Here is a 47,005-nt window from a genome sequence, read left to right as displayed (position 1 = left end):
AATGGATAAAATTGTCTGATCTGAAATAAAAAATATTTTTAAATATGTTCAATATGTACATTATTTAAATTTAATGGTAGATTTTGGGATGTTAAAAACTTGAGCAAAACGGTCGGGAAATTACCGCGTAATAACAATTTATCTGGACTCAAAATTATTTTGATCCTCTAAATTCATCGGTAACGTAACAGTATAGGAAGTATCAAGAAATTTTTATGCGAGCTCATTCATTAGAACTTCGAAAGAAAGTGATGGCGGCTTATCGTCAAACAAAACATAAATCTAATGTCTGTAAACAATTTAATATTGCGCGATCCACTTTAGATGAATGGATTTCTTTAGAGAAAAATACTAAAGATCTCAAACCACTACCTGCTACTCGTAATGGAAGAAGATTCTCAATTAAGGACTTAAAAAGCTTCGAAGAATTTATTGATTCAACGCCTTACCATCAAATTAAAGACTTACTTGAACCTTTTGAACAGCATTTTGGTTATAAAATTTCTTATTCCATACTTTGGAGAGGTCTAGATAAGATAGGAAAAGTCAAAAAACAAAAAACTTAATACTTATAATATCTTATTCATTATATTGGTAAACACCAAGCCGAAAACGTTTGTTGGCTTCTGGATTAGCTTCATCATTTTTACAATGATCGATCGCTGCCGAGATGATCGCTTTAGACATTAAATTCCACAAATCAACGCTCAATTGATTCAATTTTTCTACTGACTCTTGACTCAACTCATCTGCAAATATCGCTTGCTCTAAAAAATTTGTATTTTGAGTTAAATTGCTAATTCCTGCTGACAAATGATCAGAAATATTTTGAGTAAATAACTGTTTACTTTCATCAGCTTGTGGATTTGGGGTAAAACTTGAATTTTGTAAAATCACATTGTCATTTTCTTCTACAACAATACCTAAACGTTTCAATTCTAATAAAATTGATTTAGGGTGCTTTTCTGAAGAAATCTGTTTAACTAGACTTTCAAAACTATTCTCTTCACCTTGAAAGGGAATCTGCAAAGGTAGTTTCTGATTGATCCATACACCAACAACACGCGCAGGAACGCTGATCGGTAATTGTAAATTAAACTGATCTACGAGTGTATATTCACCATAAGTTTGGCAAAAACTTCTCACATCACGACGGTTTAACCCTGACAATAGGCTAATCGCTGAATCTGTTTTCTTTTGTTTAATCGATTCTAACTCTTTAATCGCTTCATTATAGAACAATGCTTTAAGCGCAGTGGTGAACTCATTGTAGCCAATACCAGATTTTATTAGCCAATGAATGAGCTGAGGCATAATGCTGATAACATGCTCTAATGTTGTTTCAGTATCATGAGACAACATCGTATCTTCAGCAACAACTAAAGCTGACGTGTCTTTACTCATGCAAACTCCAATATCCAACACAGCGTAAATAGCTATTGAGATCAACCATGACTTTGGTCTTAATTGTTTGGTATCACTCGAACGATCTAAGTATAGAATTGTAGCCTTTTTTTTGAAAAATTATGTATATTTTTACTATGGAATAAAAATATTTTATAAATAATCAATATATTTCAAATATATAACACACAACAAAAGCGAATAAATTCAGATTATATCTGTCTATAGAATTTGAACAAATGTGACTGAATCACATCAGTCACATTTCTTATATAACAAGCATATTGAGCTTAATTAACAGTTATTTTCAACATAAAGTTCATTTTTCTATTTCTACTCACAAAAATCGTGCTTATCAATAACTTTTACTACACTTAAGCATAGGATTGTTCTTAATCAAAACAGCCAACCAATTTGAAATGCAAAACGAGGACTCCTGTCGATATCACTTTTAGCAGTAGATGTATTACGCCAAGCTAGTGTCGTACTATAATCCCAATCTTGATAACTTCCTGCTAAACCAATTCCTGTACTTGCTAAAGATCGACTGTTCTTTTCATTTAAATAAGCGTTTTTATTTTGTTGAATATGTCCAATATCATGAAATAAAAATGTATTGATAAAAGGCAAAAATTGATAATAATAATTCATTGATGCTCCCACATCCCGCCTGAATTAATCAGAGCTTGTGCCTTACCTTGATTAATGGTGTAACCCAACAAACTACCATTATTTAAATTCAGGGTAATATCACCGCCTGCTGCCAATAAAACATTGCCCTGTGGTGCTTTAATCGTTCCTGTTTGTTTTATTGTCGGGGCAATCAGAGCAACTGTACCGCCTGTTGGCACAGTAATTTTCCCTCGGTTCTCAACAACTTTGTTGTTACTCGTATTGCTAAAATTAAACAGATTGTTATTAAAATCACTGTTGCTTAGATTTAAGGTGGATGCTACTAAGCCCGCTGTATTGACCTGTGAAGTACTCCCAAATAGCACTCCATTTGGGTTGATAATAAATACCTGTCCATTGGCATTTAATTGACCATTTAAAGTTGAAGTATTGGTACCCGTAACTCGGTTTAAAGTAATCGAGCTACTATTGGGCTGCACAAAATTCACAATTTCATTGCTATTAGTCGAAAAGCTACTCCAATCAATCGCAGCTTTTGATGTTGACTGGTTAATAGTTGTGGTCGTTCCTGCAGTTGAAATACTCGCTGTACCTGAACTCACCACCCCACCTGTTGGTCCTGCAAATGCAATACTTGCGCTCAAAACATTCACAGCAAAAAACGCTGCTAATTTTGTAGTAAAGCCTAGAGTAATTTTGGATTCTTTTTTTGTTGCAGTTTGCTCTGCGACAATGCCCCCTTTTGCGATTTCACTCACAACTTGCCAGCAAAGATGTGTAGAATTCCATACTAATCGATAAATTTTATTCATGAATTTTCCTATTGATTTTTAATATTTTTTCAACTTTTTGTTGAGTGTTTTTTTTACCATATTTTTTATTTTTCTTAATTAATTTTCAGACAAGTAACTATGATAATAGAAACTATTTTAATTATTCCAAGATCGATTTTATAAACTCAAAAATAAAAAAAATAGCTTTTTGAAATTCTATTTAAGTTTTTAAGGTCCGAGCTTCAGCAATATTATGCTGCTCGACCAAAGTTCGAAGGGTATATTCATGGTTGCTTTTCTGATCGCAGGCAAATGCACATTTTTCATCTAGCGGCAAAGCACTGCCACCTAATAATGGACAACTAGCAAATAGCTCCGCTACCCAATCGACAAAGACTCTTACTTTTTGTGATAAATGGCGACTCTGTAAATAAACTGCTGAAATTGGCATTGGTGCAGGTGTCCATTTTGGCAATACTTCTTTTAACGTTCCTGCCTCAAAATGATTGGTCAGCATATAACTTGGACCTTGAATCAAACCAAACCCTTGCAGCGCCAAATCGATATAAGCATCGCCATCATTGACGGAAACCTGCCCATTGACACTAACACTTTGAATCAGCTCATCGACCACAAAATCCCAGTCAAAGTTGCGCCCTGTACGGCTGGAAAAGAAATGAATGGCTTGATGATTTTTTTGTAAATCTTCAAGTGTCTTCGGTTCACCATATTTTTCTAAATAACATGCCGATGCTGCCGTAGCACACTGGAACGTACCAATACGGCGGGCAATCAAGCTCGAGTCCTGTAGCTCTCCCACCCGAATCGCGCAATCCACCGCCTCACCGACCAAGTCCACAGGACGATCATTCATCCCGATCACTAAATCAATATCGGGATAACGGTTATGAAACTCTCTTAATCGTGGAATGAGAATCAAGCGACCAATCGACACAGGCACATCAATACGTAATCGTCCTCGCGGTCCTCGTTCCTCATCATGGAAAGAAGATTCAATATCTTCGACATCTGCCAAAATTCTGAGGGTACGGTCATAATACACTGCACCATCAGGAGTTAAGCTGAGCTTACGCGTGGTGCGATTGAGTAAGCGAACTTGTAAATGTTTTTCTAAAGCCTGAATGGTAGTAGTCACCGAAGCACGCGGTAGTCCCAGACTATCGGCAGCCAAACTAAAGCTGTTCGTTTCAACCACTTTATTGAAGACTTTCATTGCATGAAATAGATCCACACGCCCACTCCTCATTGCTGCATTTTTCAGTTTCACACAACAATTATTATAAAAATACGAATAGTGTTATCAAATTTAGTATATTTATTCGTAATTGACAAACTTTTATGCTCCTTTCATTCCATAAACCTGTTTCTCCCATACAGACCAAAACAAAAAGTCTGAAAACAGGGATTCAAATAACCAGGAGCATCCCATGTCACTTTCTCGCAAACAGCTGACGCTGTCTGCCGTCATTCTTGCTATTTTTGCAACGGGTGGCAGTTTTATTCTCTTCCAAGAAAATGCAGATGCGAAAGCCACCCCAACAGCAGCTGCACCGCCTGCTGCAACCGTTGATGTCGCCAGTGTGGTCAGTCAGACCATCACCGACTGGCAAGAATATTCAGGGCGGCTTGAAGCCATTGATCAAGTCGATGTTCGACCCCAAGTTTCCGGTAAACTGATTGCCGTTCACTTCAAAGATGGTAGCTTGGTCAACAAAGGGGATTTATTATTCACCATTGACCCGCGTCCTTTTGAGGCAGAATTGAATCGGGCTAAAGCGCAACTGGCTTCTGCGGAAGCACAAGTCACTTACTCTTCAGCAAATTTGGGCCGTAACCAGCGCTTAATTCAAAGTAACGCGATTGCCCATCAAGAGCTTGATCAAGCGGAAAATGAAGCACGCTCAGCCAATGCCAACTTGCAAGCCGCTAAAGCCGCTGTCGAAACTGCCCGTTTAAATTTGGAATACACCCGTATTACCGCCCCTGTCAGTGGACGTATTTCCCGTGCCGAAGTCACTGTGGGTAATGTGGTTTCCGCAGGCAATGGCGCCCAAGTCCTCACCAGTTTGGTTTCGGTGTCACGTCTGTATGCGTCTTTCGATGTTGATGAACAAACTTATCTAAAATACATCAGCAATCAACGCAATTCAGCCCAAGTTCCTGTCTATTTAGGTCTCGCCAATGAGTCTGGTTTTAGCCGTGAAGGTTATATCAGTTCGATCGACAATAATTTAAATACCACCTCAGGCACCATCCGTGTCCGCGCCACCTTTGATAATCCCAAAGGAGTGATGCTTCCTGGGCTATATGCCCGCATTCGTTTGGGCGGAGGACAACCACGTGCAGCGATTCTGATTAGCCCAACGGCGATTGGTGTTGATCAAGACAAACGCTTTGTAGTCGTTGTCGATGCGAAAAATCAAACCGCTTATCGCGAAGTTAAATTGGGTGCTCAGCAAGATGGCTTGCAAATCATCAATAGCGGCCTGCAAGTCGGTGATCGCATTGTCGTGAATGGTTTACAACGTATCCGTCCCGGTGATCCTGTCAGTCCACATCTGGTCCCTATGCCAAATCCTCAAATTATTGCCGATAACACAGTACAACAACCTCAGCCTACAGATAAAACCCCAACTTCGGCAAAAGGTTAATCCGCATGAATATTTCTAAATTTTTTATTGATCGCCCGATCTTTGCTGGGGTGCTGTCCGTCCTGATTCTATTGGCGGGCTTACTCTCCCTTTTCCAACTACCCATTTCTGAGTATCCAGAAGTGGTGCCCCCCTCTGTCGTGGTACGTGCCCAATATCCGGGTGCCAACCCTAAAGTGATTGCTGAAACGGTTGCTTCTCCTTTGGAGGAATCCATCAACGGCGTAGAGAACATGCTGTATATGCAGTCTCAAGCCAACAGCGATGGCAACCTGACCATTACTGTTAATTTCAAGCTCGGGATTGATCCCGATAAAGCCCAGCAACTGGTCCAGAATCGGGTTTCTCAAGCCCTGCCGCGTTTGCCCGAAGATGTACAACGTCTCGGTGTGACCACGCTAAAAAGCTCACCAACCTTAACCATGGTGGTGCATCTGACCTCACCCGATAATCGCTATGACATGACCTACTTGCGTAACTATGCCGTACTCAATGTCAAAGACCGTCTGGCACGCTTACAAGGCGTGGGTGAAGTCGGCCTGTTTGGTTCGGGTGATTACGCCATGCGCGTATGGTTGGACCCACAAAAAGTGGCTCAACGTAACCTCACAGCCACTGAAATTGTCAACGCGATTCGTGAACAGAATATTCAAGTCGCTGCAGGAACCATCGGTGCTGCGCCAAACAATTCACCTTTACAGCTCTCGGTGAATGCACAAGGTCGTTTAAGTACCGAGCAGGAATTTGCTGATATTGTTTTAAAAACAGCTGCAGATGGTGCAGTGACTCGACTCGGTGATGTCGCGCGTGTTGAACTTGCCGCTTCGCAATATGGTTTACGTTCATTGCTGGACAATAAACAGGCGGTGGCGATTCCAATTTTCCAAGCACCGGGTGCCAATGCCTTACAGGTCTCTGACCAAGTACGTAGCACCATGGCGGAACTGTCCAAAGATTTTCCATCTTCAATTAAATACGACATCGTTTACGACCCCACCCAATTCGTACGCTCAAGTATCAAAGCAGTGATTCACACTTTGCTTGAAGCGATTGCACTGGTGGTTGTGGTGGTGATCCTGTTCTTACAAACATGGCGTGCTTCAATTATTCCGTTACTGGCTGTGCCTGTTTCAATCATTGGTACCTTCGCCTTAATGCTGGCCTTTGGTTATTCCATCAATGCCCTGTCACTGTTCGGGATGGTACTCGCCATCGGGATTGTGGTCGATGATGCCATTGTGGTGGTGGAGAATGTTGAGCGGAATATTGAAGCAGGTCTAAGTCCAAGGGATGCCACTTATCGTGCCATGCGTGAAGTCAGTGGACCGATTATCGCGATTGCGTTGACACTGGTTGCCGTGTTTGTCCCCCTCGCCTTTATGACAGGATTAACTGGGCAATTCTATAAGCAATTCGCCATGACCATTGCCATCTCTACCGTGATTTCGGCATTTAACTCCCTCACGCTGTCACCTGCTTTAGCAGCCATGTTGCTCAAAGGACATGATGCTAAACCTGACTTTTTGACCCGCGTGATGAACCGAGTCTTCGGACGCTTCTTCGCACTGTTTAACCGTGTGTTCTCACGTGCCTCGGATCAATATAGTCGAGGGGTGAATCGGGTCATTTCCCATAAAGCCTCAGCCATGGGCGTATATGCAGCTTTACTTGGTCTGACCATCGGGATTTCTTATATCGTTCCGGGTGGCTTTGTGCCCGCACAAGATAAGCAGTACCTGATCAGCTTTGCCCAGTTACCGAATGGTGCTTCACTGGATCGAACCGAAAATGTCATCCGTAAAATGAGTGATGCTGCGCTAAAACAGCCTGGTGTAGAAAGTGCTGTGGCTTTCCCAGGTTTATCGATTAATGGTTTTACCAATAGTTCCAGTGCAGGGATCGTCTTTGTCACCTTAAAACCTTTCGCTGAACGCGAAGCAGCGGATCTTTCTGCCAATGCCATTGCAGGTGCCTTAAACCAGAAATATTCAGCGATTCAAGATGCTTATATTGCGGTCTTCCCACCACCACCCGTGATGGGTCTCGGCACCATGGGTGGCTTTAAACTCCAGTTGGAAGATCGTGGCGCTTTAGGCTATGCCGAGTTGAATAACGCAGCACAATCCTTTATGAAGGCGGCACAATCTGCACCTGAGTTGGGCCCGATGTTCTCTAGCTATCAAATCAATGTGCCACAACTGAATGTTGATCTGGATCGGGTCAAAGCCAAACAACAAGGCGTTGCAGTCACTGATGTATTTAGCACCATGCAGATTTATCTCGGTTCACAATATGTGAATGACTTTAACCGCTTTGGTCGCGTCTATCAGGTACGTGCTCAAGCCGATGCGCCGTTCCGTACCAATCCAGAAGATATTTTACAGCTTAAAACCCGTAACAATACTGGGCAAATGGTGCCACTGTCTTCTCTGGTCAACGTCACCCAAACCTATGGCCCAGAAATGGTGGTGCGCTATAACGGCTATACCGCAGCGGATATTAACGGTGGTCCTGCACCGGGTTATTCATCCAGCCAAGCCGAAGCTGCGGTTGAGCGAATTGCCGCTGAAACCTTACCACGTGGCGTGAAATTTGAATGGACTGACCTGACCTATCAAAAAATCTTGGCAGGTAATGCTGGATTGTGGGTCTTCCCAATCAGCGTGTTGTTGGTGTTCTTGGTCTTGGCGGCACAATATGAAAGCCTCACTTTACCATTGGCTGTGATCCTGATTGTACCGATGGGTATCTTGGCTGCACTGACAGGCGTCTGGCTCACAGGTGGAGATAACAACATCTTTACCCAGATTGGCTTAATGGTACTGGTCGGGCTGGCCTGTAAGAATGCCATTTTGATTGTCGAATTTGCCAGAGAACTGGAAATGCAAGGCGCGACAGCATTCAATGCTGCGGTTGAAGCCAGCCGTTTACGTTTGCGTCCGATCCTGATGACTTCAATCGCCTTCATTATGGGTGTAGTTCCACTGGTGACATCAACAGGCGCAGGTGCTGAAATGCGCCATGCCATGGGCGTTGCAGTATTCTTTGGCATGATTGGAGTCACCTTCTTTGGTTTATTCCTGACCCCTGCCTTCTATGTGTTGATTCGTACCCTGAACAGCAAACATAAACTGCATTCAGCAGCTGTGCATGAAGCACCACTGCACAGTTCACACGATCACTAAGGAGCAGGATATGACAGGATTCAAACCACATTGGATGCTCTCCTCACTTATGGGAAGCCTTCTGCTTGCAGGCTGCTCATTGGCACCTGAATATCAGCCGGCCAATCTAGTTATTCCACTGCAATTTAAGGAAGCGGATGCAAAACTAGATGGTCCCAACTGGACCGTCGCGCAACCTGCCGATGCACAGTCTCGCGGTGAATGGTGGCGGATTTTTAATGATCCCCAATTGAATGATCTGGAGCAACAGGCCATTGCGGGTAACCAGAACCTAAAAGCGGCAGCAGCCAATATTCAGGCCTCACGCGCTTTAAGGTCTGCTGCGCAAGCTGAGCGTTTACCCAGCATTGGTGCAGGTTTTGGGCCAACCCGTCAGAAGCCCTCACCCGCTTCTTTAGGACTTGATTCGGATGCATCCACATCTGCACGTACTTTATGGCGGGCGCAAGCCAATGTCTCCTATGAACTGGATCTATTTGGACGGGTTGCCAGCAGTATCAATGCAGCGACCGCAGATGTACAGCAACAGGAAGCCTTGTATCATTCTGCACTATTAGCACTGCAAGCAGATGTGGCACAGGCTTACTTTCTGATTCGTCAATTCGATGCTGAACAAGCCATCTATACGCAAAACATCAAGTTACTGACAGAGAATCAAAATTTGATTCAAGCACGTTATCGCAATGGTCTCGCCAGTGATCTGGATGTTTCTCGTGCGCAAACGGAACTCTCGACCGCCCAAAGTACTGCACTCAGCATTACACGGAATCGCGCCAGTACCGAACATGCATTGGCAGTATTACTCGGTAAACCGCCTGCCGAATTTAGTTTAGCGATTCAACCATTGTCCGCTACTGCGCTTCGTCTCCCTGCGGGTTTACCTTCGAGCTTGCTTGAACGTCGTCCCGATATCGCTGCTGCTGAACGGGCTATGGCCGCCGATAATGCACGGATTGGTATTGCCCGTGCTGCCTTTTTCCCCAAACTGGATCTCACTGGTGCGCTGGGTTATGAATCAGCAAGTTTAGGAGATTTGGGTAAATGGTCGAGTCGAACTTTTTTACTCGGCCCTGTTGCAGGCACAATTTTGTCTTTACCGTTATTTGACGGCGGGCAACGTAAAGCAGGTGTAGCTCAGGCGCGTGCAGGCTATGAACAAAGTGTCGCCAATTATCGGCAGACCGTGCTGAATGCTTTCCGTGAAGTTGAAAATGGTTTGTCTGATCAGCGTATTCTGGATCAGCAGATACAGACACAGGGTCAAGCACTTACCTCATCCCGACATGCTAATCAGCTTTCACATTTGCGTTATCGTGAAGGCAGCATTAGTTATCTGGATGTGATTGATTCGGATCGGAGTATCTTGCAGCAAGAGCAACTCGCTGCACAGCTTCATGGCAGTCGAATGATTGCCAGTGTAGATATTATTCGGGCTTTAGGTGGTGGATGGCATTAACCTAAGCTGCCGAGTCATATGCTATTGTTTTAATGAAGGGATATAAATGTATATTCCCTCTTTGAAGTTCCAATTTAACTAAACGTTAAAAAGCCAATTCTTAAAGATATGCTATTAATTTATGATTTCAATTAGATTGGTTTTTAACCACAAACCTCAAAGCCTGTAAATTTAGATTTAAATTTTCAATATTTATGCTATGATGCTCGTTCATATATGGGGGTGTTATTGGCTTCGACGCTGGTGATGAAGCTCATAGATGCATGCCGAGAGCGCATTTTCTCTCGTAAATAAAATTTGCATTTTAATAGTCGCAAACGACGAAACTTACGCTCTAGCTGCCTAAGGGCAGCTTGTCCGCTTCACTGAATACTTGTGGTCAGTGAACCCGACCGAAGCGCACGCACACAAGTCCGTATAAAGTCAAGCCTCGGGGCTTTATACCAAACTTAGAGGATCGCGCCTTGTACCCTGTTCGTCGGGTCGCTTGGTGTTAAAACAATAGACGATATCTAAGCATGTAGTATTCTCGAGTGTAGTGCTGGCGGACGCGGGTTCAACTCCCGCCACCTCCACCAAATATCTAAATTTGTATGCTGTCATATGATGGTATACAAAATAAAAAAGGCTTGAACTGTAATGGTTTAAGCCTTTTTTATTGCAAACGAATAAGCATTTACTTCATTTGAATTAAGTTCTGTGAATAGCTCATTGTATTAACTAATTACTACGACAAAAGATGACGTATATTTTAAAATTCATATTCTGGTGTATAAATCTGTATAATTTATAATCATTTTATTAAGTCTAGGTTAGCTCCCGAAAGTCTGATACCCAATCAGATTGGCTTAACTATTTTATTGGGATGCTGCGGGAGGCATTAGAGTGAAAGTTATTAGAACAACAGAAAACTTACCAAAATCTTTTGATATTACTAAATATAAAGATATGGATAAATTAAATCCATTTGAATGGTTATGTTTATTAGGACATAGGGATCTTGTTTATAGTAATGCTTGTTATCTATCTGAAAAAGATAAGTATAGTGAAGATGAATTAAATTTCATGCTTGACTGCGACCCTAGAGAAGAAATTGAAAATATTTTAAAATCTCCACTCGATATTTTTGATTCACTTAATACCCTTAAATATATGAGGGATTGGAATATTGATGACTTGGATAGAAGCATTATTGAAACAATAGATGATATGACAGTTACCGATTTAACAGTTTGGGATTTTCATCATCTTGTAGGTATGAATCATTCAGCAAGTTATCATCTAAAAGTAGATGATAATGAGCATATCCCTTATCCAGTAGCAATTAATTTTATGGACTATTGTTCTGAGGCTGAAAAACAATTTAATGAATATAGTGGCAGGGATAACGATGGAGAATCTTGGCTAAAGACCTTACTAAGAGGACGTTATCCAGTTTGTATTAACCCATATAGTAATGATGAGCAATTAGTTGAAGATTTACTGTGTTATGTTGAAAGATTGAGAGAAAAATTAAATATTAATCCTCAAGATTTTTTAAAGGTTAGCCTTCAAGATTTACAACGGTGGGCAAGCTACCAATTACTTCCAATCATAGATTTACAAATATGGGCTAAGGTTCACAGTATTAGGATTACCAATACTGTAATTTGTGTCAGTGTATTTCCAACTGGTTTATATGGTGAAAGCAATTTATCAAAAAGTATTCAACCTATTATTAATGATTTATTGGATCAGGAAAATTTTTCAAAATTAAGAAAAGGGTTGAGTAGATTGGTTGCTAACGAAGTATGGAAAGATTCAAGTAAATATTTTCCTGAAAATAAATGGATTAAAACTGACTGGAATGAGTTCATGGAAAAATTTATAGCGCATTGGCTACCTATAAAACATCAGGAAAAACCCTAGCCATCGTATTCCTTTAACTCGAATAAAAACAAAAACATACTAAGCCCCATAAACCAATATATGAGGGCTTATAAATGCAACCCATTCAAATCACCTACAGCCAAATTTGTTCACTATTGATACGTTTACTTATACAGCAAGATTCAACTTTCCCCTGTCCTATCAAGCACGTTACTAACCATCAATTTTCAATATATTTCGATTATTCAGACCTATTTGAATGGCATGAAAAACGAAAACTCAAAATATTACACAACACCAATACGACTTTTTCTGACCAAGTATCAACAATTCATCAAAGTTATAATTATTTAGTAACTCAAAATGCGTATGAGGAATTGAATCTTTTGTACTTACAAGCAAAAACTCAGAAAGAAATTGGATCATTTCATGGTAAAGGCTTAAATGAGCATAAATATAAAATGAAATATTTAAATCAAAAAATATCAAGATATGAAGAAGATCTACAGCTAAAACTTTGGGAACATATCAATGAGCTAGATAGTAAAAAACCAAAGACGAAATAAACATTCATATCAGATTTAAATAAAAAAACTCGGATGAATAAATCCGAGTTTTTTAAAGAAAAATTGATTATCTATCAAAATTAATGTGGTGCAGGTCCACCCGTAATTGCTTTAGGTTTTGGACTCATCCAAATTAATGCACTCGCAAAAATAAATACAATTGCTAATAACATAAACACATGATTAGCTGAAATCGTAATCGCTTCTTTATCGACTAAATTTGCAATCGTGGCGAGTGTTGCATCAGGTGAAAAACCATTTTGCAACAAGGTATTTTGGACTTCTTGTGGGTGCAAATTATTCACCATTTCACTACGAGCTACTTTCGTGTGATCATCCCAAATTGTCACTGCAATTGAAGCACCAATTGCCCCTGCCATCGTTCTCAAGAAATTCATTAAACCTGCGGCAGAAGCCATTTCTTGAGGTAAAACAGAGCCCATTGCAATATTTGACAGTGGTATAAAGAAAAACGGCACTGCAAAACCTTGCAAGATTTGTGGCCATGCTAATGACATAAAGTCTGCATCTGTAACCCAAAAAGCTCGCATGACCGTAACCACACCTAGCAATGCTAATCCAAAACTAGCCAATGCTCTTGGGTCATATTTGGTTGATAACTTGGCAACAATTGGGGACATCGTCAAACTACCAAAACCCATAGTTGCAGTCAGATACCCTGCCCACGTGGCGGTATAACCCAAATTAATTTGTAGCCATTGAGGAATCAGGACAATACTGCCAAAGAACGAACCAAAACCAAAAGCGAGTGCAAGCACGGAAACTGCAAAACCACGGTGTCGGAACACATACAGGTTAACCACAGGATGCTTTTCTGTAAATTCCCAAATCATGAAAACAATAAAGCCAACAACTGCTGTCAATGCCAAAACAATAATACTGGTACTGTTAAACCAATCTCGTTCATGCCCAAGGTCAAGCATCAATTGTAAAGCACCAATCCAAAGCACTAACAAACCTAAACCAACTGCATCAATTCGTAATTTCTCAGTTTTAGTTTCTGCTACAGACAACAAGCGGATGGACGCTAATACACAGAAAATTCCAACAGGGATATTAATAAAGAAAATCCAATGCCAAGACAAATTATCACTAATCAGTCCGCCTAAAATTGGTCCTAAGATCGGTCCAATGACGGTTGTCATCGCCCAAAGTCCCATTGCCTGTGCATGTTTTTCTGGTGGGAAAATTCGCATTAACAAGGTTTGACTGAGTGGCATAAGTGGACCACCACAAAGTCCTTGACCAATACGGAAAAATACCAACATTTCTAATGAGGTTGCTAAACCACATAAAAATGAAAAGATAGTAAAGCCGATTAACCCGAAGACAAAAACTCTGACTGTCCCAAAACGTCCAGCTAACCAACCTGTGAGTGGAACACAGATCGCTTCAGCAACGGCGTAAGAGGTAATAACCCACGTCCCTTGTGAACTAGAAACAGCTAAGTTCCCTGTAATATGCGGGACTGAAACGTTGGCAATTGTGGTATCTAGCACCACCATAAAGTTAGAAAGTGCAATGACGAATGCGGCGAGCAGTAATCGCCCGCCGCTAAGTTCTGCAAAAGGATTCTGCGTTTTCATGGCTGATTACTTCGATGCGAGATCAATGTCCGCTTGCATCGACAACCCTACACGCAATGGATGTTCTGCAAGTTCTTTTGGATCAAGTGTAATACGTACAGGTAAACGCTGTACTACTTTAATCCAGTTTCCTGTCGCATTCTGTGCTGGAATCAAGGCAAATGCTGCACCTGTTCCACCAGAGAAGCCCTGAACTGTCCCGTGATAAACCACATCATCACCATACAGGTCTGAACGAAGCGTTACTTTCTGCCCTGCTTTCACTTTAGCAAGCTGACTTTCTTTATAATTTGCGTCGACATACAGCGCAGATACAGGCACCACTGACATCATCACAGTACCTGGTGCAACACGTTGTCCAATTTGAATATTCTTGCGTGTCACCACACCATCAACAGGCGCACGAATAACGGTACGCTCTAAATCAAGCGTTGCTTGCTCAACATGGGCCTTTGCAACCAAAACATCAGGTGTTGATGCTTCATTTGCCCCTTGAATCAATGCTTCATTTGCAGCAAGTGTACTTTCTGCGGCTTTACGGCTTGAGGTAGCTTGGGCTAAACCCGCTTGAGCTAAATCTAAGCTTGCTTGTGCCGTCGATACTGTACTTTGCGCTTTGCTCAATTCCTCTTTAGAAATCGCTCCTGAAGCAGCAAGTTCATTACGACGCTTTAATTCTAAGTTAGCTTTATCAAAATCTGCTTGCGCTTTACTTACTTGTGCTTGTGCACTATTAATTTCATCATTGCGAACCACAACTTGAGAATTCAATGAGCTACTATTCGCTTGGCTTTGCTTGTATTGACGTTGCGCTTTTGCCAATTCGGCTTGTGCTTGTGCCAACTGGATTTTGGCATCACGCTCATCTACACGAACGAGAACATCACCCTTTTTAACTTGTTGGGTATCTTTCACCAAAACTTCAGCGACTTGTCCACTCACCATTGAGGTGATTTGTGCCGTTTCCGCACCAACATAAGCATTATCGGTACTGACAGCATGATTAAAGAACAACGCCCAAATAGCATACAAAATTGCTGCAAGGATAAGAATAAGTGCGAAAAATCCTAAAAACTTTTTACGTTTTGCTTTCATTGCATCATCTGATGCCGAATCAGCAGCAATATCTTGTTGATTAGCTTGGGCGTCAGTCATATGTTATTCCTGAAAATTAAAGGGATTTTTAACTTTTGGTTTAATCAGCAGATCAGTCTAGTTTTTTTAACTTAACCAATTGTTAAAACCTAAGATCAAAATACAAACAAAAATTTAAATCGCATTTTAACGATAAAAAATCATATGACGAGAATAAAAAAAATAACTGATGCGTTCAATTCTTATATTTTGATAATTATTTTTACTTCACTTTCATTTAAACAATAAAAAAGCGTCAAAAGACGCTTTCATATCGAACACTATACTTAAAAGGCGTAAGAAGCGATTGCAGTTGCAATTGGCTTAGCTTCATCATTGAGCATGGTCATACGCATGGTACAGCCTTTGCGGCCTAAGCGTAATGTTTCCGCACGTGCAGTAAAAAACTGACCACGACCCGGAGCAAGATAATCAACACGCATATCTACAGTTGCTAAACGCGATACTTTCTTAATCGTGTCGGGTAAATCTTCAGGGGTTGCACGGCGATAAAGTTGTTCCATGGCAACCACGCCACCAATACTATCCAGCAATGTCGCAGCAACACCACCATGCAAAATTTGGAAGGCTACATTACCGACCAACTCAGGCTGCATCTCGATATAACCTTCAATTTGATCATCAACAACGCGCATGCTCATGCCACAATGCTTAAAAAATGGTGAAGAATTAAATGCTTTACAAAGCTGCTTTAATACCACGTCATGATCGGCTTTAGCACCTAACTGAATATTGCCTGTCCAGTTTTTCTTTACATCATTCATACGCTGTCTAAATCCAAAGGAACGATAAACATCCCATTATTTTGTACAAATCTAAAATTATGGGGCTACAATAGCGAGGATATTTAATTGAACTTAGCCGCTAAGCTCTCCCTAGCATGACTTAAATATTTCAATTATTCCTATAGTGTAATACTGAACATCGAGATTGTTATGACTTATACGTTCAATCGTCCCGCTTTTCCCGCGACTCGCATGCGCCGTATCCGTAAAAATGACCAACTTCGTGCCATGGTCAGTGAAACACAACTCACAGCTAATCATTTGATTTATCCAGTATTTGTATTACCGGGACAACAACAAACTCAAGATATTCCAAGCATGCCAAATGTGCAGCGTCTATCTGCTGATTTATTACTCAAAAAAGCAGAAACTTTGCTCGAACTCGGTGTTTCAAAGCTTGCTTTATTTCCAGTAACGCCACAAGAAGACAAAAGTTTAACGGCAGAAGCTGCATGGCATGAAGATGGTTTGGTTCAAGCCACTTGCCGCTTACTGAAAAAAGAATTACCAGAAATGGTATTGATTACCGATGGTGCACTTGATCCTTATACCACTCATGGTCAAGACGGTATTATTGATGAAACTGGCTATGTTTTAAATGACGAAACGGTAGAATGCCTAGTCAAACAAGCCTTAAGCCATGCGCAAGCAGGTGCTGATGTTGTTGCTCCAAGTGACATGATGGATGGACGCATTGGTGCGATTCGCCAAGCACTTGAACAAAATGGTTTTATCTATACCAATATCATGGCGTATTCAGCAAAATATGCTTCAAGCTTCTATGGTCCTTTCCGTGATGCAGTGGGTTCAGCAAGTAACTTAAAAGGTGCAAATAAATATAATTATCAAATGGATGTCGGCAATCGTGCCGAGGCATTGCATGAAATTGCACTTGATATTCAGGAAGGTGCTGATATGGTGATTGTAAAACCGGGTATGCCTTATCTGGATGTCGTTCGTGAAGTGAAAGATACTTTTGGTGTACCCACTTTTGTCTACCAAGTCAGCGGTGAATACGCCATGCTTGCAGCGGCGATTCAAAATGGTTGGTTATCTGAAAGCGTGATTTTAGAGTCATTGATGTGCTGTCGTCGTGCGGGTGCAGATGGTATTTGGACGTATTTTGCCGAAGATGCTGCACGTAAACTCAAAGAGATGAGATAGCAATCTCCCTTACTGAGCTAAAACACTCCTCACCTCTTTAATATCAAAGAGGTGAATTTTTAAATTGGTTTAATTTTTTATGCATATTGCCATTATTGGTGCGGGTATAAGCGGCTTGATGTCAGCATTAGAACTTGCTGAACAAGGCTGCTCTGTCGATATTTTTGATCAACAACAAGCAGGTCAAGCTGCCTCATGGGCAGGTGGTGGAATTCTCTCCCCGATGTATCCGTGGCGTTATGCACCAGAAGTTAATCATCTTGCTCAATACGGTAAATCGCTGTATCAAATGTGGAATGAAAAACTTCTGCCTATCACGGGGATTGATTTTCAAATCCACAATACAGGCATGCTGATTTTCGATCAGGAAGACTTTGATGTAGGGCTGAATTATGCCAATCAATATCAAGAATCCATGCAACAGTGCGATTTGTTAGATCGCAAACGACTCGAACAAATTAATCCGCATATTTCAGAAAAATTTCAACAAGCCATCCATTTTCCGCAACTGTCGAATGTACGTAATCCTCGTTTATTACAATCTCTCATCAGCTATCTTAAACAGCATCCTTTCGTTCGTTTTTTTGAGCACTGCTCGATTGATCAACTAATTGTTAAAAATAAAATGGTACACGGAATACAAACTTCAAACGGTGAAATTTTTCATGCTGATCATGTTGTTCTGACCTCGGGTGCATGGAGTCAATTTTGGGAAGAACACATACATCGACAAATTCCTGTGCATCCCATACAGGGGCAAATGCTGCTGTTCAAAACACCTGAAAACTGGTTGCCTACTATGTGTATGAACCGTGTGATGTATCTCATTCCACGTCAAGATGGTCATATTGTCTGTGGTTCCAGTATGGCTGACTGTGGTTTTAGTACGGCTGTGGATGAGCAAACACAGCAAGATATTTTAAGCGCATGTTTAGATATGGTCCCTGAGTTAAAACAATTCCCCATCGTAAGCCGTTGGGCAGGTTTACGTCCTAGTTCACCTCAGGGAATTCCTTATATTGGTGAAATGCCTGATATAGCCAACTTATGGGCGAATTTTGGGCATTTCCGTAATGGTCTATGTATGGGTGCTGGTTCAGCGCAATTGTTACGCCAACTCATTTTAAAACAAGTGCCTATTGTTGACCCAAGTGCCTATTCACCAAGTCGTTTGAAGAAAAAAAATTTAGTGATCCAATAAAATTTCGGTTAAGGCTTGCTCTAAATTGGGATACTGAAATTTAAAACCATGAGTGAATAATGCCTGAGGCGTTACATATTGACCATTTAAAATTAATTGTGATTGTTCGCCTAAGGCTAATTCAAACACGCACTTAGGCATCGTCATAAAAGGTTTACGTTTCAAAACTCGTGCAGCAATATTAGCAAAAGCTTGTTGATTCACTTGCTCTGGTGCTACTAGATTATAAACTTTTTGATGACTGTCTAATTGAAGTAAAAAAATAATTGCTCTTAAAACATCTTGAATATGAATCCAAACAACAGGCTGTTTGCCTGACCCAATCTTAGCAATCATATTCAATCGAATCGGCAATAACATTTGCGGCAAGATTCCACCATCACCGAAAACAACCCCTAAACGGATAATCTTAGTATTTTGTTGAGTAAATTTAAGTGCTGTTTGTTCCCAAGCCTGACAAAGCTCAGACATAAAAATTGCTTGCGACGGTGTATTTTCATCACAGATTGCCGTCCACTTTTCTTGAGGATCAATCCCGTAATAACCAATTGCCGAACCAGAAATAATACATTGGGGGAAGATGCTTTTTTGCTGTAACCAATGATAAAGTTTCTCCGTCATGGCCACTCGGCTTTGTATCAGTTGTTTCTTTCTTTGATCAGTCCAACGTTTTTGACCTATATTTTCACCAGCCAGATTAATCACATAATCAATTTCAATGACTTTAATTTCATCTAAATCATTCACCCATGTTAAATGTGGATCATAAGAAGCTTTATTTTTTTGTCGTGTCAGTGCAATCACTTGAAAATTATTTTTCAATAGAAAAGGTAAAAGATGAGAACCAATAAACCCACTTGCACCTGTCACCAATACCATCATTCTTTTCATGGACTGATCTATCAAAAATGAATCGTATTAAAAGTTTTAGCAGAATACAGGTGAATTACAAGTGAACTTTATTACCCGTTAAACATCTTATTTGCCATTCGTTGTGCTTGTGCGCCATAAAACCAATACGTAATTAAAAATAACGGTGCTGCGATCATCAACCAAATTGCAACAACAATAATTAAAAACATAGGTTGCTTGAAATATAAAATAAAATTTTGCCAAATTTCTGGATCTTTACGTGCAAAAATAAACAATCCTAAAAGTAAGCCACATGCATTGTAACCCCAAAAAATTAGGCTAAATCCAAGGCTTAATCGTTTCTTTTCCGAGAGGGTTGGTGCGCGATGTTGTTTTTTTAGAAATTTGAATAAAACAAAAATCATTGCAATTAAATAAGGGATAGCTGTAAGCACTCCTCCAATGCTATTAGGTAAAATTGCAGCGATGACTCCAGCGATTAGGCTAGAAATCAAGCACACAATAAAAAACCAAAGGTAATACAAACGCAATGAAATCATGTAAATAAACCAAATCTAATCTACTTCAAAAATAATTATAAATTTTTTTCACTTTTTTTTCATTTTTATGTCAACCAATCCACACCAAGCAGCGTTATATAGGGTACAAGGTCGCAGCAACCGAATGTTCATTGCACGGCATCCGCAATATTTTTCGGTGACCTTTCATTATGACTCTCCATCTTTAACAATGGCTTTGTTAGCAGCCAAAGCCGTTGAAAAAGATTTTGACCGACGATTTATCATCACTCGAATCGTCGGTTTTTATTTGCCTATCATTTTAGTTTGACCGCATCTAAGCAAAATTTTTCGTCATGAATTCACTTTCTTGAAATAAAGAAACTGTCAAAGATTACCAAGTCCACATTTTCTAAAATTTAATTAAAAATGCACATAATTTTTTGAGTAAATTCCTTCAAATCATAGAACCATTTTTTTAAGCTTAAGTTATTCCGAGATCATATACAAAATACGATTTTGCTATTGGCTCAAGGTCTGACTACTTTAAATGTGCATGATCACATGCAATATTCTACTTTTATATAAATTAAGTAGTTGATCTTGATTTAATCAAAGAATTTTTAACTAAAGCAGCTCGCTTACATAAATCTTTATGAATCATCGGCTCGATCTATTTAGAATAATTTATAAACAAAAAAGATAAGGATACCGCGATGAATACGATTACTTATTTTGAAATTCAGTCATCAAATCCGCAACGTGATGCCCATTTTTACCAATCTTTATTCGGCTGGCACTTTGAGAAAGTAGAAGGTTTAGCTATTGAATACTATCGTATCGAAACTGAAGGTATCCACGGCGGTTTACTACAACGCCCTGTTGCAACACCACCGACTGGATGCGGAACAAATGCGTTTACTTGTACTATTGAAGTTAAAAACTTTGATGAAACTGCTAGTAAAATTTTAAGTTTGGGAGGCAAAGTCGCTATGGAAAAATTTGCTATCCCAAACCGTTGTTGGCAAGGTTACTTTCTTGATTTAGATAATAATGTCTTCGGTATATGTGAAATTGATGAGAATGCAAAATGACAATGCTATACTAAAATTTCATAAAATTAAGCAAGTTAAGCACTATAAAAATGAAATGTCCAAACTGTCAGGTTGACGTTGTAAATGAAAATATCAATATCCAAACGGATATGGGGAAATGCCAAGTTTGCAATCATATTTTTCGTGTTTCTGAAAATTTTGATACGCCATCATATGCGTTTGATATCAATCAACCCCCAAGCGGTACTTGGTATAAAAATAATATGCAAGAAATTAAACTAGGCGCAACGCTGAGAAGCCCGATTGCTTTCTTTCTAGTGCCTTTTATGTTGATTTGGTCTGGTGGTTCCCTAGGCGGAATCTATGGAACTCAAATCGCAAAACAGCAATTTAGCCTCTTACAAAGTCTATTTGGTATCCCATTTCTGATTGGAACCATTATTTTTGGTTCGCTTACACTAATGATGCTATTTGGTAAAATTGAGCTCACCATTAATCAACAAGGCGGACGTATATTTACGGGAATTGGCAGAATAGGAAAATCAAAATATTTTAATTGGAATGACGTTAGTCGAATTAGAGAAAACCGTTCAACTAACTCATCCAATAAACAACAAGCCCAAATTGTCATTGAGGCAAATCAGCCTATCACATTTGGTCTTGGACTCGCTCCAGAAAGACACCACTACTTATTTCATGCATTGAAAAGAATACAATCACAATATAAGCCTGAAAGAAGGAAAATCTAAACGACTCCGTCGATAAGCAAAATAAACTTCAGATGAACTCAAACCAAAGCTTACTCACCTTTAAACTGTGGTGGACGTCTCTCAAGCATCGCACGTACGCCTTCTTGAGCATCTTGCGATGCAAACAATGGCTTGAGGTAACTGTCCATATTCTGAAATGCAAAAACCTCTCCCTGAGTGACTGCATCAGTTGCTGAAGCCAACAATGCTTGCAATGCAAGTGGCGCAGCAATACAAATTTCTTGGGCAATCTCGATAGCCCGATTAAGTTGGTTGCCCTTAGCAACAATTTCAGAAAGCAAATTCAGCTCATTGGCTTTTTGGGTATCAAAAGTTTTTCCTGTCAATAAATACGGCATGGCTTTTTGCCAACCTGCAGCCTGCACAAAACGCACTGTTGCTCCACCAAAAGGCATTATTCCGCGTAATACTTCAAGCTGACCAAAAATCGTGTCTTCGCTAGCGACAACAACATCTGCATTCAACATCAACTCTACCCCAGCGGTGTAACAAATCCCTTGCACCGCAACAACGACAGGCTTAGTTCTATGCCGCCCTCCAACACCCCAAGGATTAATTTGTCCTTCTTCAAAACTAAAAATCCCTTGAGGGATTTTGGGCTGTAATTCAACAAGATCTAAGCCCGCAGTGAAATGATCACCATGTGCAAAAATCACAGCACAACGTAGTTTAGGATTATTTTCATATTCAGTTAAAGCTAAAGATAAATCTTCAATCATATGACTATCAAAAGCATTGCGTTTTGCCACTCGGTCTAAACCAATTAACATAATATGATCCATGATTTCACGGCTTACTTTTCCTAAACTCATTCTTTTATTTCCTGTTTTTTAGTAATAATGTTGGTAACAAACTAGTTGATCATTTCATAATGATCAAGACATATCTTGTCTATGTTATTCAACGCTGCAAGGCTCTACTTTTTGGCTGAATCCGTGCTACCTTATTCGGGTTTATTTTATGTTTAGATTCATTTATGACCGTGCGTTTTTTTCATACGTCTGACTGGCATTTGGGGCAGTTTTTTTATAATCATTCCCGCCACTACGAACATGAAAAATTTCTGGCATGGTTACTTGGGCAAATCAAAGCAAAACAACCGCATGCCTTATTGATTGCAGGCGATATTTTTGATGTGATTAATCCCAGCTCACAGGCACAAAAACAACTATATCAATTCCTTGCGGATGCCCATGAAGTTGCCCCACAGATGCAAACCTTAATGATTGCTGGCAATCATGACTCGGGTTATCGGATTGAACAAGTTGAACCCTTATTAGAAAAATACAATGCCAAAACCGTTGGTGTAATTCGCTGGAATAAAGATAAAAGCCTCGATTTAGAACGTTTAATTTTGCCGATTTATGATGAGCAAAAACAGATTGTGGCGTGGTGTATTGCCCTACCATTTCTACGTTCAGCTGAAATCACAGGCTTTAATGAACAGACCACCAATAGCCAAAATGCAATTGCTTATCTACACCAACAATTAATTGAAGAAGCCAAACGCCGTAAAAGCGATGATCAAGCCTTAATTCTAATGTCACATGCGCATATGCAAGGTGGAGAAACCTCCGATTCAGAGCGGCCGATTATCATTGGCAATGAAGAGGCATTATCTACAGCGCTGTTCGATGACAGCATTGATTATGTGGCGCTGGGTCATTTACATAAACCACAAAAGGTACAGCATCCACATATTCGTTATAGCGGTTCACCAATTCCTTTGTCATTTAGTGAAATCAACTATAAACATCAAGTGGTTGAAGTCAGCATTGATCCTAAAAAAAATGAAGACGCGTTTAGCTTTGAAGCGTTGCCAATACCCCGAAGTATTCAACTGCATAAAATTAAAGATGAACTCAGTGTGGTCATGCAACGTCTGCGCAATCTACCTAATGAACCGATCGAAAATCTGGAGCACCGTGAATATGTCGATATCGAATATCACACTACGACGCCACCACAGCCTAATCTACGACAACAATTTGAAGATGCCTTGCCCAAAGATCGTTATCGACTGGTGCGGATTTCCAGACAATATCTCTCCAATGAAAGTACTGCCGAGAGCAAGCAAACTATTAGTTTAGAACCACCGACACCCGAAAAACTATTTCAGCAAATTTGGGAGAAAAAAGGCTATCACGCCGATGATGAAGTCACTCAAGACTTTATGAGTTTGGTCGCAGAAGCACAAAAGCAACTTGAAGATGATCAGACTGTTTAAGGACCTGCCATGAAAATTTTATCAATTCGACTAAAAAATTTGGCATCTCTGGCAGATGAGCATTTTATTGATTTTGAAACTGAGCCTTTGGCCAGTGCGGGACTGATCGCCATTGTCGGAAAAACCGGCGCAGGTAAATCTACGATTTTAGATGCCATGTGTCTGGCCTTATTTAATAAAATTCCACGCCTCAAAGAAAGTGACGGTAAGCTGTTAGATGTCGATGGTTCTGAACTGCTGACCAACTCCCCTTTAACGGTTCTACGTCGCGGCACAGGCCATGGTTTTGCCGAACTGTGTTTTGTGGCGCAAGACCAGAAACATTACCTCGCACGTTGGGAAATTAAACGTGCCCGTGAAAATGCCAGTGGCAAACTACAAAGTGTACAACGTTCACTCAAATGTCTGACCGATGGCGTGGTGATTGCAGATAAAACCAAAGCGGTTGAAGCGCATATTCAACAAATTACCCAACTCAGTTTTGAGCAATTTACTCGTGCGGTACTGTTGGCGCAGTCCGAAGTGACCGCATTTTTAAAGGCACGCGATAATGAACGTGGTGAATTACTCGAATATCTGACCAACTCCAGTATTTTTGCCAAAATTGGACAACTGGCTTTTGAAAAGACCCGTGAAATTAGCAACCAGCGCAAGCAACTCGAAAATGTGCTCGGTCATATTGAAATTCGTTCAGATGAAGAAATTGCCGAATTACAGGCTCAATTCCAGCAGGTACAGCAACAGGTTCAACAGTTGGAAGCCAACAAAGTTCAGCTCAATCAACAGCAACAATGGTTTGAACAGCGACAGAAACTTCAAACTGAAATCACACTGAAACAACAACAGCATGACATTCAAATTCAAGCACATCAGGCTTTAGCAGCAGATCGCAGTCGACTCAGCCAACTCGAAACCTTCTCAGGCATTCGTCCTGTTGTGTTCCAACAGCAACAACTAGAAAAAGCACTGCAACAGCTTGAACCGCAGATTCAACATAAGCAGCAGCACTTTACGACGTTAAGCACTCACTTTGAGCAAGAAAAAACAGCTTATACCCAAGCTGAAACAGCCTTACAGCAATTTCAAAGCTTTGAACAAAACCATCAGCATGAACTCACTCAAGTGCGTAAATATGTACAGGAACGTGAATATATTGCCGATGAATATAAGAAAACCAAAGTCCGCTTAAACCAAAACGAAGCGCAACAACAACCATTGCTCGAGCAACAACAGCAGTTTGAACAAAGTCGCCACAGCCTATCCATACAACAACAAAGCTGCTCGGAGCAATTGCTACAGAGCACACAATTCTCCGCTTTAGATAAAGGCTTGAATGCACATCTGCAGCAACTCAAGCAATTTATTCAGCAATACCAAAAAGTCGAACAGAATTTAGGTTCGATTCAACACGCACAGTCCAAGCTTGAACAAGATCAGATCGTGTTAAATGGGCTCATTCAAAAATTTGGCACACCACAACAGATTGAAAACCAAATTGAGCAGAAACAAAAACTCAGAGAGCAACAACAGGCTCGACTGAATCAACTGGATATTATTCAACAAAAATTGCAGCATTATTTTGAACTTAAAAAAGAATGTGATGAACTAAGTCATCAGCTCAGTAGCACACAGCTACAACACCAGCAGATTGAACAACAACTACAAACCAGCCAAGGTGAATTCCAGTCTGCCAAAACTGAACGGGAAAAATTGCAGCAAATATTGCAACAACAACGTTTACTACATGCTGAAAATATTGAACATCTGCGTGCTGAACTCAAACACGGCGAAGCCTGTCTGGTCTGTGGCAGCACCGAACACCCCTACCGTGACGATGCCAGTCAGCTCTCCAAAGCCTTGTATGAACTTCAACAACAGCAAGAGCAACAGGCCATTCAACAAGAGCAACAATGCTTTCAACTTTGGCAAAACACACAGCAGCAATTTACCCAGATTCGTACCGAACTGACTCAATTGCAATCTGCCATGCAACAAGCGGATGGTAAATTCAAACTGCAACATCAGGAGTTAGTCAAACATGCAGCACAGTTCGACGTCCCCTTAGATTTAACTCAGTCGCATGTGGAAATGGCTAAAGCTCAACAGCAATGCATCAATGAGACAACCCAGTTCAAACAGCAGATTGAAATTGAGTTACAGCAACTGCTTCAGGCCAATAAAGACCACTATTACCTGACTCAAACGATTCAAAATATCCGCTATCAACTGGAAAGCGTACAGCAGTCACAGCAACAGATTCAGCATGTTGTAGATTGCCTGAGCAGCGATGAACAAAACTCATGGCAACAGCAAACGCTGAGCTACAGCCAACAGATAGCACAACGTTTACAGCAACGTGTTCAACAGCTTGAACAAGCTGAAACACTCAGCAAACAACAGCAGCAGCTTGAACAGCAACTGAATCTATTAAAGTCCAATTTAACCAGCTTGATCACTCAACATGCGGAGTTTAGTCAGCAACTCAAAGATGTCGAGATTAAAGGCAAACAAAATACAGAGTCAGCGCATCAACTGATTGTAGCGATGACAGGTTTAACCGAACTTAAAGCCAATGAATGGTTAAACCAACACGATCAACAGCGTCAGCAACTCCAAAATCAATATCAGCAGATCAAGCAGCGTTTTGAACAGGCTCGTCAAAGTTTTGAACAGCAGAAAAATGAACTGGAACAGCTCAAAGCCCAACAGCAGCAACAACAATCTACCCTCATCCAATCCAAGACTGAAATTCGAGCATGGTTAGACCAGCATGCTGAATTTGAAGAGCATCAATTAGCTGATTTACTTGCTATTCGTGCTGAGCAAGAACAGCAAATACGAACATCGCTACAACATGCAGAACGTTTGCTCAATGAGGCCGCCTCTGCATTGAAAACGCTGCAACAGCAATTACAGATGCATCAGCAACAACAGCCATCCATCGAATATCCCCAGTTGCTTGAGCATATGCATCTCAATCGTGAGAAGCTACAACAGCAAGGCGAACAACATGATCAGTTCAAGCTGAAACTGGAACTACATCAACAAAACCTTGCCAAGCAAAAGCAATTTGCAGATCAAATCCAGCAGATTCAGCAGCAGGAACATCGCTGGAATAAAATTTCCAGTTTAATTGGCGATTCTAAAGGTAAGGATTTCCGTGATTTAGCCCAGCAATATAATCTGGATATTCTGCTTGAATATGCCAATCAACAATTAGCAATGCTATCGCAGCGTTATACCTTAAAGCGTTTAGAGAACTCCCTCAGCCTTGCTATTATTGACCATGATATGGATGGAGAAACTCGTTCAGTGGCTTCACTGTCTGGTGGTGAGTCTTTCCTGACTGCCCTTGCGATTTCCTTGGCCATAGCCAATATGGCCTCTGGTTCCATGAAAATCGAATCACTGTTTATTGATGAAGGCTTTGGGACGCTGGATGCCTCTTCTTTACATATGGTGATGAATGCCTTAGATCAGCTGCAAAGTCAGGGTCGTAAAGTGGTGTTAATTTCACATATTCAGGAAATGCATGAGCGTATTCCTGTACAAATTCAAGTACAACCGATTGGGTCAGGTTCGAGTCGGATTGAAGTGGTTGGATGATCGAAAAGCCTCAATTTTAACTGAGGCTTTTAGTTTTAAGATTATTATAAAAGTTATTTTAATTAAAAACTTTAATAAAAAAATTCAAGCAGCACAAACACTAAATTAATTTGAGTTCAACTCTTTTAATTTACTTACTAGTTTAGCTTCATAATCATCTAAAGCAAGATTAGTATTTTTTATCCACATTGCACCAGTAACAGCTTGAACTGATTTGGTAATTTTTGTTTCAACTATAGTTTCTTTCGTAGGTTTTTTTTCATTTAAAATTGTTGTTTCAATTTCAGTATTTAATTTTGCAGCCCAAAAACCAAGCTCAACCCAAGACCAAAACTTATTAATTTTCACTGAAATAATCAAGTCCGCTTTCTGATTATTTTCCTCAGATGCTGGTAAAACTTTATATCCTGCTTGATTTAAAGCACTAACTACACGCTTCTGTACAGTTGAAGCAACTGTACCTTCGCGTAGCATAATATCTCCAAGTGCTTGACCATAAGCATTTCTTTTTCTTGCAATCGCTCTAGCTTTATCTTCAGAAGTTGCTTTATCTAAACCACCCTTTAACGAAGGAATATTTGGAGTTTTGGGTTTATTTTCAAAAATTCGATCATCTTCAACAAGTTTAATAATTGCTATTTTGTTCAAATTTTCTGGCTGACTAATTAATTTTGGACCATTTAAGGTAACCATCCCACGTGTAGTAACACAGCCTGAAAAAACGACCATTAACATTAATAATGAGGTCATTAAAATTTTATTCATGATATATAGCTCTATAAATTTAAATATTTGGCTTCATAAATTAAAAAAGAAATTAGACAATCTAAATTCATTTTTAATAATTATTTAAAAAGGTTATATTAAACAAAATACCTCCAATTTAAAAACGAAATATTTTACATCTTTAATCATTACATACAATTTAATTTTAATAATAAATTAACTTCTTTTCCCAAACAATGCTGTTCCTACTCTGACCATAGTTGAACCTGCTGCAATCGCAGCTTCAAGATCGGCAGACATGCCCATACTTAATGTATCCCAGTCTTGCGGCTGTGCATGCTGAGACTTAACTTCATCAAATAAGGCTTTGGCATCGATAAACGCAGCATAATTTTCAGGTGCCGGAATCACCATCAATCCACGTAAACGGATATTTGGAAGCTGACTGATTTGATGAACCAATTCTAAAACCTCATTTGGTTGGCAGCCATCTTTAGAATTTTGCCCATCAATATTTACCTGAATACAGATATTTAACGGTTTTTGATTTTCCAAACGTTGATTGGATAACCGTTCTGCAATAATGAAGCGATCGACTCCATGCACCCAATCAAATGTTTCTGCTAAATGCTTGGTTTTATTACGTTGTACATGACCAATAAAATGCCATTCAATATCTAAATCTTGTAACTCATCAATTTTATTCAAGGCTTCTTGCAAATAATTTTCACCAAAACAACGCTGACCAACAGCATACATTTCTCGTAAGGTTTGGCTCAGATGAGTCTTTGAAACAGCCAACAATTGCACAGTTGAAGGATCACGTTTCACCAGCTGGCAGGCTTGCTCTATTTGATTTAAAACAGATTGACGGAATTGCTCAGATTTATTCATTGACACAGTTCTCACTTACAAAATCTTTTTTTCTCTCACATTCTATAATATGTTGGTAACACAGAGTGAAAGCCGTATATTATTCTATAAAAGAATGAGGCATTTTGATTGTTTCGGGGAAATCATGGATATTACAGAATTACTAGCATTTGCAGTTAAAAACGGTGCTTCAGACTTACATCTTTCATCAGGTATGCCACCAATGATTCGTGTAGATGGTGAAGTCCGTCGTATTAATTTACCAGCACTAGAACATAAAGATGTACACCGCTTAGTGTATGACATCATGAATGATAAACAACGTCGTGATTATGAAGAAGATCTAGAAACTGACTTTTCATTTGAAGTGCCTAATATTGCACGTTTCCGTGTGAACGCATTCAACCAAAACCGTGGCGCTGGCGCAGTATTCCGTACCATTCCATCTAAAGTTTTAACCATGGAAGACCTTGGTTTAGGTTCAATTTTTAAAGAAATTTGTGATTATCCACGTGGTATCGTTTTGGTTACAGGACCTACGGGTTCTGGTAAATCAACGACGCTCGCTGCGATGATTGATTATATTAATGAAAACCGTTATGACCATATTTTAACAGTTGAAGATCCTATTGAATTTGTACACCAATCTAAAAAATGTTTGATTAACCAACGTGAAGTGCATCGTGATACTCATGGCTTTAACCAAGCACTTCGTTCTGCACTTCGTGAAGACCCTGACATTATTCTTGTCGGTGAGATGCGTGATTTAGAAACCATTCGACTTGCTTTAACTGCGGCTGAAACAGGTCACTTGGTTTTTGGTACACTGCATACCACCTCTGCAGCTAAAACGATTGACCGTGTCATCGACGTATTCCCTGCCGAAGAAAAAGATATGGTTCGTGCCATGCTTTCTGAATCACTACAAGCCGTTATTTCACAAACATTATTGAAGAAAAATGGTGGTGGTCGTGTTGCAGCGCATGAAATCATGATTGGAATTCCAGCCATTCGTAACCTTGTACGTGAAAATAAAGTGGCTCAGATGTATTCTGCCATCCAAACGGGTGCAAACTACGGTATGACTACACTTGACCAAAGTCTTAAGACCTTGGTTTCAAAAGGTGTTATTAGTCCTCAAGTTGCCCGTACTGCAGCAAAACAACCTGAGTCATTCCTATAATAATAAACGGATTAGAGAAATATCATGGACTTTAATGATTTACTCAATTTAATGATTCAACAAAGTGCATCTGATTTATTTGTCACTGCAGATGTTGAACCCTCAATGAAAATCAACGGTCAAATTGTGCCTGTTTCAAAGTCTAAACTCTCAGGTGAAGTCGTTGGTCAGTTACTTCATTCAATTATGTCAGATAAGCAGCGTAAAGAATTCGCTGAAACAAGAGAGTGTAATTTTGCGATCGTCAATCGTGAGAAAACAGCTCGTTTCCGTGTAAGCGCCTTTCAACAACGTGATATGCCTGGAATGGTTTTACGTCGTATTGAAACTGTTATTCCAACCATGGATGAACTCAAGCTCCCTAGCGTGCTGAAAGAACTCGCCATGACCAAACGCGGTATTATTATCTTTGTAGGCGCAACAGGTACAGGTAAATCAACCTCATTAGCTTCAATGATTGGTTACCGTAACCAAAATTCAAAGGGTCATATTATTACCATTGAAGACCCAATTGAATTTGTACATCAACATGCGGGTTGTATTGTCACTCAACGTGAAGTCGGGATTGATACAGATTCATTTGAAGTCGCATTAAAAAATACGCTTCGCCAAGCACCTGATGTGATCTTAATTGGTGAGATTCGTTCTCGTGAAACCATGGACTATGCAATTGCTTTTGCTGAAACAGGTCACTTAGTGCTCGCAACACTACACGCAAACAATGCAAACCAAGCACTTGATCGTATTATCCACTTCTTTGAAGCAGATCGCCATCCTCAATTGCATATGGATTTATCACTTAATCTCAAGGCGATGGTTGCTCAACAGTTGATCCCAACGCCAGATGGTAATTCACGTCGCGCAGCAATTGAGATTCTGATTAATACACCACTTTTAGCAGACTACATACGCAAAGGTGAAGTACATGAAATCAAAGATCTCATGAAGCGTTCTCGTGAGTTAGGTATGCAGACTTTTGACCAAGCATTATTTGATTTATACAAAGCAGGTGAAATTACGTATAAAGATGCACTGAAGCATGCTGACTCGCCAAATGACTTACGTCTCACAATTAAACTTTCAGAAGAAGGTACAGATCAGTTATTGAGTGCGAGCCGAAATATTACCTTTGATGGTCAATAATTCAAATTAAGCCATTAAAAAAGGAAGGTTTTTTATGACCTTCCTTTTTATTTGTTTAATTTTAGTAAAGTACTTAGCTTTAACTAAATAAAACTCATTTTTTACGATAAGCATCTTGGCATTCAGAATCACTACAATAACCGTATAAGTTTAATGAATGACCAGTTAAGGCAAAATTATGCTGATCTGCAACAGCATGTTGCTCTTTCTCAATAATATCATTCGTAAATTCAACAACTTTGTTGCAGTTTAAGCAAACAAGATGATCATGATGATCTTCTTGCATGATTTCAAAAACTGAATGATTATTTTCAAAATGATGACGTTGGATAATGCCAGCCGCTTCAAATTGTGTTAACACTCGGTAAACAGTTGCTAAACCAACATCTTCACCTTGTTCAAGCAAAGTTTTATAAATATCTTCAGCACTTAAATGATGTTGTTTTGAATTTTCTAACAATTCCAAAATCTTAATACGAGGAAGGGTGACTTTAAGTCCAGCTTTGCGTAAGTCTTGATTGGAAATAGGCATTTAAAAAGGTCTCTCAACAAATCTTAAGTTGGAATAGGCAATAGAGTTTAGATGCAGTATGATCTATCCTTGAACCAAATGCATCATCATTTATCAGGATAGTGTAGCAAAATGCAAAAAATCATGCTGGCGTTATTCGTCACTTCAGTACTTAGCGGTTGTTCAGTCTTTGGTGTTTATAAAGTCGATATTCCACAGGGAACACCATTAACTAAAGCACAAGCATCACAAGTACAAGTCGGCATGAGCTTTCAGCAAGTCCGTTTCTTACTGGGTAGTCCAACTGTTACAGATCCATTAAATCCATTACGTTGGGACTATATCTACAACTACACCCCTGGTACTTATGCTAAAAAAGCAAAAATACCAGCAGTACGCGGTCAACACTTAAAAGTTTATTTCGATGCGAATGGCAATGTAGAACGTCTAGAAGGTTTAGATACAATTCCCGAATCACAACCTGGTTTACCAGCATCAAAAGAAGCGATTCTGACTGCGCCTCCACTATAAATAGTTTCCAAAAAAAAGAAACCCCTCACCGAATCATTCGTGAGGGGTTTTATTTATGAACTTGATGGTCTAAAACGATTACCCTTAATAAAACGCCCAACGGGGTTCTTTGCGGCACGCTTGCGTCGAATATCTTTAGGATTAATCGTTAATGGACGATAAATCTCTACTCGATCACCCACTTGCAAAACAGTATCTACCTCAATCTTGCTACCAAATATCCCAAGATTTAAAACCTCTGGAAGTTTTACCTGCTCTGCTAAACCACTTACATCAATCGCTTGTTGTGCAGTCATTCCTTCATTGAATGGAACACCAATCATAAATTGCTGTTCAGGTGTCGCAAATGCAACCCAAACTTGTTTCTGTTCCATTATAAAACTTGCCCAATAACTGCGACAATCGCAATCAAAATTGAAAGCGGTAAAACTAAACGTACCGCAATACGCCATACGTTATAAAATAATTCATTACTAAAACCCATAGCTTTACGAAGATGGCTAATCTTCATAATCCAGCCTGCAAAAACTGCATAAATCAAACAAATCACTAGTCCCCAAATCATCAATAGAGTATTAAAAATTTGTTCAACTTGTGGCACAGCCCAAACTGCAATTGCCGCGAGAATAATGCCCCATTGAATAATGATTGCAAGTTGGCGTTGTGCTAACTGCTCTTTAGCAAATTGGATCAATAATGCAGCAGACATTATCGCAGCAAAAACCCACGCTAATGCTGGAAGTTGCGCTTGGGTAGAGAAGAAACCAAATGCAATGACAGCAATAAGCTGCGCGACCCAGATCGGAAAGACTGAACTTGTGACCGCTTGTTGTTTCTTCACTGTCGCTAAACTACTTTGCCAATACAATCCTAGACCTAGACCACTTGCGACTAAAGCAAGCACTGTAGCATTGCCCCACTCTTTAAACTCAATACCTGTCCAGTGCCAAGTAGTTAACTGAGTTCCCATCACATTTGCACCAATGAAAGCAGCAATGACTCCAATTGTTGTAAGTCCAATTAAAAATTGGCGTGGTATAAAAGATAAACCAAGCGCTATAACGGCAAAAACAGCGAAAAGGATTTGAACAGGAAGATTTAATGCAAGCTGCTCAGTCACAATGTGAGCAGATGTATTTATCATACTTCCTGCAAAGAAAGGAACAAAAACAACTGCGAACCAACCTACTAAACGCCATTTCGGGGAAGCATCAGCATCACGCGTTAAAGTAGAAAGGGCTTGTAACGCGGTCATCTGTGAACGTTTCGCTAAGGCAATTTCAAGAAAACCAATCGGTAGTGCTAATAAAAGCATGGTTCCTAGCCACAATAACCAAAAATCAAATTGACGATCAATTTGAATACCCACAGTTGGTGCTAATGTGCTAATCATGACAAAAGATAAGCAAAACGCCATCACTGGTGTAAGCCAGCGTGACAGAGTTGTGTCCTGCATACTGCATTCCTTAAAAAGCTTTGAACTCATTGTGCTTCTTTATGGAGCTTACAATGAAATATTCAATCTATTTTGCCTTTGTCACGTCTGAAAATCAAAACAAAAGATATCGAAAGAAAAAGGCAAATCACCATAAAGATGACTTGCCGCGCCTAGTTATTATTATATTAAGTTGACCTCTTATTTTTCACTCATACTCACCTTATTATTTTTTATAATAAGAGGTCTTATTATTTTTATTATTTCATTAAGCAAAGAATCTTGAGAACCAATTCTTTCCTTTTTTCTTTTCATTTTCTTTAATAATTCCAATCATATTTTCTCTCACTGCACCTACATAATCTGCATCATCATGGCGAATATGATTAATTAACCATTTAGAGAGAGCTTCATGCAATTCTTTATCAATTTCATGACCCAGTTCAAAGCGCTCACGATAAGCCTCTATTTTTTTGATAAATAAGTCATGCACACGCTTGTGAGGTACACGATACTTATAGTTTGCTTCTTCTTGTAAACTTTCTTCAAACGTAAAATGTGATTGTGTATAGTCAATAATATTATCTAATACACTTTTCATTTTTACACGATCATGGGAATATTTTAAATCAGCGATTTCATTAATATAATCCAGAATACGTCGATGTTGATCATCGATTACCTCTATTCCTGTATTATATTCGGTAGACCATTTCATGCCCATATCGATTCCTAAAACCAATGTGATTTATTGAATAAGGACATAATATCGACTAAGTAATTAAATAAAAACACAGCATTTTTGTCAGATTTTAAATATTTTCAATAAAATAAATTAACCTATTGTTTTATATTTATTTAAATATTTTACCCAATCAAAACACTCAAGTATTTTTTAACCAATTTTAAAACCAAGTTCATAATGGAATTTAAATATAAAAGTTAAGGAATTCATATTATAAAAAAGGTATATATCATGTATTAATTTTGATTATACCTAATTAATATTGATCTGCTTTGGTAATTCGTTTTAACAGTGGATTGTCTGCTTCTCGAATTAAACGTTCAACACGTGTTAGTGCATATTTAATGGGTTTCCCATGCTGAAATAAAATCATTTCGCCTGGCTGATATGCAGTCCATGATTCATTATGTGTGAGCGGTTCCGTCGTGATAACAGCAACACGATCTTCAGGTGTCGTTACCTCGCTAAAATCTACTTTGACGTCTAAATCAATTAAATGCGCAGGTTGAAATGGATATTCTCTTACTAACCAATGCAGTTTAGTTGTCGCATAACTAAATAATGCTTGCCCATTGGATAGGCAAAAATTAAACGTACCATGCTCAGCAATTTCAGGAGAAATTCGTTCTAACAGAGAAAAAACTTTCTCTATACACGGTTCTGTATATCCAAACGCTTCAACCATTTGATCTAATAAATAACAAAAAGCACGTTCGCTGTCTGTATTACCGACAGGTTCAAAGCGACCACTAAGCTGAGGATTAAAATCGTGTAGATCACCGTTATGCGCAAAAATCCAATGTCGCCCCCATAACTCACGTAGAAATGGATGTGAATTTTCTAGCGTAATTTTGCCTTGTGTTGCTTTTCGGATATGTGCAATCACATTACGAGATTTAATAGGATAATTACGAACTAAATCTGCAATTGGTGATTCAACTGCAGATTGATTATCAACAAATAAGCGACATGCTTTGTCTTCAAAAAATGCGATACCAAAGCCATCACAATGATCAGATGTAACGCCAGCTCGTTGAGAAAATCCACGAAAGGAAAAAGTAATATCTGTTGGTGTCGCGCAATTCATTCCTAATAGCTGGCACATATCTTCTAACTGTCTAACATCTAAGCCTATTGTGCATGAGGTTTAGATATCTTGTAAATCTCAATATGTGCTCAGTATTAGCCTAACAATGATATAACTATCGCTGCACCATTTTATTCATGACAAAAGAAGTCGCGATCTTATTAATTTCTAAGAAAACAAAATAATCTAAACATTTGAAATCTTCATCATAAAATGCTTGTTTAGAGAGCTTAGATTGCATACCTAGATATGTATCAAATAATTTTGGCATCCGTTCATCTTGTGGGAAACTATATTCTGGTCTCTCAGGTTCGAATGCGCGTTTTGAACGAATATCAATAATTTGGTGATCACCCAATTGCTGAATCTGACGATGAGTGTAATAGGCACGCGCTAAATTATCTTCAAGATGAATACTGACACATCCCATAAGGTACTTAGCACGCATTGACCACAACACCTTTGGCACCAAATTTAACCAGAGCATTGATAAAGCTTTTCCAGAACGGAATTGTGGATGTACGCAGGTACGACCTATTTCTAGAATACTTGGTAAATGCGAAAAGTTAGGTACAACATCAAACTCTTTAGCGCTATAGCTTTGCCCAATCTCGTGCCCCTGAAATAATTTAAGGCGTGTATAGGCAACAATTTCACCAGTCCATTTCTCACGTAATACAGCATGCTCGCAACCAAAGTCATAGAGATCTTGATCGAGACCATCTTCAAAAGAGATACCAAATTGATGAGAGAACTGATTTGCTCTAAATCTTTGTACTTCTTGTAATTCTTTTAGATTGTCCACCCACCCAAAACGAAATTGATTTTGTGATGGTTTTTGGCGTAAAGGTGAAGTTAATGTCTGACGATAATGATTTAATTTTTCTAGCATAATGAAAGCTCCTTATGTCTAGAGTTACCTTAAATCGATTAAATGACATTGAAATGACTATAACGTGAACAGATCATGACGAAAAAAAGACCTCAATGAGGTCTTTTTAATCTTTAGTGCTTCGCACGATTGGTAATCAGCGTTCCAACCCCATGGTCAGTAAAGATCTCTAATAATGTTGCATGAGGTACACGACCATCTACAATATGTGCACTCACGACACCACCTTTGACCGCGTCTAATGCACAACCGACTTTTGGAATCATACCACCGTAGATGACACCTGTTTCAATTAAACGATCTACTTCTTGTGTACTTAATCCGGTTAATAAGTTTTTATTTTCGTCTAATACACCTGTGATATTAGTCAAAAGAATCAATTTCTCAGCGCCTAATGCTTCTGCAACTTTTCCAGCGACGAGATCAGCATTGATATTATAAGTATTCCCTTCTTCATCCACACCTAATGGTGCGATCACAGGAATAAAATCACCTTGGGTAAACATTTCCAACACATCGGTTTTAACGCCTGTCACTTCACCGACCATACCCAAATCAATTTGAGAAATTGAGCCATCAGCTTCTTGTTTTTCCATCAGCAATTTACGGGCACGAAGTAAATTACCATCTTTACCTGTTAAACCAATTGCACGACCACCATGTTGGTTAATCAGATTAACAATCGATTTATTGACACTACCACCTAACACCATTTCTACCACTTCCATCGTGGCTTGATCAGTAACGCGCATCCCATCAATACGATCAGACTCTTGTCCTAAACGTTTTAATAAAGAGTCAACTTGCGGACCACCACCATGTACAACAATTGGATTTAAGCCCACTGTTTTTAATAACACAATATCACGCGCAAAAGAGCTTTCAAGCTCTGGATCAGTCATTGCATTGCCACCATATTTTACAACCAACGTTTTACCTGCAAAACGTTGAATATACGGCAAAGCTTCAATCAAAATTTTTGCTTTATCAATGCCGATATGCTCATGTGGCATGCGTGTCTCCTTATTAAGCTTGTGCGAGTTCTTGTGCAATTTGCGGATATTGCTCTTGCATCATAGAAACAAATTCTTGGCGGATTTCACTTAATCGGCTTGGATTATCTGCATCAAAACGAACTGTGAAATACTCACCCGTATTAGATGCTCGAATAATGCCAAAACCATCATCAAAATCAAGTCTTACACCATCTATTTTACTTAAATGAGCACCTAAACGATGACTTTGAATTTCAATATCATTTAAAACTTGTTTAGGGTTTATATCATGGGTACTGATATAGGTATCTTCAGTACAATAACGTTCAGGGTAAATTGCTAATAAAGCAGAAAGGTTTGCTTTATCTGATTGAGTCAGGTATTCCATGACTCTTAGCGCCGCATATAGACCATCGTCATAACCAAAACCACGACCATCATTAAATACATAATGACCCGCATACTCTCCCCCAAATACGGCATTGCCTTTTGATTGAGATAAATATGCGCGCAAGAAACTACTTCCTGTACGAATCATTTTGGCTTGGCCATGAAGCTTTTGTACCGTCTCGGCCACCATTTGTGAACATTTCACATCAAATACGATTTCTTTTTGAGGATGCTGTTTTAAACAAATTTGTGCGAATAAAGACAATAAGCGGTCTGGACTAATAATATGGGCAAGCTCATCCAGAATAACGACTCGATCACCATCACCATCCAAGGCAATACCAATATCTGCTTTTTCCAAAAGGATAGCCGCTTGCAACTGTTTTAAATGTTCCGCATGTGATGGATCAGGTGCATGGTCTGGGAAAGTGCCATTTGCCTCACATCGAATCGCAATAACTTCGCACCCTAACTTTTCTAAGACGAGTTTTGCACAACGACCTGCTGAACCATGTAAACCATCTAATGCAACTTTTAAAGGGCGTTTTAACTGAATATCACTTAATAATGATTGTTGATATTTTAAACAAAATTCAGGAATAATATGATGCGATAATTCTTGTAGATCACTATTTTTTCCAATTTTTTCTGAGACAAATTGAGCTGCTAAACCGACCTGCTGAATAATCTCAGGGCTAGGTGGTTCTCCTTGTAAAATCCATTTAATTCCATTATCAGATTTAGGATTATGGCTTGCAGTTACCATAATTCCGTTCCCACCAAAATCACGCGCGATATAGTACATCATGGGCGATGAGCAACATCCAATGTTAGTAACTGTTAAACCCTCTGTTTGAAAAATTTGTTGAATAATATTGGCATAAGTTGGACTGGTTAGACGTGCGTCATACCCAATAACGACTTGATATTGTCCTGCATTTTTATATTGTTGTGCTAAAGCATAGCCAATTGAATGAATTACACGAGGTGTTAGATGATTTAATTTTCCGCGAATATCATAAGCACGAAAAATATTCAGAGGAAATGTATATTTTGTATTCACAGTGAACCCCTATTTTTATAATCATTAGCTGATTCAAAAAACAGAACTATTAAGAAATTAGTTAACCCTTGTTCAGAAAAATTAAAATAATTTGTCAGCTGCTTTTTAATACAAATCCAAAGAACAATCAATATCAAAAATGCAATGCTTTTAAGCAAAGCATTGCATTTAAATTGATAATGAAAGCAGTATTAGTGTTGACCTGTATGTCCAAAACCACCTGCACCACGTTCAGTCGCAACAAATTCTTGCACTTGTTCAAATTCAGCTTGTACTACAGGAACTAAAACGTATTGAGCCAAACGTTCACCTGGTTCTAATCGGAATGTACTTTGCCCACGATTCCAAACAGAGATCATCAATTCACCTTGATAATCGGAATCAATCAAACCGACCAAGTTTCCTAATACAATACCATGTTTATGACCAAGACCTGAACGCGGTAAAATTAAACCTGCAAAGTTTGGATCTTCGATATAGATTGCTAGACCTGTTTTGACTAAGACCGTTTCACCAGCCGCAATATCAATTGCAGTATCTAAACAGGCACGTAAATCTAAACCAGCTGAACCCGTTGTGGCATAAGAAGGCAACGCCCATTCTTGACCTAAACGAGCATCTAATACTTTAACTTGAACTTTCATTACAACTTCCTACTTACTATTTCTTAACGTTTCAATAATGCTTTTAAATTCGCGAGATATTGCTGAGCTTGCTCTTTCGGATCAACATTCGGTGCGAGTTTCTTTTTACGACCGTGCCACTCTAGATCATCTTGTGGCAATTCGTCTAAGAAACGGCTTGGTGTCATTTGACGCATTTGACCACCGTTTTTACGCTGCTCAGCAAGTGTCAAGGTTAGCCCTTGTCTAGCACGGGTAATACCCACGTACATTAAACGGCGTTCTTCTTCAATGGTTTCTGAAGCAATCGAGTTTTTATGTGGTAATAGCTCTTCTTCCAAGCCAATCATATACACATAAGGAAATTCCAATCCTTTTGCAGCATGTAGCGTCAATAAGTTCACTTTATCCGTGTCCTCTTCTTCTTGCTGCTGCTCTAACATATCGAGCAATACCAGTTTACGAATCACACTTTCAATATTCTTTTCATCAACATCATCAGTACGATTAATCAGATTTTGGATACTGGTATAGAGGCTCTCAATATTATCGATTTTGGTTTTTTCTTGAGCAGGTGTTGCTGCTTGCTCACGCACGTAATCGATGTAGCCTGCCTCGTTAATCATTTGACGAACTTTAGGTACAGGCTCATCATCATCTAACAATTCACGGGTAAATGTTGCGATAAAGTCAGCAAACTCATGTAATTGAGTCGCAGCTTTCTTAGGCAATACCATCGACAGTCGTTGATCAGAAGAAGCTGTTAATAACGATAAAGTATTTTCTTGTGCGAATAATCCTAGTTTCTCTAAAGTGACAGGCCCAATTGCACGCTTCGGTGTATTAATAATTCGTAAGAAAGCACTATCATCTTCTGGATTAATAATGAGGCGTAAATAGCTCATCACATCTTTAATCTCAGCACGAGCAAAGAACGATTGCCCACCCGATAATTTATATGGGATTTGCATTTGACGTAGCTGCGTTTCTAATACACGTGCTTGGAAATTACCACGATATAAAATGGCATAGTCTTTCCAATTTTTACCATTCATCAATTTATGCGTGATGAGATCTTTAACAACACGTTCCGCCTCATCATCATCATTCAAACATGTGATCACACGGATATTCTCACCATGTCCTTTATCACTCCACAATTTTTTATCAAAAATATGTGGATTGTTTTCAATTACGGCATTAGCCGCTTTTAGAATACGACTGGTTGATCGGTAATTTTGCTCAAGTTTAATGACTTTTAAATTATGAAAATCTTCTTTTAATAAAGCCATATTCTCAGGCTTTGCACCACGCCATGCATAAATAGATTGATCATCATCACCTACGGCGGTGAATTGCCCCATCACACCAACGAGAAGTTTTACAAGGGTATATTGAGCAGTATTGGTATCTTGATATTCATCTACCAGTAAATAGCGAACACGATTTTGCCATTTGTCTCTGACTTCAGCATTCTCTTGCAGCAAACGCGTTGGCATCACAATTAAATCATCAAAATCAACGGCATTATAAGCACGCAGATTACGTTCATAGAGTTGATATAAATGTGCTAACTGTACATCGTCAACTGTTTCACACGTTGAATGGGCTTGCTCTGGTAAAACTAAGTCATTTTTCCAATCAGAAATTTTCTTCATCGCTTTAGCGATGAGTTCTTTACTTTCTGCACCCGACATATTATCGCGCTGCATTAAGTCCATCAGAATTCGTTTGCAGTCGTCTGCATCTAAAATCGAAAAATTAGCTTTAAGAGGTAAGTTTTTTAATTCTAAACGTAATAAATTTAAACCAAAGGTATGGAAAGTCGAAACTGAGAGCCCTTTTGCTTCTTCACGTGACAATAACTTACCGACACGCTCCTTCATTTCACGTGCGGCTTTATTGGTAAAGGTCATAGCAGTAATACGATGTGCTGGAATACCACATTGCTGTACTAAAAAAGCAACTTTTCGTGTAATAACTGAGGTTTTACCTGAACCCGCACCTGCGAGCACCAACAATGGCCCTTGAACATATTTCATCGCTTCAAGTTGCTTGTCATTGAGTTGACTGGCAGATGACATCTCGTAATACCTCTCACGTTTTCGAGCATGATTATAGACATCTCTGTTTTAGAATCCCAATAGTAAATCTTGGGATATGTATAAATTATGATGCCTTATACAAATAACACGCCATAGTTTGTCGCAAGCTGTTCGACACAATAAAAAAACCACCCGAAGGTGGTTTTTTTAAATCAGTAATAATTACTGTTTTGCGTAAATGCTAATTTCTACACGGCGGTTTTGTTCTTTACCAGCAGCAGTTGCATTTGAAGCGATTGGATTAGAAGAACCTAAACCTTGCGCATCAATACGGCTACCTGAAACACCTTGACCAGCTAAATAATTTTTAACTGACTGAGCGCGTGCTTGAGATAATGGAATATTGATTGAATCATTGCCCGTATTATCTGTATAACCTGTTACAAGAATCGCACTCTTGTTATCTTCAGCCAACACTTGTGCAACTTTGTTTAAAGTGCCGTAGAAGTTAGGTTTAATATTTGATTTATTGGTATCAAATGTAATGCTACCCGGCATGATCAATTGAACAGAACCATCTGGATTACGACCTACATCAACACCTGTACCTGCCATTTGCTCACGTAATTTTTTCTCTTTGTTATCGAGATATAAACCACTTGCACCACCAAGAATCGCACCTATTGCAATTGCACGGTTGTTTTGGCTGCTGCTACCGTTGTTAATACCTTTAGAAACACCGTAACCAGCTGCCGCACCAATTAAAGCACCTAGAGCAGATTTGTCGTATGAAACACCACCAATATCGTTACCTTGGCCACTCATTGTTTGGCAACCAGAAAGTACCAATCCAGCCCCTACTAATGTTGAAATTACTAATGCACGCATTGCGTAGCTCCTGTCTATGTATTTTGTTGTCTGAACAAATAATGAATGAGAAAATCAAGCCAGACCATTGATATTTTGTTAATAATAAACAGTTTATTTATATTTTTGTAATATTTTGATGCACTTTTCTTGATCTTATACTCACATTCTCTCCACTGTTTATTGTTTTACATAAAACCACGTTTATGAGATATGTGTCACATTATTGAAAATTAAGTAATCATCTAAGTCTTCTATGGTAAAAATTTTAATTTCCCAGATTCTGTATCTATAATTACTGGAATATATGAAAATTGTGAACATTTAAAAATATACAGTTGTATTTAAATATCTGTTGTTTATAGTTAAAAGGACTGTTTTATCGAAAATTAGCACTCAAGGTTTGATTTATGTCTACCACAAATAAAAAAGCATCGTTATTAGAAAGGGTAAGTAAAGGACTTACTGTTGGTTCTGTGATCACAGGAAGTACTTTTTTACATGGTCCTCCTGTTCTTGCTCTTGGTTTTACAAAATTATTTAAAAAATCAAAAAAAGTCGATGAAACCAATATTCAGTTGGCGAATAGTTGGATTGGCGTAAATAATCAACTGATTGAAAAAGTCTTACCAAATCTTAAATGGGAAATCAGTATTGATGAAAAGCTCGATCTGAATTTAAAAGGTCGTTATATAATGATTTGTAATCATCAAAGTTGGGTTGATACCACAGTAAATCAATATTTTGGTCTCACGCGTATGCCACTCACCCGCTTCTTTACCAAGTGGGAACTCATCTTTATTCCTTTTGTCGGGCAAGCCTTTAAGATTTTGGGTTTCCCAATGATGAAACGTCACTCAAAGGAACAAGTGGCTAAAAACCCAGAACTGAAACATCGCGATATGTTGGAAGCGCGTAAAGCCTGCGAACAGCTCTTAAGTCAGCCTTTTACACTACTCAATTATCTTGAAGGCACTCGCTTTACCGCAGAAAAACAAGCAAAACAGCAATCACCCTACCAAAACTTACTTAAGCCAAAAGCAGGTGGCTTGGCATTGGCTTTAAACATCTTAGGCGATAAGATTGATGCTTTGGTTGATATGACAATTGTCTATCCTGATGGTGCACCAGATTATGGTGATTTCTGGCTAGGTGATGTTTCACGTATTGCTGTGGATTTGCGTAAAATAGAAATTCCAGATTGGGTGCTTGGTGGAAATTATGAAGATGATCCAATCTACCGCGAACGCTTCCAGCAATGGGTCGACCAAATTTGGACAGAGAAAGACCAACTGATTTCACAGATGAAGTCTAAATATTATCAATAGTCTGATTAGGAATTGACTGACCACATGACTCAGCAGGACTCACAACAGAACTCTAAATATAGCCTTGTAAATCCTAACAGTAAGTTTTTCAAACTGTTTCTTGTTTATGACATTTTCATGGTTTTTATTATAGTTTTTAATTTGTTCTGCTTAGGCATGAACTTTTTTCTAATGAGTAATATTGGAGCGTGGTTTTTTAATACGATCCATTTAGCCAGTGTACTTGAGTTCTATCGTAGCTATCTGCACCCTTGGGTGATTATCACCGAAGCATGGTTTATTATTTTTTTAATCGCTGAACTTGCCGTGCGATGGGCAATTGCGATTGTGAATAAACACCATGCTCGTTGGTGGTTTTTTCCATTTATTCATTGGTATGAAATCTTAGCGATTATTCCCCATTTACGTTTTCTACGTTTATTCCGCGCAGGTATCATTGCCTATCGTTTACATGAACTAGGTTATAAAGTCGTTCCAGATAATATTCGAATTAAGGCACTTTTTTATTACAGTGTCGTTATGGAAGAATTATCAGATCGTGTGGTGATTACAGTTATAGATGGCGTGCGACAGGAGTTGGAAACCAGTTCAAGTCATAAAGATATTATTCATGACTTAGTGGATCATCATCGTCAATTATTTACTGTCGCCCTTTCTTCCCTATTGCAAGAATCTTTAGCAAAAACGCTACAAGCACAACAACCGATCATTACGCAAAAAGTAGGCATTATTGTTAATCAAGCAATTGAGGATACGCCTGAGCTGACTCAATTATTACGTCTAATCCCAATCGTAGGTGGGCGAATTGAACAGCAAATTCAAAGTATAGGGCAACGTTTGGGTGAAAATATCAGTGCAGGTTTAATTGAGCCGTTTACCAATGGATCTGTAAATCAACCCAATGAGAATTATTTATTTATTGCAGAAAAAATCAGTGAATTGAATATTGATAATAAATACTTAGAAGAATTGGTCGAATCAGTAGTATTTGAAAGTCTTGCAGCCATACGAAAACAAGTCAAAGTCAAACAATGGCAGCAAACTTTACGTGAATATGATCAATTGGATAAAAAAGCAGAATGATTACAAGAAAATTTACCAATCTAGCTAGAGAATTCCTGTAATTTGTTCTAGCATTTGCTTTTATTTACAACATGCTTTAACACAATAGAGTGCTTAAAAAAGCCCTTAAGGATAAATTATGGCTGATATACGGATTACGGGCAGAATGGTGAATTTTAGTCGATTAACATTCGACACAAATGACCATAATGCGATCCGCCAGCAACTTACAAGCACCCTCAATGAAGGTTCCTATCTTGGAACCTTAGTCATTATTGACAGTACCGTTGAACAAGAACTGATTGCCTTAATTCAATTGCTGATTGATCTTGGCTTACAGCCAATGGCGGTAATTGATGGAATTTTAGGTGATGAAGCTCGGGCGATCCAATTTCCTGTACTGCCTGCTGATCAACCTTTACAGCGTATCAAAGCATCAAAAGAGCAAGTCGTTGCTCACGCACCTGAAAAAAATACTGAAACTCCAGAAATACAAACACCACAAAAACAAACACCGACTACGCATATCACCTCGTATCATGATGAGATTTTGCGTACTGGACAATGTTTGGTACAAGATCAAGGTGATATTATCCTGAATGCGGGTATGAATAGTGGCTCTGAAGTCATTGCGTCTGGAAATATTCACATTTATGGCAATGCTCGTGGTAGAGTCATTGCAGGTGCAGGTGGACACACTTCAGCTCGAATTTTTTGTCATTCACTAGAAGCAGAGTTAATCTCGATCGCAGGGACATATTGTGTCGCAGATGATATTCCTAAAGATATGATCAAAAAACCCGTACATATTTATTTAAATAACAAGCAAGAGCTTGAATTTGAAGCCTTACAGTTTTAATTTAACTTATTAAACACCCAAAAAGCCCTTTTAGGGCCGTATGACCATAAATAGGAGTGGATTCGGTGGCCAAAATTGTTGTCGTAACGTCAGGCAAAGGTGGTGTAGGTAAAACTACAACAAGCGCATCTTTTGCAACAGGTTTAGCCCTACGTGGTCATAAAACTGTTGTGATTGATTTCGATGTAGGTTTACGTAATCTTGATTTGATCATGGGCTGTGAACGCCGTGTCGTTTATGACTTTGTCAATGTCATCAATAATGAAGCTCGCTTACAACAAGCCCTGATTCGTGATAAAGAAATCGAAAACCTATACATTCTTCCAGCATCTCAAACACGTGATAAAGATGCTTTGAGTGATGAAGGTGTTGCACGTGTCATTGATGAACTATCTCAAGAGTTTGATTACATCATCTGTGACTCACCAGCAGGTATTGAACGTGGTGCAATTTTAGCAATGTACCATGCTGATGAAGCAATCATTGTGACAAACCCAGAAATTTCATCAGTTCGTGACTCTGATCGTATTATTGGTATGCTTGATAGCAAAACTAAAAAAGTAGAACACAATGAAGGGCGTATTCGTAAACATTTATGTATTACACGTTTCAATCCGGAACGTGCTGATAAACAAGAAATGTTAACGATTGATGATATTTCAAAAGATATTTTACGTGTTCCGACTTTGGGTGTTATTCCTGAGTGCCCAAGCGTACTTCAAGCATCGAATGAAGGTAAGCCTGTTATTCTTTATGACGAAGCAAAAGCTGGTCAAGCCTACGATGATTTAGTCGCTCGTTTCCTTGGCGAAGATCGTCCTTATCGACACATTGCAGTACAGCCAAAAGGTTGGTTAGCTAGACTATTTGGAGCGTAATTATGGCAGGATTCTGGAGTAAACTTTTTAGCAGTGATGAAAAACCATCAAGTGCACAAACTGCCAAAGATCGCTTAAAAGTTATTGTTGCATCTGAACAAGGTTTAGGTCGTCGCTTAAGCCAAGACAAAATTGACCAAATGAAAAAAGAAATCATGCAAGTGGTCAGTCGTTACGTTCGTGGTGTAGATGAACAGCACATTCAAATGCAAGTTCGTTCAGAAGCAAATATCGAAATGTTAGAAATGAATATCAATTTACCTGAAGATCG

General features: G+C 39.1%; 42 protein-coding genes, 1 other RNA gene and 1 pseudogene (1 of these 44 running past the window's edge). 21 read left to right on the top strand and 23 right to left on the bottom strand.

Annotated features, from left to right (window positions below; genetic code table 11):
• Window positions 1–215 precede the first annotated feature (215 nt).
• Window positions 216–566, top strand: a complete 351-nt coding sequence (locus tag AAV96_RS12645) for a transposase (protein WP_046739557.1) — start codon at window positions 216–218, stop codon at window positions 564–566.
• Window positions 567–579: 13 nt separating this feature from the next.
• On the opposite strand, the gene AAV96_RS12640 is transcribed toward AAV96_RS12645, so the two are convergent.
• The 4 genes and pseudogenes from AAV96_RS12640 to AAV96_RS12625 all read right to left on the bottom strand — a co-directional run bounded on the left by AAV96_RS12640 (window position 580) and on the right by AAV96_RS12625 (window position 4,062).
• Window positions 580–1,404, bottom strand: a complete 825-nt coding sequence (locus AAV96_RS12640; RefSeq protein WP_046739556.1) for a hypothetical protein — start codon at window positions 1,402–1,404, stop codon at window positions 580–582.
• Between the two features lie 396 nt (window positions 1,405–1,800).
• Window positions 1,801–2,055, bottom strand: a complete 255-nt coding sequence (locus AAV96_RS18580) for a hypothetical protein (protein WP_046739555.1) — start codon at window positions 2,053–2,055, stop codon at window positions 1,801–1,803.
• An 11-nt stretch (window positions 2,056–2,066) separates the two neighbouring features.
• A pseudogene (locus tag AAV96_RS12630) lies at window positions 2,067–2,849 on the bottom strand (filamentous hemagglutinin N-terminal domain-containing protein); the annotation flags it as partial.
• Window positions 2,850–3,030: 181 nt separating this feature from the next.
• Window positions 3,031–4,062 carry a LysR family transcriptional regulator gene (locus AAV96_RS12625; protein WP_046739553.1) on the bottom strand — a complete coding sequence of 344 codons (1,032 nt, stop codon included), beginning with the start codon at window positions 4,060–4,062 and terminating at the stop codon, window positions 3,031–3,033.
• Between the two features lie 196 nt (window positions 4,063–4,258).
• Here AAV96_RS12625 and AAV96_RS12620 point away from each other — a divergent pair, with 196 nt between their 5' ends.
• From AAV96_RS12620 to AAV96_RS12600, 6 genes are all read left to right on the top strand, one after another.
• Window positions 4,259–5,482 carry an efflux RND transporter periplasmic adaptor subunit gene (locus AAV96_RS12620; protein ID WP_046739552.1) on the top strand — a complete coding sequence of 408 codons (1,224 nt, stop codon included), beginning with the start codon at window positions 4,259–4,261 and terminating at the stop codon, window positions 5,480–5,482.
• A 5-nt stretch (window positions 5,483–5,487) separates the two neighbouring features.
• The gene (adeG, locus tag AAV96_RS12615; protein WP_046739551.1) at window positions 5,488–8,667 is read left to right on the top strand and encodes a multidrug efflux RND transporter permease subunit AdeG; all 3,180 of its coding nucleotides are present in this window, start codon (window positions 5,488–5,490) and stop codon (window positions 8,665–8,667) included.
• 10 nt (window positions 8,668–8,677) lie between these two features.
• Window positions 8,678–10,123 (top strand): efflux transporter outer membrane subunit, encoded by a 1,446-nt coding sequence (locus AAV96_RS12610; RefSeq protein WP_046739550.1) that lies wholly within the window; start codon window positions 8,678–8,680, stop codon window positions 10,121–10,123.
• 218 nt (window positions 10,124–10,341) lie between these two features.
• Window positions 10,342–10,701: a transfer-messenger RNA gene (gene ssrA / locus AAV96_RS18015) on the top strand.
• A gap of 307 nt (window positions 10,702–11,008) precedes the next feature.
• Window positions 11,009–12,031, top strand: coding sequence for a DUF6387 family protein (locus tag AAV96_RS12605; protein ID WP_046739549.1), 1,023 nt, complete (start codon window positions 11,009–11,011; stop codon window positions 12,029–12,031).
• 74 nt (window positions 12,032–12,105) lie between these two features.
• Window positions 12,106–12,558, top strand: coding sequence for a hypothetical protein (locus AAV96_RS12600; RefSeq protein ID WP_046739548.1), 453 nt, complete (start codon window positions 12,106–12,108; stop codon window positions 12,556–12,558).
• 80 nt (window positions 12,559–12,638) lie between these two features.
• Here AAV96_RS12600 and AAV96_RS12595 read toward each other — a convergent pair whose 3' ends face one another.
• The 3 genes from AAV96_RS12595 to AAV96_RS12585 form a co-directional block, all read right to left on the bottom strand.
• Window positions 12,639–14,165: a DHA2 family efflux MFS transporter permease subunit gene (locus AAV96_RS12595; RefSeq protein WP_046739547.1), complete on the bottom strand. Its 1,527-nt coding sequence runs from the start codon at window positions 14,163–14,165 to the stop codon at window positions 12,639–12,641.
• Between the two features lie 6 nt (window positions 14,166–14,171).
• Window positions 14,172–15,320, bottom strand: coding sequence for an HlyD family efflux transporter periplasmic adaptor subunit (locus AAV96_RS12590; RefSeq protein WP_046739546.1), 1,149 nt, complete (start codon window positions 15,318–15,320; stop codon window positions 14,172–14,174).
• 266 nt (window positions 15,321–15,586) lie between these two features.
• Window positions 15,587–16,084 (bottom strand): thioesterase family protein, encoded by a 498-nt coding sequence (locus AAV96_RS12585; RefSeq protein ID WP_004663409.1) that lies wholly within the window; start codon window positions 16,082–16,084, stop codon window positions 15,587–15,589.
• A gap of 171 nt (window positions 16,085–16,255) precedes the next feature.
• Between AAV96_RS12585 and hemB the strand changes: the two genes are divergently transcribed.
• Together hemB and thiO are read left to right on the top strand one after the other, a co-directional pair.
• On the top strand, window positions 16,256–17,269 hold the full coding sequence (gene hemB, locus AAV96_RS12580; protein ID WP_046739545.1) for a porphobilinogen synthase: 1,014 nt from the start codon (window positions 16,256–16,258) through the stop codon (window positions 17,267–17,269).
• A gap of 79 nt (window positions 17,270–17,348) precedes the next feature.
• Complete coding sequence (thiO, locus tag AAV96_RS12575; protein ID WP_046739544.1) at window positions 17,349–18,470, top strand: glycine oxidase ThiO; 1,122 nt, start codon at window positions 17,349–17,351, stop codon at window positions 18,468–18,470.
• Here the strand turns inward: thiO and AAV96_RS12570 are convergent.
• Complete coding sequence (locus AAV96_RS12570; RefSeq protein ID WP_046739543.1) at window positions 18,456–19,361, bottom strand: TIGR01777 family oxidoreductase; 906 nt, start codon at window positions 19,359–19,361, stop codon at window positions 18,456–18,458. The two genes, thiO and AAV96_RS12570, sit on opposite strands and share 15 nt — an antisense overlap.
• A gap of 71 nt (window positions 19,362–19,432) precedes the next feature.
• Window positions 19,433–19,882 carry an ABZJ_00895 family protein gene (locus AAV96_RS12565; protein WP_046739542.1) on the bottom strand — a complete coding sequence of 150 codons (450 nt, stop codon included), beginning with the start codon at window positions 19,880–19,882 and terminating at the stop codon, window positions 19,433–19,435.
• A 674-nt stretch (window positions 19,883–20,556) separates the two neighbouring features.
• Here AAV96_RS12565 and AAV96_RS12555 point away from each other — a divergent pair.
• A complete protein-coding gene (locus AAV96_RS12555) occupies window positions 20,557–20,934 on the top strand; it encodes a VOC family protein (protein ID WP_046739541.1) in 378 nt (125 codons plus the stop codon).
• 50 nt (window positions 20,935–20,984) lie between these two features.
• The gene (locus AAV96_RS12550) at window positions 20,985–21,644 is read left to right on the top strand and encodes a hypothetical protein (RefSeq protein ID WP_046739540.1); all 660 of its coding nucleotides are present in this window, start codon (window positions 20,985–20,987) and stop codon (window positions 21,642–21,644) included.
• A 50-nt stretch (window positions 21,645–21,694) separates the two neighbouring features.
• On the opposite strand, the gene AAV96_RS12545 is transcribed toward AAV96_RS12550, so the two are convergent.
• A complete protein-coding gene (locus AAV96_RS12545; RefSeq protein WP_004663418.1) occupies window positions 21,695–22,477 on the bottom strand; it encodes a crotonase/enoyl-CoA hydratase family protein in 783 nt (260 codons plus the stop codon).
• 164 nt (window positions 22,478–22,641) lie between these two features.
• On the opposite strand from AAV96_RS12545, the gene AAV96_RS12540 reads away from it, so the two are divergent.
• Together AAV96_RS12540 and AAV96_RS12535 are read left to right on the top strand one after the other, a co-directional pair.
• On the top strand, window positions 22,642–23,892 hold the full coding sequence (locus AAV96_RS12540; RefSeq protein WP_046739539.1) for an exonuclease SbcCD subunit D: 1,251 nt from the start codon (window positions 22,642–22,644) through the stop codon (window positions 23,890–23,892).
• Window positions 23,893–23,901: 9 nt separating this feature from the next.
• Window positions 23,902–27,498 carry an AAA family ATPase gene (locus AAV96_RS12535; RefSeq protein WP_046739538.1) on the top strand — a complete coding sequence of 1,199 codons (3,597 nt, stop codon included), beginning with the start codon at window positions 23,902–23,904 and terminating at the stop codon, window positions 27,496–27,498.
• Window positions 27,499–27,603: 105 nt separating this feature from the next.
• Here the strand turns inward: AAV96_RS12535 and AAV96_RS12530 are convergent, their stop codons facing one another.
• Entirely contained in the window at window positions 27,604–28,263 is a 660-nt protein-coding gene (locus AAV96_RS12530) for a flagellar biosynthesis protein (protein ID WP_046739537.1), read from the bottom strand.
• A gap of 177 nt (window positions 28,264–28,440) precedes the next feature.
• Complete coding sequence (locus AAV96_RS12525) at window positions 28,441–29,118, bottom strand: YggS family pyridoxal phosphate-dependent enzyme (protein WP_046739536.1); 678 nt, start codon at window positions 29,116–29,118, stop codon at window positions 28,441–28,443.
• A 124-nt stretch (window positions 29,119–29,242) separates the two neighbouring features.
• Here AAV96_RS12525 and AAV96_RS12520 point away from each other — a divergent pair, with 124 nt between their 5' ends.
• Entirely contained in the window at window positions 29,243–30,280 is a 1,038-nt protein-coding gene (locus AAV96_RS12520) for a type IV pilus twitching motility protein PilT (protein WP_034601609.1), read from the top strand.
• A gap of 24 nt (window positions 30,281–30,304) precedes the next feature.
• On the top strand, window positions 30,305–31,423 hold the full coding sequence (locus AAV96_RS12515) for a PilT/PilU family type 4a pilus ATPase (protein WP_004663427.1): 1,119 nt from the start codon (window positions 30,305–30,307) through the stop codon (window positions 31,421–31,423).
• 94 nt (window positions 31,424–31,517) lie between these two features.
• Here AAV96_RS12515 and fur read toward each other — a convergent pair whose 3' ends face one another.
• Window positions 31,518–31,955 carry a ferric iron uptake transcriptional regulator gene (gene fur / locus AAV96_RS12510; RefSeq protein WP_004663428.1) on the bottom strand — a complete coding sequence of 146 codons (438 nt, stop codon included), beginning with the start codon at window positions 31,953–31,955 and terminating at the stop codon, window positions 31,518–31,520.
• 111 nt (window positions 31,956–32,066) lie between these two features.
• Here fur and AAV96_RS12505 point away from each other — a divergent pair, with 111 nt between their 5' ends.
• Window positions 32,067–32,465 carry an outer membrane protein assembly factor BamE gene (locus AAV96_RS12505; protein WP_004663429.1) on the top strand — a complete coding sequence of 133 codons (399 nt, stop codon included), beginning with the start codon at window positions 32,067–32,069 and terminating at the stop codon, window positions 32,463–32,465.
• A gap of 53 nt (window positions 32,466–32,518) precedes the next feature.
• Here AAV96_RS12505 and AAV96_RS12500 read toward each other — a convergent pair whose 3' ends face one another.
• From AAV96_RS12500 to AAV96_RS12455, 10 genes are all read right to left on the bottom strand, one after another.
• A complete protein-coding gene (locus AAV96_RS12500; protein ID WP_046739535.1) occupies window positions 32,519–32,839 on the bottom strand; it encodes an RnfH family protein in 321 nt (106 codons plus the stop codon).
• Window positions 32,839–33,921: a membrane protein gene (locus tag AAV96_RS12495; protein WP_046739534.1), complete on the bottom strand. Its 1,083-nt coding sequence runs from the start codon at window positions 33,919–33,921 to the stop codon at window positions 32,839–32,841. The genes AAV96_RS12500 and AAV96_RS12495 overlap by 1 nt, the downstream gene beginning before the upstream one ends.
• A gap of 247 nt (window positions 33,922–34,168) precedes the next feature.
• Window positions 34,169–34,624, bottom strand: coding sequence for a bacteriohemerythrin (locus AAV96_RS12490; RefSeq protein WP_004663432.1), 456 nt, complete (start codon window positions 34,622–34,624; stop codon window positions 34,169–34,171).
• A gap of 277 nt (window positions 34,625–34,901) precedes the next feature.
• The gene (locus AAV96_RS12485; RefSeq protein WP_046739533.1) at window positions 34,902–35,750 is read right to left on the bottom strand and encodes a class II glutamine amidotransferase; all 849 of its coding nucleotides are present in this window, start codon (window positions 35,748–35,750) and stop codon (window positions 34,902–34,904) included.
• Between the two features lie 97 nt (window positions 35,751–35,847).
• Window positions 35,848–36,624, bottom strand: coding sequence for a GNAT family N-acetyltransferase (locus AAV96_RS12480; protein WP_046739532.1), 777 nt, complete (start codon window positions 36,622–36,624; stop codon window positions 35,848–35,850).
• Between the two features lie 113 nt (window positions 36,625–36,737).
• The gene (gene argB, locus AAV96_RS12475) at window positions 36,738–37,637 is read right to left on the bottom strand and encodes an acetylglutamate kinase (protein WP_004663435.1); all 900 of its coding nucleotides are present in this window, start codon (window positions 37,635–37,637) and stop codon (window positions 36,738–36,740) included.
• A gap of 13 nt (window positions 37,638–37,650) precedes the next feature.
• A complete protein-coding gene (locus AAV96_RS12470) occupies window positions 37,651–39,072 on the bottom strand; it encodes a phosphomannomutase/phosphoglucomutase (protein WP_046739531.1) in 1,422 nt (473 codons plus the stop codon).
• A 191-nt stretch (window positions 39,073–39,263) separates the two neighbouring features.
• Window positions 39,264–39,716: a dUTP diphosphatase gene (gene dut / locus AAV96_RS12465; protein WP_004663437.1), complete on the bottom strand. Its 453-nt coding sequence runs from the start codon at window positions 39,714–39,716 to the stop codon at window positions 39,264–39,266.
• 23 nt (window positions 39,717–39,739) lie between these two features.
• Window positions 39,740–41,779 carry a DNA helicase Rep gene (rep, locus tag AAV96_RS12460; RefSeq protein ID WP_004663438.1) on the bottom strand — a complete coding sequence of 680 codons (2,040 nt, stop codon included), beginning with the start codon at window positions 41,777–41,779 and terminating at the stop codon, window positions 39,740–39,742.
• A gap of 183 nt (window positions 41,780–41,962) precedes the next feature.
• Window positions 41,963–42,628, bottom strand: coding sequence for an OmpA family protein (locus AAV96_RS12455; protein WP_004663439.1), 666 nt, complete (start codon window positions 42,626–42,628; stop codon window positions 41,963–41,965).
• A 389-nt stretch (window positions 42,629–43,017) separates the two neighbouring features.
• On the opposite strand from AAV96_RS12455, the gene AAV96_RS12450 reads away from it, so the two are divergent.
• The 5 genes from AAV96_RS12450 to minE form a co-directional block, all read left to right on the top strand.
• On the top strand, window positions 43,018–43,935 hold the full coding sequence (locus AAV96_RS12450; RefSeq protein ID WP_046739530.1) for an acyltransferase: 918 nt from the start codon (window positions 43,018–43,020) through the stop codon (window positions 43,933–43,935).
• Between the two features lie 24 nt (window positions 43,936–43,959).
• Window positions 43,960–45,018 carry a hypothetical protein gene (locus AAV96_RS12445; protein WP_046739529.1) on the top strand — a complete coding sequence of 353 codons (1,059 nt, stop codon included), beginning with the start codon at window positions 43,960–43,962 and terminating at the stop codon, window positions 45,016–45,018.
• Between the two features lie 118 nt (window positions 45,019–45,136).
• Window positions 45,137–45,856, top strand: coding sequence for a septum site-determining protein MinC (gene minC / locus AAV96_RS12440; protein WP_046739528.1), 720 nt, complete (start codon window positions 45,137–45,139; stop codon window positions 45,854–45,856).
• A 65-nt stretch (window positions 45,857–45,921) separates the two neighbouring features.
• Window positions 45,922–46,734, top strand: a complete 813-nt coding sequence (gene minD / locus AAV96_RS12435) for a septum site-determining protein MinD (protein ID WP_004663447.1) — start codon at window positions 45,922–45,924, stop codon at window positions 46,732–46,734.
• A 2-nt stretch (window positions 46,735–46,736) separates the two neighbouring features.
• A protein-coding gene (minE, locus tag AAV96_RS12430) for a cell division topological specificity factor MinE (protein WP_004663449.1) crosses the window boundary here: on the top strand, window positions 46,737–47,005 show its 5' portion. 4 nt of this gene lie beyond the right edge of the window; only the first 269 of its 273 coding nucleotides appear in the window; the start codon lies at window positions 46,737–46,739; the stop codon falls past the right edge of the window.

The sequence above is a fragment of the Acinetobacter sp. AG1 genome, from assembly GCF_001005525.1.
In the GTDB taxonomy this organism is placed as follows: domain Bacteria; phylum Pseudomonadota; class Gammaproteobacteria; order Pseudomonadales; family Moraxellaceae; genus Acinetobacter; species Acinetobacter modestus.
The sequence above is the reverse complement of the archived record's forward strand: the minus strand, read 5'-3'. Positions and strand labels throughout refer to the sequence as shown.

Excerpts from the sequence above, each read along its gene's own strand:
- AAV96_RS12645 (WP_046739557.1), top strand. The coding sequence starts at position 216 with ATGCGAGCTCATTCATTAGAACTTCGAAAGAAAGTGATGGCGGCTTAT.
- AAV96_RS12640 (WP_046739556.1), bottom strand. The coding sequence starts at position 1,404 with ATGAGTAAAGACACGTCAGCTTTAGTTGTTGCTGAAGATACGATGTTG.
- AAV96_RS18580 (WP_046739555.1), bottom strand. The coding sequence starts at position 2,055 with ATGAATTATTATTATCAATTTTTGCCTTTTATCAATACATTTTTATTT.
- AAV96_RS12620 (WP_046739552.1), top strand. The coding sequence starts at position 4,259 with ATGTCACTTTCTCGCAAACAGCTGACGCTGTCTGCCGTCATTCTTGCT.
- adeG (WP_046739551.1), top strand. The coding sequence starts at position 5,488 with ATGAATATTTCTAAATTTTTTATTGATCGCCCGATCTTTGCTGGGGTG.
- AAV96_RS12610 (WP_046739550.1), top strand. The coding sequence starts at position 8,678 with ATGACAGGATTCAAACCACATTGGATGCTCTCCTCACTTATGGGAAGC.
- AAV96_RS12600 (WP_046739548.1), top strand. The coding sequence starts at position 12,106 with ATGCAACCCATTCAAATCACCTACAGCCAAATTTGTTCACTATTGATA.
- AAV96_RS12595 (WP_046739547.1), bottom strand. The coding sequence starts at position 14,165 with ATGAAAACGCAGAATCCTTTTGCAGAACTTAGCGGCGGGCGATTACTG.
- AAV96_RS12590 (WP_046739546.1), bottom strand. The coding sequence starts at position 15,320 with ATGACTGACGCCCAAGCTAATCAACAAGATATTGCTGCTGATTCGGCA.
- AAV96_RS12585 (WP_004663409.1), bottom strand. The coding sequence starts at position 16,084 with ATGAATGATGTAAAGAAAAACTGGACAGGCAATATTCAGTTAGGTGCT.
- hemB (WP_046739545.1), top strand. The coding sequence starts at position 16,256 with ATGACTTATACGTTCAATCGTCCCGCTTTTCCCGCGACTCGCATGCGC.
- thiO (WP_046739544.1), top strand. The coding sequence starts at position 17,349 with ATGCATATTGCCATTATTGGTGCGGGTATAAGCGGCTTGATGTCAGCA.
- AAV96_RS12570 (WP_046739543.1), bottom strand. The coding sequence starts at position 19,361 with ATGAAAAGAATGATGGTATTGGTGACAGGTGCAAGTGGGTTTATTGGT.
- AAV96_RS12565 (WP_046739542.1), bottom strand. The coding sequence starts at position 19,882 with ATGATTTCATTGCGTTTGTATTACCTTTGGTTTTTTATTGTGTGCTTG.
- AAV96_RS12555 (WP_046739541.1), top strand. The coding sequence starts at position 20,557 with ATGAATACGATTACTTATTTTGAAATTCAGTCATCAAATCCGCAACGT.
- AAV96_RS12550 (WP_046739540.1), top strand. The coding sequence starts at position 20,985 with ATGAAATGTCCAAACTGTCAGGTTGACGTTGTAAATGAAAATATCAAT.
- AAV96_RS12545 (WP_004663418.1), bottom strand. The coding sequence starts at position 22,477 with ATGAGTTTAGGAAAAGTAAGCCGTGAAATCATGGATCATATTATGTTA.
- AAV96_RS12540 (WP_046739539.1), top strand. The coding sequence starts at position 22,642 with ATGACCGTGCGTTTTTTTCATACGTCTGACTGGCATTTGGGGCAGTTT.
- AAV96_RS12535 (WP_046739538.1), top strand. The coding sequence starts at position 23,902 with ATGAAAATTTTATCAATTCGACTAAAAAATTTGGCATCTCTGGCAGAT.
- AAV96_RS12530 (WP_046739537.1), bottom strand. The coding sequence starts at position 28,263 with ATGAATAAAATTTTAATGACCTCATTATTAATGTTAATGGTCGTTTTT.
- AAV96_RS12525 (WP_046739536.1), bottom strand. The coding sequence starts at position 29,118 with ATGAATAAATCTGAGCAATTCCGTCAATCTGTTTTAAATCAAATAGAG.
- AAV96_RS12520 (WP_034601609.1), top strand. The coding sequence starts at position 29,243 with ATGGATATTACAGAATTACTAGCATTTGCAGTTAAAAACGGTGCTTCA.
- AAV96_RS12515 (WP_004663427.1), top strand. The coding sequence starts at position 30,305 with ATGGACTTTAATGATTTACTCAATTTAATGATTCAACAAAGTGCATCT.
- fur (WP_004663428.1), bottom strand. The coding sequence starts at position 31,955 with ATGCCTATTTCCAATCAAGACTTACGCAAAGCTGGACTTAAAGTCACC.
- AAV96_RS12505 (WP_004663429.1), top strand. The coding sequence starts at position 32,067 with ATGCAAAAAATCATGCTGGCGTTATTCGTCACTTCAGTACTTAGCGGT.
- AAV96_RS12500 (WP_046739535.1), bottom strand. The coding sequence starts at position 32,839 with ATGGAACAGAAACAAGTTTGGGTTGCATTTGCGACACCTGAACAGCAA.
- AAV96_RS12495 (WP_046739534.1), bottom strand. The coding sequence starts at position 33,921 with ATGCAGGACACAACTCTGTCACGCTGGCTTACACCAGTGATGGCGTTT.
- AAV96_RS12490 (WP_004663432.1), bottom strand. The coding sequence starts at position 34,624 with ATGGGCATGAAATGGTCTACCGAATATAATACAGGAATAGAGGTAATC.
- AAV96_RS12485 (WP_046739533.1), bottom strand. The coding sequence starts at position 35,750 with ATGTGCCAGCTATTAGGAATGAATTGCGCGACACCAACAGATATTACT.
- AAV96_RS12480 (WP_046739532.1), bottom strand. The coding sequence starts at position 36,624 with ATGCTAGAAAAATTAAATCATTATCGTCAGACATTAACTTCACCTTTA.
- argB (WP_004663435.1), bottom strand. The coding sequence starts at position 37,637 with ATGCCACATGAGCATATCGGCATTGATAAAGCAAAAATTTTGATTGAA.
- dut (WP_004663437.1), bottom strand. The coding sequence starts at position 39,716 with ATGAAAGTTCAAGTTAAAGTATTAGATGCTCGTTTAGGTCAAGAATGG.
- rep (WP_004663438.1), bottom strand. The coding sequence starts at position 41,779 with ATGTCATCTGCCAGTCAACTCAATGACAAGCAACTTGAAGCGATGAAA.
- AAV96_RS12455 (WP_004663439.1), bottom strand. The coding sequence starts at position 42,628 with ATGCGTGCATTAGTAATTTCAACATTAGTAGGGGCTGGATTGGTACTT.
- AAV96_RS12450 (WP_046739530.1), top strand. The coding sequence starts at position 43,018 with ATGTCTACCACAAATAAAAAAGCATCGTTATTAGAAAGGGTAAGTAAA.
- AAV96_RS12445 (WP_046739529.1), top strand. The coding sequence starts at position 43,960 with ATGACTCAGCAGGACTCACAACAGAACTCTAAATATAGCCTTGTAAAT.
- minC (WP_046739528.1), top strand. The coding sequence starts at position 45,137 with ATGGCTGATATACGGATTACGGGCAGAATGGTGAATTTTAGTCGATTA.